The sequence below is a fragment of the Streptomyces sp. ATCC 21386 genome (assembly GCF_018728545.1).
Taxonomy (GTDB): Bacteria; Actinomycetota; Actinomycetes; order Streptomycetales; family Streptomycetaceae; genus Streptomyces.
Genome location: NZ_JAAVVL010000001.1, coordinates 9891208 through 9948403 on the forward strand (window position 1 = coordinate 9891208; position 57196 = coordinate 9948403).

The window sequence follows — 57196 nt, forward strand, 5'->3', positions numbered from 1 at the left end:
CGTGGCCGGGCGGCGCTGGCGCGCGAACTGGCCCCCGGCGAGGGTGCGAAGGAGGACGGCCGTGTCCGATGAACTCACCGTCCGACTGCGCGAGTTGGCCGAGTCCGCCGAAAGCCCGCCGCTCGGGTCCGGCGCCGAGGTACGCGCCGCCGCCGGACGCCGTCGTCGACGGCGCCGTACGACCGCCGCGGTAGCGGGCGGCTGCGCGGCGGCCGGCCTGGCCGCCGTCCTCACCCTGAACGCCGTCTCGCACGGCACCGAGCAGCGGCCGTCCACCGCCGCGAGCATCGCGCCGAGCGCGTCGGCCGAGGTGGCCGAGGCGGCCGACGCCACGGTGGACCTCTCCCGCCGCGTGATCACCGTCGACGGCCGCGAACTGCCCATCTCGGCGGGCAGGCCGGCGACCCGGACCCCGACCGGCCTGATGACCGTCACCGCCAAGGTCGACATCAAGTTCGTGACCTCCTCGACGCCCGGCCCCGGCGACGCGTACGGCGAGAAGTTGGCGTGGGTCCTGGAACTGTCCCCGGCGGCGACCGGTGCCACAGGCGAGTCGGACGGCGGTGAAACGACCGATGGGCCCGCCGCCGACAACACGCCCGACGCGACCCCCGGGACTGACGGGACAGACGGAGCCGCTGGGAGCGCCACGACCGACGGGGCCGAAGGGGCCGACGGGACCGACGAGGCCGCCTCGGCAGACCCGAGCGACCCGACCGACCCGACCGAACCGCCCGGCGGAACCGGCGCCGAGAAGCGGACGAGCGAAGCTCCCACACGGGGCCCGGCCACCGGCGCGCTCTGGATCGCCGCCCTCTCCGCCGAGGAGAAGGCCCCCGGCGACCAGGACCTCGCCTCCGGCTGGATCGGCCTGCGCACCACGGACGCCCGCTGGCTGTACGGCCGCCTCACCGTGGGCGCGATCGTGGAGATCAGGGGCACGACCTCGCCCCCGCCCTCGACGGCCCTCACTCCCTCCGCCTCCCCCACGTTCACGTCCCTCGGATGACCGGGCGGCCCGTACCTGAAGGGCCCCTGCCGCTGTCCGGGGGACCACCTCACCCGTACGCCCGCGAGCGCTGGTGGGCGGGCCCGAGCGGTGTTGGCGTGGGAACGGCAACGTCGTGCTCTCGGGAGGCTCCGCCATGCGTCGTCCGTTCCGTGTTCTCGCCCGGGTCATGGCCCTAGGGATGCTCGCGGGGGCGACGGCCTGTGTCGTGGACGACCCCGGGCACCCTCGCGGCTTCCCCGAGGCCGCTTCCGTCGAGGAGACCACCACCTCCGCCTCGCCCACCGCCCCGGCGACCCCCGCGCTCACCGACGCACGGGCCCGCAGCGCCCTGCTGCGCCAGGACGACCTCGGCGACGCCTGGTCCGGCACCAAGGGCGCGGCGACCTGGCGGGACGGCCTCCTCAAGGGCCGCACCGACCGCCCCGAGTGCCAGGCACTCCTCGACGCGGTCTACGCCGAGGACGTCCTCGGCGAGCCCAGGGGCGGCACGGCCGTCACGGGCTTCGACGACTACGAGTACGGCGCCCAACTGCGCTACCAGGTCGGCGCGTACGACAAGGCCGACGTCGACGCCCGCCTCCGCCGGCTGGGCCAACTCGTCGCCAGTTGCGAGGAGTTCACCATCACTGGTGTCCAGGGCCGGGAGTACGGTGCCGAGGTCACCCCCGTCGACCTGCCGGGCGACCTCGGTGACGCCCGCCAGGGCCTGCGGCTGATCGTCAGCGGTGATCTGGAGGGCGAGGAGACCGCGCTCACCCTCGACCTCGCGACCGTACGCGTCGGCGACACCGCCGCCCTCCTCACCCACGGCGGCCTCTACGGCATCGACGACACCGCCACCACCGAAGCGGCGCAGGCCGGCATCAAACGCCTCCAGAGTCTCCTGAAGGAACAGGCGGCGAAGAAGGACAAGAAGAAGGGGGAGAAGGAGCCGAAGTCGGAGAAGGACACCGGGCAGCGGGAGAAGAAGAACACGAAGACGCGGTCACCGTCCGACGAGAACTCCGCCGAGAACCCCGCCGAGGAGGGCGCGTCGGACGAGCAGTCCACGGACGCCGACGAACAGGGCTCATCGGACGAGGCCCGGGGTCGGTCCGCCGCCCGTACCGAAGCCCTCGCCGCCTCCGCTACCCCTCCTCCAGCATCGGCGTGACCACGCTCCGCACGTCCTCCTCCGTCACCGTGCTCTGCACGGCCCCGGCGATCCGGCCCGCGCGGTCGACGAAGAGGGTGAAGGGGAGGATCCGCGGGTTCACGAGACCGTTCGGCAGCTTCAGGAACTGCTTGCCGCCGGGGTCGTGCAGGCTCGGGTAGGACAGGGCGAGGTCCCGCTGGAAGGCGAGCGCGTTCGAGCGGGAGACGTCCATGCTGACGCCCAGGACCTGGACGTCCCGCTCCTTCAGCTCCCGCTGCACACGGTCGAGATCGGGTGACTCGACCCGGCAGGGGCCGCAGGTGGAGGCCCAGGCGTTCACCACGACGACCCGACCCCGGTAGTCGGAGAGCCGGACGGATCCGCCGTCGACGGTGTCGCCGGCGAAGTCGGGGGCGACGGGCCGTTCGCCGGCGGGGATGCTCTTGAACAGCCCGCCCCCACCCGCCAGTCGAGCGTCGTCCCCCGACTGCCCCGACTGCCCGGCCCCTTCGGCCCGTTCGCCCTGTTCCACGTCGGTCGGCAGCGGTTTCGGCGTGGCGCAGCCCGTCATCGCGAGCCCGGCCACCACCACGCACAGGACCGCACGGGGGTTCGTCTTCATCGCCGTACAGCTTAGGCAACTCCCCCGGGGAGCCTGCCGATCGGCCCCGCGGAGGTGGCTGGGACACTGCTGTGGTCACCGGTTGACCGCCGGTGGCGTACGGGGATGCGAGGAGCGCAGATGATCACGCCTTGGCGCAGAGCGGTGGAGTACGCGGCCGTGGTGACCCTTCCCTCATGGCTGTGGGGGCTGTTCGTGCTGAACGTGGGGACCGGAGGGGACACATCGGCCGACGACACCGCTCTCGGGCTGGCCGACGGCGGGGGGCTGCTCTTCCCACTGGTGGCGGTGCCCGTGCTGACGGTGGTCCGCAAGACGCTTCCCGCCCTGTCGCGCTGGCGCACCGCGACGATCGACACGTCGGTCTACGCGGTCCTGTATCTGCTGACCCTGGTGGCGACCGGGTTGGGGGCGGGGTCCGGACCGGCCGACGCGGTGGACTGGGCTTTCGTGATGATGACCGTGGCCCTCCTGGACCTCCAGTTCCTGATGACGCTGGGCCTGTGCGCCTGGCGCTACGACCGTCTCGTGCCGACGGCCCCCTCGGGCAGCCTGAGCGGCGGCCCCCGCGTGGTCTGACGACGGTCGCGCCGGAGCCCTCAGCGCGGGGCTGCGTCGGCGGCGGCCACGCACTCGTCGTCCGGCGCCCGCTCGATCGGTCTCACCACGGCGCTGAGGTCCACCAGGACGCCGTCGATCGCCGTGATCCGGTCGTCGACGAAGGCCTGCACGGCCGGGTCGCGGCCGTAGGTGATGAGGACGCGGTAGCCGGAGCCGGTGGAGCGGTCCTCGCGGAACACCCAGTCGACGCCGTCGACCTCGACGCACGGGTCGACGGTCTCGGCCGGCGGTTCCAGGCCGCAGCGCAGCACCACGCCCCCGTTGCCCCAGGACGTCACGCCGGTGACGGAGACGGGGTCGCGGGACTCGCCCGCGATCCGGTCGGGGTAGCGGTCGGCGATCCGGGTGCAGGCCGGGTCCCCGGCGCGGGCGGCCGGCCGTAGGTCCAGGGCCGGTGAGGAGACCTCCCGGGCCACGAGCAGCGCGGCGACCACCGCCGCGCCCGTGCCCGCCCCGATCGCGACCCGGGCACGCCTCGAAGGGCGTCTCATCCGTCAACCCTTTCCGAAGCCGCCTTCCCGACAGAGCCCCGTGCCCCGGGTGCGGCGGCGATCTCCCCCAACTTAGCGCCCGCTACTGACATGAAGCACCCCGCGATGACACGGGCACGGCGCAGAGGAGGGGCGACGGGAAGGTCCAGCGCGATGCCCGCGCCGACGACGGCTGATCCCGGCCGGGGCGCCGCGCGGGCTCAGCCCTGTACGGGTTCGGGTGTGGGCGCCTCGGACGGCGGGCCGAGTGAGCGCCAGGTGCCCGGCTTGGCGCCCCAGATGTAGACGGCGTCGTCCTCGTGCATGATGTGCCACAGGCGTTCGGCGTCGGCGTAGCGGAGGTTCACGCAGCCGTGGGAGCCGCCCCGGAAGAGGTCGTCGAGGACGCCGTGGAAGGCCTGCCCGTCGTTGAAGAACTGGGCGAACGGCATCGGGGCGTTGTTGTACAGGTCGGAGAAATGGTCGCGGTGCTTCCAGTAGACCGTGTGCCAGCCGGTGCGGGTCTCCTCGCCGTCCTTGCCGGTGCGCGCGGGCACCGGCGCGTAGATCACCTGCTTCCCCCGCTGCACCCACACCAGCTGCCGGTCGAGGTCCACGCACGTCACCTGGTACGTGCGCACCGGACACTTCCCGGCCGCGTTGGGGTTGGCGCGGGCCTGCACCACCAGCATCGTGCGGTAGGTGGCGAGGCCCGCGTAGCCGTCGGCCGGCTTCACGCCCGTGCGCTGCTGGAAGGCGCGGATCGCCACGCAGTCGGCGGTGGACTGCCGGCCGTCCGCCGGGAGCCTGAGGTGGCGTTCCAGGTCCCACTGGTAGGGGCCGGTCCGCGCCGTGCACTCCGGCGCGGGCGCCGCCTCGGCGGCGGGCGCCGACGGAGCCGCGGGCGCCGACGGGGCGGCGGGCGCCGACGCGGCCGGGAGCGCCGACGTGGCGGCGGGTGCCGCCGTCCAGCCCACCAGGGCGGACGACAGCACCGCGACCACACGTGTCCGGCGTATCCGGCTCCTCTGTGTCCTGCGGGCCTTCCGTGTCCTTCGTCTGGTCAACGCGGCCTCCGGTACTCGCTTACTCACTCACTCGCCGAACCCCCTCCCAGAGATACGGCATCCGGTGCGCCCCGGAGACGTCCTGCTGGGCCGAACGGGCACCGGCGTCAGCACTTCTTGCCCTTGCAGGCCTCGCCCCGCGCGTTGAACAGCTTCACCAACAGCCCCTGCCCCTGGGAGGCGTTCCGCGGGGTGAGGACGTACGGCCCGGTGACCGGTCGCCTCGGCTTGAGGTAGCCCTCGGGGACGTCCGTCTCCACCAGGTGGTACGTACCGGGCAGCAGCGAGCCGAAGGAGCAGCGGCCGGTGCGGGCGGTGGCGCAGTCGTTGACGAACCGGTCCTTCCTCGGGCCGTACCGCTGCAGGCCGCGGACGCCGTTGGTGTCCTGCCACAGCTCGAACACCGCGCCGGGCAGCGGCTTGCCGCTCTTCTTGTCGAGCTTCAGGAGCGTCAGCCGCACCGACTGGGTGATCCCGGCGTCGACCGTGTGGTTCACATGGCCGGGGTCGCCGACGCGGACCGTGGTCCGGCCGAAGGGGTCGACGTCGGAGTCGATCGCACGGTTCGAACCGGCGCCCTTGACCGTCCACTTGAGCAAGGCGCGGCTCGGCCGACCCGGCAGCGTGCTGGTGTCGACGCCGCTGTGGTCGAAGGAGACCCGGTAGGTGGTGTTCGGCCGCAGCCCGCCCCGGTCCAGGCTGCCGACGTAGTACTCGCCGTTCGCGTCGGTGCGCGTGACGAGGTCCGGGCCGGGTGACGACGTCGGGTGGAGCGTCACCTTCACGCCCTTGACCGGCGGCTCGGACGGGTCCTGGATGCCGTCGCCGTCGGTGTCGAACCAGACGCGGTTGCCGACCTGGACGGGTGCCCGGTCGCAGATCAGCTCCAGGTCGGCGAGGCCGTTGCCCTCGCCGAACAGCATGGCGCGCTGGGCGGCGTCGGCGCTCCAGGTCCGCTGCACCAGCAGGTTGCCCTCGGTCTTGCCCTTGGTGGCGTTCCAGCGGCGTACGCCCTGCTCCCAGGGGTGCTCGTCGAACGGGGAGTGGACCGTGCTCCACAGCTTGTTCCGGTACGGCAGGAGGGCCGTGCCGCCCTGGGTGACCTGGTCCTCGTGGGCGTCGGCGAGCTTGGTCGAGTCGGCGTAGAACTCGCCGTGGCCCGGCCCCTCGTCGTTGTTGGGGAGCGCGCCGTGGAGCGCGTCGCAGCGGGCGTTGTTCTCCAGCGTGTACGTCGTACCGGTCGCGCACACCCGCAGCACGTCACCGGCGGCGACGGCCCTGACCTTGGAGCTGTCCTTGTGCGCGTTGAAGGGGTACGTCGCCGTGCCCTGCATGTCGGCGAACCGGTCGCGGAAGCCGAGGATCAGGTCGCCGTCGTCGGCGATCTCGATGTCGGACAGGATCGGCTGCGGCGCGGAGACGAAGGAGAGCCGGCCGGGGGTGGGGACGCGCTGGTTCCACGCCTCCCACATGGCGCTCAGCGGGGTGCCGACGCCGGAGGGCTTCGCGCAGCGGGGGGCGGTCGCGGGCGTACCGGTGAAGCGGTACGCGCAGCCGCGCGGGTAGTTCATCGCCGCCTGGAACAGCGGGCGGAACGAACCCCGGGTGAACTCGTAGACGTGCGAGGTGACCTGGGAGGGGTCGCCCCACGGGACGGTCCTGGTGACGGTGTTCTCCGCGCCGCACACCCCGCCGACGAGCACGCGGCCGCCGCGCACGCCGATGCCGTACGGGTGCCAGTGGCCGGCGCACTCCTTGGGCCGGGGGATGACGTGCGAGCGGTAGGTGCCCGGGTAGACCCCGTCGCCGGTGCCGCGGATCGGCACCGTGTACAGCCGTGAGTCGTTGAGGCTGACCGCGTAGAGGGTCCGTCCGTCACCGGAGACGTCGACGTCGCCGATGCCCTCGCGGCCGACCCTGCTGTAGACCGGGTTGTCGCGCAGCCAGTCGTCGGCCTCGTCGTGCTCGGTCAGCAGGCCCGGCAGGGTGACGAAGGTGCTCACCCCGGAGGCGCTGTTGCGGCGGTAGATCGTGTTGGTCGCGCCCGCCGGTCCGTACGCGGCGTGCCGCTTGACCAGTGTGCCCATGTACGTGTTGCCGGTCCGGTCGTTGCCGATGCCGAACACGGCGCCCTGCTGCTGGTTGTTGGTGAGCCGGGTGACCGCGCCGCCGGGGTGGGTGTCGGAGAAGTTCCCCGCGAACCGCACCAGGCCGTTGTGGGTGTCGGGGGCGTCGCCCTTCGTCAGGTTGCAGGTCACCAGGTCCGGGTTCTCCTGGCAGTAGACCCCCGGCTCCCAGAAGCCGGTCGTGTACGTCGTGTGCCGGCCCCCGGAGACATCCACGAAACCGACGCTGCTGCGCATGACGCCCGGCCCGTCGCCGAGGCCCGCGATCGCCGGCTGGAGGGTGCGGGAGTCGGGGTTGTAGGCCTGGACGCGGTACTTGCCGCCGCGCAGCGGGGTGGCCGACGGCTGGAACCAGGCGATGCCGTACGCGTTGGTGGTGCGGGTCTCCACGGTGCCGTGGTCGTCGGTGAGCGTGACCCGCACACCGGCCCGGCCCTTCTCCTGACCGTGGTCGTACTTCCCGTCGGCGTCCAGCTCGTTGACGACCCGTACGGTCACGTTGCCGTCGCCGGGCGCCCTGCCGCCCGTGGTGCCCATGGTGCCGGGGGCGGCGGGGACCGCCTCACCGGCCAGTCCGACCAGCAGCGCCGCCGTGACGGCCAGGGCCAGACCCACACCCCCCGGTGTTCTTAGCTTCACGACGTCCCTCTTCTCCCTGAAGTCCTGCCGAGGCGACGGAGCCCGGTGCCCGAAGCCGACGCCTGCATTCATATGAAGTGCCAACCGTCACTAATCAGGCTGAACGGGGCACGGGAGGGGGCGGGCTCGTCGGCTGCGATGCCGGAAATGTGGAGATTCGGGGGAGGTGAAGGGGGTGAGGGACGAGCCCCTGACAGCCCGCGCGACCGCCCCTCCCCCAGGGGGTTCACCCGAACAGCCCAGCCGAGGGGTCCCCACATGGCGTACTCACCGAATTGCCGCTAGACGCTGCCGACGCCGGCTGTCGGGTCCGCTGTCGTCGGGGCGTCGGCCGGCTGGTTCGGCAGGGGCTGTTCCGCCCAGATGACTTTGCCCTCGGGGAGGAAGCGGGTGCCCCAGCGTTGGGTGAACTGGGAGATGAGGAACAGGCCGCGGCCGCCCTCGTCGGTGGTGCGCGGGTGGCGCAGGTGGGGCGCGGTGGCGCCGCCGTCGAACACCTCGCAGGTCAGGGTGCGTTCGAGGACGAGCCGTAGCCGGATGGGCCCGGCGGCGTGCCGGATCGCGTTGGTGACCAGCTCGCTGACGATCAGTTCCGTGGTGAACGCCAGCTCGTCCAGCCCCCACGTCCCGAGCTGCCGCGAGGTGGTCTTGCGGGCCTCCGCGACCAGCGCCGGGTCGGCCGGCAGCTCCCATGACGCCACCCGGTGCGCGGGCAGCCGCCGGGTGCGGGCCAGAAGGAGGGCGACGTCGTCGGTCGGGCGGGCCGGGGCCAGAGTGTCCAGGACGCGCTGGGCGTGCCGTTCGAGGGAGAGCTCCGTCCGGGCCAGGGCGCGGCACAGCGCCTCCCGGGAGGCCCCGGCGAGCAACCCGTCGGTGTGCAGGGCGATGACCGTGCCCTCGGGGAGGTCCAGCTCCAGCGCCTCGAAGGGCTGCTGGTCGACGCCGAGCGCGGGACCCTCGGGAAGCTCGGGGAAGGTGACCGTGCCGTCCAGGGCGACCAGGGCCGGGGCGAACAGCCCGGCGGCGGCCATGGCGCACCTGCCGGACACTGGGTCGTGGACGACGTACAGACAGCGCGCCCCGACCGTCTGACCGCTGCCCCCGCCCGGCTCGGCCCCCTCCTGCCGCGCCGACTTCGCCACCATGTCGTCGAGATGGGCGAGCACCTCGTCCGGCGGCAGGTCGAGGTCGGCGAGGGTGCGTACGGCCGTACGGAGGCGACCCATGGCGGCGGCGCCGTCGATGCCGTGGCCCGCGACCTCGCCGACGACCAGGGCGACCCGGGCACCGGAGAGCGGGATGACGTCGTACCAGTCGCCGCCGAGGCCGGTCAGTTCGTCGGCCGGCCGGTAGCGGACGGCGACCTCGGCCGCGTCCTGCTCGGGCAGCCGGCGCGGCAGCAGACTGCGCTGGAGCACGAGGGCGGCATCGCGCTCGCGCGTGTACCGGCGGGCGTTGTCGACGCAGACGGCGGCACGGCCGACCAGTTCCTCGGCGAGGCCCAGGTCGACCGCGTCGAAGGGGTCCAGCCGGTCGTGCCGGAAGAACGTGGTGATGCCGAGCGTGATCCCACGCGCCCGCACCGGAACGATCATCACACTGTGCAGGCCGAGCGACTCCACGGGCACCGCCCGGCCGCCCGCGACCGCCCTCGCCCACTCCGCCGACATGGGGTCCAGCCGCGGCTCGGACCACGAACGACCGTCGACCAGGGCCCGTACCGGGGGCGATCCGGCGGCGTAGGAGGCGACCGCGCCGACCTCCAGGACGGCCTCCGGCACCCCGTCGTGCACGGACTGCTGGGCGATCCGCCGCAGCGGTACGGAACCGTCGCCGAGGGGACCCGGCTCGGCGCCGCGCAGCACCGAGTCCAGCAGGTCGACGGTCACGAAGTCGGCGAGCGCCGGCACGACCACGTCCGCCAGCTCCTGCGCGGTCCGCCGTACGTCGAGGGTGCGGCCGATGTGCTCACCGGCACGGTCCAGCAGGGCGAGCCGCGTGCGGGCGCGGTGCCGTTCCGACACGTCGACCACCGTGTAGTACACGCCGATGGGCCGACCGTGGTCGTCCTCCAGACGGGTGAAGGACATCGCGTGCGCGGTCTCTCGGTACGGGGCGGACCGCACCCGGCCCACGTGCTCGTAGTCCAGTACCGGGACGCCCGTCTCCAGCACCTTCCGCATCTGCGTCTCGATGCGCTCGGCGTCGAGCCCCGGCTGCACCTCGGCGAGCCGCAGCCCCACTCTCTCGTGCGCCTGGCCGCCACCGAACCGCTCCAGGGCCTCGTTCGACCACACGAAACGCAGCTCCGTGTCCACGATCGCTATCCCGACCGGCGACCGCGCGGTCATCCGCTCCAGCACGGTCCGGCTCATGTCCCAGCCGGGCGCCTGCGTGGCATCGGACACGAGAGCCACCCAGTGGGAGGGCCTGAGGGGGTCGGTGGAGGGAGGGGGAGGGGGAGGGGGTGATGGCTTGGGGGCGAACGGTGCGGGGGCGGAGGCGGGGGTGGGGCGAGGCGGGGAGGCCGGCGATGGGGAGAAGGGCAGACGTCCGGACGGTGACGGCGCGGGCGAAGACGACGACGAGGACGACGGTGAGGATGACGGCGACGGTGAGGACGACGGCGACGGCGGAGAGGAATCGGGGGCCGGGACGGGGACGGTCCGCCGGGCGGTCGGGCCGCCGGAGTGCTGCGCGGCGGGCCGTGCACCGGCGACCACGTCGCCCGTGCCTTCCCGGGCTGGGGCCCGCCCGGTGGGGGCCGCGTTCGGCCGGGGCGCGCCCTGCGCCGCCGCCGGTGCCGCGGTCGGGGGCGGAGCGGGCTTCGGTGGGTGTGGGTGCGGGTGCGGGTGCGGGTGCGGGTTCCGTCGGGGCGGGCCTCCGGCCGCCGTGGGCCCCCCGCTCACCGTGGGCCCCCCGCTCACCGTGGCGCCCTCGCTCACCGCCTCACCCGGCACAGGTGGCCGTGCCTCACGGGTGGGGACGACGCGGACCATCACCTTGACGGTGTGGCCGTCGCGGTGGCGGGCGGTGAGGATGCCGGACCAACCACCGAGCGCGCGATGGGTTTCGGCCAGCGCGCCGATGCGTTCGCCGTCCTCGTCGACGAGGAGCGTACGGACGCTGCGGCCCAGGATCTCGGCCGCGGGATACCCGAAGAGGCGCTCGGCGTCCCGGGTCCAGCTCGTCACGAACCCGTCCGCGTCGATCAGCAACGGCGCGGCGTCGGCCACGTCGAAGCGCTGACGGGAAACGTCACTGCCCCTGTCGGTCCCCACGGCGACCCTCTCTGTCGCTGAGACGCCCTCTGGCCCCATTATTCACCTTGTGTGATCGCAAGCAGGCCAAGTTGTGACGGCGCATATCGCACGACCGCACGCCACGGCGCACGGACCGGCACGCACCAGCCCCCGCAGGGCCCCACCACGCCCCCCAGCGGGCACCCGACCGCCCCGCCGGAGCCCGTCCCCGTCGGGCCGGGCCCGTTCACGGCCCTGCGGGACCTGTCATTCTTCGGGCGCTATGCGGACGAAACGGCCCACCCGAACAGCTCGAAGCCGGTCACCCGAGCGCCCCCGCCCCCGACCCCCGGTGCCGCCGTACGCCGGTGACGCGCCCCCGTACGCCCTCTGAGCTCCCCCGTACAGAAACGACCGCCCCCTTCGCGAGAGGGGTGCGAAGGGGGCGGTCGACGGCCGATTCAGGCCACCTCGGGCGTCAGCAGTCGCGGAACTCCGGCGACTGGTTGAGGATCTGCGACCGCAGCGACGTGAAGCGGGTGTACGTCTCGCCGCCGCGCGCCTCCGTCGGGAAGACCGCCACCCGGTGGCAGTTCTGGAAGGCGAGAGCCACCCCGAAGTGCCGCTCCAGGCTCCCCCGGATCGCGTCGCTGGACAGCGCCCGCAGCAGCTGGCCCCGCTCCTTCTCCGACGGCGGCGGAGTCCGGTTGTCGGCGAACGGCGCGGTGCCGGCCCGCAGTTCACCGACGAGCGAGGCGATGAGCTCGTAGGCGTACGGCAGTGACGTGCGCACGGTTTCCACGAACTCCTCCTCCCGCACCTCGCCCTTCTCGGCATCGGCGAGCAGCTGCGGGGAGACGTCGAGCGACATGGGTGTTCCTGTTCTGATCAGACGGAGACTAGAAAGTGACTATGGAGGGGGCGGTGGCTCCGGTGGCGGCCTGCGCCTGCGGTCCGTGGTGGAACTCGGGGTCCACCTGGGCGGCCAGGTCGTGCCCGGTGGCGTCGTTGGCCCAGGCGGCGGCGTTGCGGAGGTGGAACTCGACGGCGTGGCGCTGGAAGGTGACCCAGTCCTTCGTACGGGCGTCGACGGCGTCCTTCAACAGGGTCAGCGCGTGCAGGTTGTGCGCCTCCAACTCGCCCTGCTCCCGGCCCTGTTCCTGCGCGCGGACGTAGGACGACTGCACGCAGTACGCCAACAGGTCCTCGCCCACGTGCTCCTTGAGGAAGAGCAGGTCGTCCTCGCCGGTGACCTTGTTGCCGACGACCGCGATCGGGATGCCGAACTCGGCGGCGTGCTCCCGGTACTGCCGGTACACGGAGACGCTCTTCCGCGTCGGCTCCGCGACCAGGAAGGTCATGTCGAACCGGGTGAAGAGCCCGGAGGCGAACGCGTCGGCGCCGGCGGTTATGTCGACGACGACGTACTCGCCGGGCCCGTCGACGAGATGGTTGAGATACAGCTCAACCGCCCCGAGCTTGGAGTGGTAGCAGGCCACCCCGAGGTCGCTCTCGTCGAAGGCGCCGGTGACCATGAGCGGCACCTCGCCCACGCGCTCGACGTGCCGGGTGTGCAGGTCGTCGTCGCCGAGGAGCCGCAGCAGGCGGGAGCCGCGCCCCGGCGGCGTCGTCTTGACCATCGCCTCCCGGGAGACGATCCGCGGGTTGCTGCCGCGCAGCAGGTCCTTGATCTCGCCGGTGCGTGAACTCAGCGGCGGGGCGCCGAACTCCGCGTCCTCGTCGAGGCCGAGGGCGTGGGCGAGGTGTTGGTTGATGTCACCGTCGATCGCCACCAGTGGCGCGCCCGTCCGGGCGAGGTGCCGGGCGAAGAGCGCGGAGAGCGTCGTCTTGCCGCTGCCGCCCTTGCCTACGAAGGCCACGCGCATGGACCGTCACCCCGCTCGCTCTCGGCGGCACCCTTGACGCCGATAATGAAAATGGATGTCATGAACGTAGATTCGGGAGCGACGGTCGGCTTGTCAAATCCGTCCCCGATCAACGCCCTTGTGTGCGTAAGCGAGTTGGCGAACCTTTTGCGATGGGCGCCGGTCCTTGGCTCTCGCATGGCTCCCGCATGGCACCCGCATGGGGACCTCATGGTGTCTCGATGGTTTCCCGATGATGTCCCGATGGTTTCCCGGAGGAACTGATTCCCCTTGTGTCCCATATGTGCCCACGCAGTGTGCGAACGGGACTGACGAACCGTCGAAGTCCCTGCCCCGGTCGGTGTTTGCCGAGGTTGACAGCCCCTACCCCTTGGTAAACGATGTCCCCACCCTGTGGCTCAAGTGACCCCTGAGCCCGGTGTTTTCTTCGACCACTCACCCCCCGGCGCGGCCTTCGGCTGCCCTCGTGCCGCCGTGCTGTCGCCGCGCCCAGGGGTCTCGTACGCAACGACGTTCCGAGTTCGAGAATGGGATCCGCATGTCCATAGTGAGACGTGTCATCGTGAGCCGCCTGGTGGGGACGGGCATCGCCGCTCTTGCGCTGAGCGCGGCGGTCTCGGCTCCGGCCTTCGCCACCGACACACCCGGCGGCGACGGCTGGGGCAAGAAGAGCTACGCCCCCGGCCAGGGCGCGGGCACGGCCACCGAGACCGACCGCTGCGAGTTCTCGCTGGACGGCGTGACGTTCGCCGACTGGGTCAAGCTCGACGACCAGAACCTCAAGCCCAGCGACGACGGCAAGGTCCACATCAAGGTCCGCGCCGCCGCCGACGCCACGACCTGCACGGTCTCCCTCGCGTCGTACCTCGCCCACGGCCCGACCTTCGCCACCTCCGGCGAGCAGGTCTTCGTCGACTTCGACACGGTCACGGTCAAGCGCGGCGCGACGGACTCCCTCGACATCGCCGTCCCCGACGCGGGCTGCTACGCCCAGATCGACCTCTACCGGGGTGCCGTGAAGTTCGACGGCAAGCTCGACGCGAAGGACGGTTTCGAGCACGGCGACGTGCCCAAGGGCCCGGACCGCCCCGTCATCAAGGACAAGCTGATCGCGGCCTGGAACGGCGGCACGAAGGACTGCACGACGCAGGAGCAGCCGCCGGCGGAGGAGCAGCCCCCGACGGAGGAGCAGCCGCCGGCCGAGGAGAACCCCCCGGCGGAGGAGCAGCCCCCGGCCTCCACCCCGCCCGCGGACGAGAAGCCGCCCGCCGAGGACACCCCGAAGACCGAGTCGTCCCCCTCCCCGTCCCCCTCCGACTCCACCCCGGCCGCCCCCACCCCGAACGGCGGTGAGCCCGGCGACCTCGCCGAGACGGGCGGCGGCAACGCCATCCCGATCGCCCTCGGCGCGGCGGGCCTCGTCGCCGCAGGTGGCGTCATCTTCGCCGTCACCCGCCGCAAGGGCGCGGGCCGCACGGCTTCGTGACACGGCGCGAAGACGCCTGAACCTCTGCGGCGCCCGGCCTCTCCTCGGCCGGGCGCCGCAGAGGTGTGCCCGGGTGAGGTGTCAGCGCTCGTCGCCGTAGCCCCCGGTGTCCTCGGCTACCGGGCGCTGCTGTCGGCTGCCGGGGCGGCGGCCCCGCGAAAACGGACCAGGAGGGCCTCGGCCTGCGCGGCGCCCGAGTCGAAGAACTGCGTGCACAGCGCCGGCGGCACAGCACCTCCATGCATCCGCACCTCATCGCACGAGAAGCAGAACGCCGCCTCGAACAACACGGCGTCGAGGTCATCGTCGTACGCCCGGATCCCCCACCCGGGCGAGAACCCGCACCGATGCCGCACGCTTCCCGGCAGGGCCTCGACCAGGGCGAACAGGCCATCGATCTCGTCCCCGGCCCAGTGAGCGACCACCTCTCCGGGGTACGGGCCCCCCTTCCTGCCCGGAAGCCCGGAGATCCGTACGACCTCGATCAGCGCGGTGACGGCGACGGCCGGTGCGGGGAGCTGCATGCAGGCAGTCTGCCCGGCGGCGCTGAGCACCGACCGCCGACGCTCAGCCGGGCCGCTGCCCCCGACCCCCGGTAACGCGCAGCGCGGGCCCGAGTGCGTCACGCAACCGCGCGGCAAACAAACGAAGTTCACCACCGGAGCGGCAAGAGCCGTCCTCCGCCCCCTCGCGCGACCTCCACCCCGTGGATCCAGCACGTCCCCGGCATGTCCACGCGCCCCCGAAAGCGCCAACTCCCGCCGCCGAAGCCGCTGTTCATGAGCGACGAGGTAAGGGCGCGACGCGACGGAGGCGTTGCCGCGAGACGACGGCGACTACCGGCCCGCCTTGTATTACATCGAGAGTCAACTTGAATTCTGCAATCTCGAAGCGGTGGTTTGCCAGAAGGACACCGCGATGGTTCTGCACCGTCAAAAGTGTTCGGGTAGCCGAACAGTGTTGCCGTGTGTCCGGCTCCGCCGAATGCGTGGGCGGATTGCTCTCCAGCGGCTGCCTTCTGGCCGCAGCTCGTGCAGGTGAGCGACCTGCCCGCGAGGAGTTTTCACGCCCGTTGATCACTCAATGAATGGCTACCAACGGGTCCGGTCACCAATTCCCGACCGGTCGAGCCTTTCTGAGGGTTACACGTGTCGTCATGACCGACATTTTGTGGGCCTTCCGTATCCGATCCCTTTTTCGCCCTGCTAGATTGACGCCCGCGTCTCCGAAGTGAAGCTGGGCAAATCCCGCAGCCTCACCGAGCGGCAATCCCCCAATGCCTTCACCAAGGCCTTCTTCGGGTGCCCGGAAACTGCGGCGGATGAGTTTCGCTGCTCGCCAACCACGGCTCACGCCAATGCTTTCGGCATCCACCCCCCAACAACTGGAAAGCACAAGCAAGTGATGAGATCCCTTCAGCGTTTCGTCCCCCCGCTGGCCATCTCCGCCATGACGATCGTGCTGAGCACACCCGGTCCGGCCACTGCCGACGAGGCGACCGACGGCAAGGACACCAGCTACTACATCTCCCTCGGCGACTCCCTGGCCACCGGCTACCAGCCGGACGTCGACAAGGACACCGACGTCGCCTACACGGACCAGCTCTACGCGCAGCTCAAGCAGCGCACTCCCGGGCTTGAGCACATACGCCTCGGCTGCACCGCTGAGACCACCGAGTCTCTGATCAACGGCGGAAAGTGCGAGTACCCGAACGCCAAGTCCCAACTGGACGCCGCCCTGAAGGCCATGGCCCAGCACCCCGGCAAGGTCGCCTACGTGACCCTCAGCGTGGGCGCGAACGACATCCTCCTCAACTGCGTCAGCCCGGCCGGCACCCTCGACGGGGCGTGCCTGAACAGCAAGAGCCAGGCCATGGCGAAGAACCTCGCCCAGATCGCGGGCGCGCTCCGCCAGGCGGGCGCGAAGGACACCCAGTTCGTGGGCTCGACGTATCACAACCCGTTCCTGGCGGCCTGGCTCCAGGGCGCCGCGGGGCAGCAGGCCGCCAAGGAGTCGGCAGCCCTGGTCAAGGCCGCCAACACGGGGATCACCCAGGTGTTCAAGTCCACCGGTTTCAAGGTGGCGGACGTGGCCGGGGCCTTCTCCTCGGACGACTTCACCACCCAGGTGAACGTGCCCGGCGTGGGCGAGGTGCCGGCGAACGTGGCCAAGATCTCCCAGCTGACCTGGGCCGCCACGAAGAAGGACCCCCACCCCAACGCCGAAGGCCACAAGGTGATCGCAGGCGCCTTCGCGGCGGTGCTCACCAAGAACGACGCGCCCGGTGCGAGTGAGTCCCCGGCTCCCAGTGGGTCGCCCACGCCCGGTGCGGGCGACTCCCCGGCCCCCAGTGGGTCGCCCACGCCCGGCGCGGGCACGGACACGGGGGCGAACACCCCGGCCCCGAACGGTGATCTCGCCGAGACCGGCGCGTCGAGCAGCGCCCCCGTCCTCGCGGGTGCCGGTGTCGCGGTCGCGGCGGTCGGTGCCGCCGCGGTCTACTTCGCGCGCAGGCGTCGTACGAGCGAGGAGAGCTGACGATCAGTCAGTAGATATCGCTCAAGCAGAGCAGGCCGCCCGCAGTGTCGCGGGCGGCCTGCTCTGCTTGGGCTTGGCTACGGACGGCCGATGGAGGTGACGCGGTCTGCGCCTCCGCGAGGGTTCTCAGTCAGGTGCCGACGTGGAAGCGCGAAGCCTTCGACTCGTGCCAACCCAGGCTTCGGGCCGGTGCCCGCTTGCGGCTCGGCTTCCCCGCCGTCACCTGTCAGTGCGGTCACCCCTTCGCCAAGGCCGCCTACTTGAGCGCTGTACCACCCGAGTTGTGATACGCGATCGTCTTGCGGATCAGGTTTCCGCCGTCGGACTCGACCGTGGTCTGTTCCTGCTGTCCCGGACCGAAGAACAGGCCGGCGACATGGGCGTTCGCGACCTGCTCCATGTGCCCGAACAGCCAGTCCACCTTGTCGTCCTTGTAATGGTTGAGGGTGTTGTTCTGCGCCATGTTGCCCACGGGGATCTGCCACAGGACGACCGGCTTGCCCACGGACTCGGCCATCGTCTTCCAGTACTTCAGCGAGGCGGCGGCCTTCCGGTCGGTCCAGAAGGTGTCACGGCTGCCGTGGGCCGGCAGTGCGTACCAGCCCGCGTCGCGGTCCGACACATCGCTGACCAGGAAGTCGGCGTTCTTCGCCCCGAGGTCCGCGTAGTCCTTGACGCACTTCTGGACGTCCGTCTCCCAGTCGAAGCAGGAAAGGTGCAGCCCCACGGCGGCGTTCGGCGCGTACTTGCGCGTCATCTGAATCAGGCACTGGGCGAGTCCGGCGGCGCTGTTCTCCTGCGATCCGCAGTCCGTCGGGTTGGCGGCGGAGACCTGCGCGGGCACCTGGTGCAGATTGCCGAGCGACCGGGCGAAGCCCCAGAAGTCGGGCTCAAGGTCGATCGCGTCATGCGACTTGCCGATCTTCTGGAGGAAGAAGCGGTAGTCGTTCAGGTAACGGGTGAGCAGGTCACGCCTGTTGATGGCCTTGACCTCGCCGGGGCCGTCGCCCTCGCCTGCCGCGTCCCCGAGGTCGCGCAACGAGTACCAGGTCCAGAGCATCTTCTGCGGGCGCGGCTTGCCCTTGTACGTCGCGTCGGCCACCACGTCGTCCCGCCAGGTGACGTAGGTGCCGGGCGCCGTGGTGCTGCCGTTCCAGCAACCCCACCAGCTCGTCCACACGTCCTTGCAGCGCGCTGCCGTGTAGTAGTCCGACGAGGGTGCGGGCTGGCTGTGCACATAGGCGTATCGCACGTCGAACGGCGCGGCGTTCGCCGAGGCGTCGGTCATCGAGCCGCCGATGAGCACCGTGTCACTGCCCAGGAAGCGCTTCGTCGACGTGCCGTTGGTGGGGGCCGGAGACGTCGGCGGCGACGCCGGCCGGGTGCCGTTCGGAGCGGGGCTCGCCGGAGCGCTGCCGCCGGGCGCGGGCGTGCCGCCGGAGTTCCCCGGGTTCTCGGTGCCGCTGACGCTACCGGCCGCGACGAGCTTCCACTGCTGGTTGGCGCGGCCCCGGTCGCGCTTCTGGACGATGTCGCCCCCATTGGCCTTGGTGGCGTTCTCGACACCCACAACCATGCCACTGAAGCGATTGACCAGACGCACGTGGCCGTCCGACGACTTGGCCAGTTTGAACTGCTGGTTGGTGCCGTTCAGGTCCTTCCACTGCACGATGGCGGAGCCGGCGGTCTTCGACCAGCCGAGGTCGTCCAGCACCTTGCCGGAGTTCCGGTTCTGCAGCCGGTAGTAGCCGTCGCCCGATTCTATGAACCGCCACTGCTGGTTGGCCCCGCCCTTACGGCTCCACTGCTCCACCTGCGCGCCGTCCTTCGTGGCCACGGCACGGTTGTCCAGCACCTTGCCGCTGTTGCGGTTGACCAGCACGTACCACTTCTTCAGATCCAGGCTCTTCTGCTCCGCCGAAGCCTGGTTGACCACGACGGCCGAGCCGGCCACGACCACCATGGCGAGACCCGCCCAGAGACCCCGACGCGCGAGCAACCGACGGCCACGATGCTTCGGGCGATCACCGCGCGCACCGCCGTCGGCACGGTGGCTGCCTACGCGGGCCGTCACCGGTGACGGGGGTTGGCCCGGGACATTTCTGTGCTCTCGTTCCAGGGACACGCCTGTGCTCTCGCTTTCAGCCGTTGCGTCTGACCGGACCACTTGGCCGGACAACGCTTAGTGGCCCGAGAGGCCGAAAAGGTTGCCGCGAAGATCCACAGGTTTTTGAGGGCTGGTCGGGGAAGGTCGGGAACAGCGGCGCGATCCCGACGGGCCATGGCCGCTCCGAGAGCCCTGCCGACCTTGCGGCAGCCACCGGTAGGAGACCTGTGCATTCACGATGCGCCCTGCTCAGTGGGCGGCCGGCATCTCCCTGGACCCGTCGCGTCGGATCAGGATCCGGCGGGAAGTCCCTTGCCGAGCGTTCTGTCGATGGCGATCCGGGTGAGCCAGCCGAGGCCCGCGGTGAACAGTGGTGGCCATACGACCGGCCCGAGGGAGTATCCGACCAGGACCACCAGCGGAATCCATACGCGATGCACCGACTGGTAGAGGAGACCTGGTGGGCGCACCCCCGCCAGCCGGGCCAGGTCGGGCAGCGCGAAGAACACCAGCGCGGCACCTGTCGTGGGAAGGCCGTACTTGACGCTCTCGAAACCCGCGAAGGCGATCAGGAACAGTGCCAGAGCACCCCAACCTGCTTTCCTCGCCCACCCCTTGCCGCTTTGAGTGGCCTCGCTTGTCATGTCCCCAGCGTAGTCGCGAGGCCCTGTCCGCCAGGGCCCCTCCGTGCACACCTCATCGGCTGAGGTGGCCGTCTACGACCAGGACGAGTAGCTCTCCCGACACGTCGGTCCTGATCGCCGGCACGTTGGTCGTCGTGTCGGTGAGCGACCTCAGGTCATGGCCAGGACGGCCGAGACCAAGGACCGCAGGCAGACGCGCTCGGCTTCCTCGTCCGGCAGGGAGAGGTGCTGCATCGTCAGTCCGTCGAAGCCGGCCAGGAAGAACCTCGCGATCGTCTCGGCGGACTGGCCGAGCCGGTGACCGGTGCGTTCGGCGGCCTGCTCGACCAGCTTCGTCGTCACCGCCAGGACCTCGCTGTAGTGGCTCTGAAGAGCCTCCTGCAGGTAGGGCGTACGCAGGGCGAACATGCTCAGTTCGGTGAGCAGCTGGTGCGAGGCGGGCTGTTCGAGCACGGTGCGCCAGAGTGCTTCGGCGAGCGTGACGAGGGTTTCCTCGAAGCTCGCGTCCGTGGGTGCGGCACGTGTCACCTGGTCGATGAGGTCGCGCGTGAGCTGTTCCATGACGGCCCGGTACAGCTCCTCCTTCGTGCCGAAGGTGTAGTGCACGGTCGCCTGTGCCACGCCGAGCTCGGCGGCGATGGCGCGGGTGCTGCCGGCGGCGACGCCCTCCCTGGCCATGAGGCCGATGGCCGCCTTGATCAGTTGCGGGCGGCGCTCTGCCGCGGATACATGAGCCATGGCGCGATCCTATCCGACTCAGTCTGTCGAACAGGTCGCTCGACAAAACGGTGATGCATGGTGACGGCCGCTCCTGGGCCGACGGTCGGTCCGACCGGCCGCCGGTCGGGCGGCCGGTCGGACCGGGCGGTCGGGCGGCCGGTCGGGCGGGCGGACCGGACGCCGGTCCAGGAGCATGCGCCGCCTGTCAGCGAGCGGTCCTCGACGCCTCGGAACGGAGCAGGGTGTTGAGGTTGGCCATGGAGGTGCGCATGCCGGCGCGCATGGCGGGCTGCTGTATGGAGTCGAGGAGCAGGCCCAGCGGGCCGAGGCCGATGGTGTACTCGACCTGGTAGAGCATCTTCGTCGCCTCCCGGCCGTCGGCGGTCTGGACCGGTTGGAACTCGAAGGTGTTGGTGACGTCCTGGAGGGGGGCGAATCCGGTGCCGGTGTCGACGCGGCGCATGAGGGGCTCGATCTCCTTGACGGTCCAGACCGAGTCGGTCTTGAGCGGGCCGAGGGTGCGGTTGCGCTCGGAGTAGGTCTTGCCGACGGTGGCGACGCCGTGGTGGTCGGTGACCTCGATGGCTCCGGCGACCCACTCGGCGTACCGGTCGGTGCGGGAGATGACGTCCCAGACCCGCCCGAGGGGGGCGTCGATGACGGCGGTCTCGGCGACGACGAAATGGTTCATGACGGGGTTCCCTTGCTTGTCGGTACTTGGTGCGCCCAGCTGCGGCGGAGGGGTACTTCGTGCGCTCAGCTGCGGTGGAGGGGTACTTCGTGCGCTCAGCTGTGGTGGAGGAGTTCGGTGGCGGTGTGGCGGCCGGAGCGGACGGCGCCGTCCATGTAGCCGTTCCAGTAGGGGGAGAACTCGGCGCCCGCCCAGTGCACGCGGTGGTGGGGGCGGCCCATCCACTGACCGAAGTCGCTCAGCACGCCGGGGGCGGCGACAGAGGTGGGGCCGCCCTGGGTCCACTGCTCGGCGGTCCAGTCCTGCTCGACGTAGTCGACGGTGTCGAAGGCGCGGTCTCCCACGACCTGGGCGAAGCAGCGCAGGACGGCGCCGCGGCGTTCGGCGGCCGGACGGTGGGCCCACTTGCGCCATTCCCGGCCGCCGAGGAAGCCCATCAGCACGCCCGGTCCGCCGTCGGGCGGGGTGTTGTCGAACATCTCGCGGATGGGGGAGCCGCCGCGCAGCAGGCCCATGCCGGACAGCCCGTCCTCGCGCCAGAACGGCTTGTCGTAGACGGCGACGCACTTCATGAGGGTGCCGAACGGCAGCCGCTGGAAGAGCTGGTCCTGCTGGGCGGGCAGCAGCGGGTCCCACATGATCCGCGAGGCCACCAGCGGCGGTACGGCGACGATCACCCGCTCGGCCCGCCAGTCACCGGCGTCGGTGACCACGGTGACGCCGGTGGAGTCCTGGCTGACGCGCCGCACCGGCGCCGAGAGGTGGACGCGGCCGTCGAGCTCCTCGGCCAGGCGCTGGGCGACGAGCTGTGAGCCGCCGACGAACCGGCTGTCCTGCGCACCGCCGGTGGTGCCGGTGCCGCGCTCCATGGTGCCGGGGTGGGTCTCGTTGCCGAAGGTGGAGACGTACCAGAGGCTGAAAAGGGCGGAGGCGTCACGGGCCTCGCCGCCGTAGGCGGAGTTCAGGAACAGGCTGATCATGTCGACGGCGTCGCCGGTGATCTCGGCCTTGCGCAGCCAGGTCTCGTAGGTCATGCCGTCCAGTTCACGGGCGTTCGGCGCCTTCCACGGGGCGGCCGGGTCCAGCTTCTCGGCCTCCTTGGCGACACGGGCCAGGGCGATCCCCATGTCCGGCAGCGCGAGCAGGTCCGGCGGGGTGTGCCCGGTGAACCGCTTGGCCTTGCCGTCGTTGACGTAGACGGTCTCGCCGGGAACGGCGGCCTGGTAGGTGTCCACGCCGACCTCCTTGGCCAGCTCCAGGATGTGGTCCTGGGTCGGGCCCACGTACTGCCCGCCGATCTCGGTCACCTGCCCGTCGCCGAGATCGTGGTTGAGCAGCCGGCCCCCCACCCGGTCACGAGCCTCCAGCACGGCCACCGACTTGCCCGCCGCGACAAGCTCCCGCGCCGCGGTCAGACCGGCCAGCCCCGCACCGACCACCACCACATCCACCCTGCGGGCGTGCTGCGGAGTCGCGGTGTCCCTCTTCTGCGTGCTGCTCATGATCACTCCTTGTTCTGCTGTGGTCCCGGGGCTGCGGACGTGCTCCGCGGGGAGCGCGGCGCAGGCCCATGACCTGGCGCTTCCCGGCGGCGGTGTGCTCCGGTGACCATCACCATACAGATGACATGGTCGGCTGACAATGTCGGCTGTTCAAGTTAGATGATTTGGTCGATCGACTTGAGCAAGTGATAAAGTCGGTGTCGAAGCAGTTCGGATGCCGCTCACGGCACCGGCATGCCGCACGCCTCATGCCTCTGCCCGCCGCCGCTCGACGGCGCGGGCCGACCCGCTCTTCCGCTCGTCCCGCGTCCGCGCCGAGACGTCCGGGAAATCCCTTACCGACCTTGGGAGTTCGCCATGGCAGTCCTGCTCCATCGGCTGGGCCGCAGTGCCTACCACCACCGCAAGCTGGTGCTCGGTATCTGGCTCGTGGTCCTGGCCGCGCTCATCACGTGCGCCGGCGTCTTCGGCGGCAAGCTCGACGACCGCTTCACCGTGCCGGGCACCGAGTCGCAGCGCGCGCTGGACACGCTCGGACGGACGCTGCCCGAAGCCTCCGGAGCGGGCGCCCAGATCGTCTTCACCGCACCCCGGGGCCACCACATCACCGAGGCCCCCTACACCGCGGCCATCTCCGGAACCGAGAGGGCGGTCGCGAAGGCGCCCCAGGTCAAGGCCGTCCTGGGCCCGGGCGTGTCCGGGGCTGTCTCCGCCGACCGGAGCACGGCGATCGTGCAGGTGCAGTACTCGGTGCAGCGGGCCGAGGTGCGCCCTTCGTCCCTGGACGTGATCGAACGGGCGGCCGAGGCGGCCGAGAAGAGCGGGCTCAGGACCTCGGTGGGCGGCAGTGCCTACGGCAGCAACGGCGTGCACATAGGCCCGTCCGAGATCATCGGTGTCGGCGTCGCCGTGCTCGTCCTCGTCGTCACCTTCGGCTCCCTGCTCGCCGCCGGCATGTCGCTGCTGCCCGCCCTGCTCGGCGTGGCCGTGGGACTTGCCGGGCTGTTCGCCCTCACCCCGGCGGTCAGCATCTCCTCCACCGCGGTCACGCTCGCGCTGATGCTGGGGCTGGCCGTGGGCATCGACTACATCCTGTTCATCCTGACCCGCCATCGCCAGCAGCTCGCCCGCGGAACCGACCCGCGGGAGTCCATCGCGCTGGCCAACGGCACGGCCGGCAGCGCGGTCGTCTTCGCCGGCAGCACCGTGATCATCGCCCTGGCCGCACTCAGCGTCATCGGCATCCCGTTCCTGACCGTGATGGGTCTCGGTGCCGCCGGAGCCGTCCTCGTCGCGGTCCTGGCCGCGATCACCCTGCTCCCGGCACTCGCCGGATTCGCCGGCACCCGGCTGACCCCGAAGCCCGGCAGCAAGGAGGCCCGGCGGGCCACCGACCCCGACGGATCCGCCGGCCGCACGACCCTGGGCGCCCGCTGGGTGCGGACCGTCGTCGCCAAGCCCTTGCTCACCGTCCTGGCCGTCGCCGGCATCCTCCTCGCACTGGCGCTCCCCGCGGCGGACCTGCGCCTGGCCCTGCCGGACAACGCCTCGGCCCCGGTCACCTCCACCGAACGCAAGGCGTACGACACGGTCGGCGACAAGTTCGGCCCCGGCTTCAACGGCCCACTCCTGGTGCTGACCGAGACCGACAAGGGCTCGGGGGCGCGCGCGGGCGCTCAGGCCGCGCAGAAGCTGCGGGACCTCAAGGGGGTCGAGGCGGTCCTGCCTCCCGTGCCCACACGCGATGCCGCGCAGACCGTCATCCAGGTCATCCCGGAGACCGGACCCGACAGCGCCCGCACCGACCGGCTCGTCCGCGACATCCGCGCCGCCGCCCCGGACATCCGCGAGTCGACCGGAGCGACGGTCGCGGTCACCGGCACCACCGCCGTCAACATCGATGTCTCCACCCGCCTCAGCGACTCCCTGCTGCCGTTCATGGCGATCGTCGTCGGCCTGAGCCTGATCCTGCTGACCGTGGTGTTCCGCTCGCTGGTCGTCCCGCTCAAGGCCGCCTTCGGATTCCTGCTGTCGGTGGCGGCCTCGCTCGGCCTGGTCGTCGCCCTGTTCCAGTGGGGCTGGCTGGCCGACACCCTCGGCCTCGCCCACACCGGTCCCGTCGTCAGCTTCCTGCCGATCATCCTGATCGGCGTGCTCTTCGGACTCGCCATGGACTACGAGGTGTTCCTCGTCTCCGGGATGCGGGAGGAGTGGGTCCACACCGGCGTGGCCCGCGGGTCGGTGATCGACGGCGCGCGGCACAGCGTCCGGGTCGTCACCGCGGCCGCCCTGATCATGTTCACCGTCTTCGCCGGGTTCTTCCCGCTCGACGACGCCCTGATCAAGCCCATCGCCTTCGCGCTCGCCGTCGGCGTCGCCATCGACGCCTTCGCCGTCCGCCTGACCCTCGTCCCGGCGGTCCTCGCCCTCGCCGGACGGCACGCCTGGTGGCTCCCCGCCTGGCTCGACCGTGTCCTGCCCGACCTCGACGTGGAAGGCACACGTCTCCAGAAGGCCCCGCAGGTGCGGCACAAGGAGCCCGAGCGAGTCTCCTGAACCGGCTGCGCACCCGGCGGATCCGCCGCCGGCAGGGGCCCTGGCCCGGAGGGAGCACCACCTCCGGGCCGGGGCCTCGTCTTTGCCGGGGTGCCGTCCTGCACGGGCTGCTGAGCGCTGGTCAGCGGACGGTGCCGGACTCCCTGCCGACGGTGCCGCCGGGCGCCCGGGTGCCGGAGCCGAACCGCGCGAACGGGCTGCGCCACCATGCCTGTTGGTGCCACAGAGCGCACAACCTCGTACGCCCGTCTGCAATGCTGTGCCGATGAGCAAGGTGTGGCAAGGACACGTCATCGAGGGCACGCGCTTCGTGGTTCCGGCGTCCGGTGTGACGCCCAGGCACGTGCTGTGCGCGGTCGGCGTGGGCCTGGATCCCGAGGTCATCAGCCGGGTGGTCGAGGAGGCGGGCGCGGGGGACTTCACGCTCGACCTCGACGAGTTCCAGCGGGAGCCCGACCCCCGGATGCGTGAGGCGTTCGAAGCGGCGGTGGCTTCCCGCCGGATCACCGGCGTCGACGGCTTCGGCGACGACGACTGGGCCGCGGTGGACGCGCACGACTCGGTCGCCTACATCCTGTCGCCGCCGATCTCCCAGGCCACCGGCCTCGACGTGTCCCGCCGGGCGCTGGCCGTCACCGCGGCCCTGCTGGCCAACGGGGCCACCGCGGTGAAGAACGAGTCCAGCGGGGTGGCCTGCGGTCGGGAGCGGTGGCTGGCCCTGGCGAGCGAGGCGGAGGCCGCCGAGAACGTGGAGGACCTCGTCGGCGCCCTCGTCCAGGCGTGGGTCGTGCCGGTGATCGACGACGGGGAGGTCTACTACAGCTGCGGCATGCACCTCCTGGGCGAGGCCGATGTGGAGCTGGCCCCCGTACGCACCGCGGCGCCCGAGCCGGAGCTGGTGCTGGAGTGGGTGACCACTGTGGAGGTCGCGGGGTACTACCTGCTGATCGAGCAGCCGGACCACGGCATCCAGGACGGCGAGGGCTTCCGCCTCACCCCGGACGACTCTCGCTGGATCATGAACCGTGTGGAGTGCGAACGGTTCGAGGACGACGACTTCTTCCACAACCCGTACGGATACTGGCGTCTGACCCCGGCTGCCCGCGACCCACGGAGAAGGGCGAGGCTCAAGAGGCGCAACCCCCGCACGACCCTTGGAGCGCGACGGAGGGGGTGAGCACGGGGCAGACGTCCGCGGCCGGGCGTGACTCGCGACCGCCCTGCCGGTGGACGAACCTGCGGTAGCGGGCGCGTCCTGGGCGCCATGCTCCAACGCCGGGGGTCGGTGAGTGTGAGCAACCGGCCGCGTCTCTACGTATCCCCTGAGGAGTGCACTCGGTACGGGAACGCGAACGGAGATCAGGGCATGGTGAGGAAGCTGCCGCGAGGTGCCGCGCTGGCTGTGACTCTGGCTGTCCTGCCCCTGGTGGCGGCGTGCAGTGGGGGCGGTGAGGGTGACAAGGCGTCGGGTGAGGCGAGTGGTGGGTCGAGTCCTGTCTCCGCGGTCGTCGCGCCGGCCAAGGTCGAGGTGATCGCCGAGCTCACGGGGTGCGAGGTGAAGATCCGGACCGAGGCGGAGGAGTTGCGCGAGGGGGTGTGCCAGACCGGGCAGGGGGACTACCTCATCACCACCTTTCCCAAGGACGAGTTGAAGGAAGTGTGGCTGGAGTCCGCCTCCATGTACGGCGGCAAGTACCTGGTCGGGCCGCGCTGGGCCGTGTCCGCGAAGCCGGACGTGCTCAAGAAGCTGAAGGTCAAGGTGGGCGGCACGATCCGGGATCTGAGTCAGCCGAGTGCCTCGTAGCCACTGAGGTCGTACGCCGCCTCGTCGTCGATCGCGTTCTCCTCCCAGTCGATGGCGATGGAGACGGGACGGCCGTCCGCCGCGTGCGTGACGTCGACGGTGTCGGCGCCCTCCGCACGTGCCGCCTCCGCCTCCCGCAACAGGGCCCCGATGGTGGGGACGTGCTGCGGTGACCGGTCGACCACGTGTCGACCGCTGTCGTCGAGACCGACGGCCTCTACGACCTTCCCGTCCCGGACCGTCACCTCGAACGTCCCGATCAGCGGCCGCTTGCCCTGCGTCGACCTCAGCGTGTAGGTGTAGGAGGCCGGCTCCCGCCAGGTGGGTGCCGAAGCCTTCGGGAGGGTGGGCTCCTGCCCGCACCCGGTGATCGCCCACAGCAACGTCCCGGCCAGCGCCGACGTGGCCAGGGCGCGGAGCCGCGGTCGTACGGCGGTGGTCGTCGGCATGGTGGCGTCCCCCTCGGAGCGCGGCTGAAGACGGTCACCACTGGGACGTCGGACCGGGTGCCGACGTTCGGCAGAGAGCGGACAGGGCTTCGGCGCCGGGTCGAGCGAGCCGAGCCGGGCGGGACGACGCGTTTCCGGCCGTCGTTGCCAGGAGGCTCCGTCCGGGAGCGCCTCACGGGCAGGATGGCCCCATGACGAAGTCCTCCGTACAGTCCGCCCGACGTTCCTCCTCCTGGTCCTCCTGCTCCTCCTCCGGTTCGATGCTGTCCCTGTGGTCGCGGGACTCCGTGCTGTCGATCGGGTCTGTCGGGTCCGTGCTCTCCGTGGGGTCCGTCGGTTCGGCCCTGTCGATCGGTTCCATCGGGAGCGCCCTGTCCGTCGGCTCGATCGGCTCGTCCCTGTCACTGATCTCGACCGGGTCCTTCAACAGCACGGGCTCCCTGTTCTCCGCGCAGTCCCGGTGGTCGGTGCTGTCGTGGCGCTCCAAAGGGGGTTTCATGACCGTGGGAGCGGTGGGGGCGGGGGTCGTGGGACTGGCGGCCGGAGGAGCTCTGTTGCTCAGGTCCTATGCCAGGCGCTGAGCAGGCCCTCCGGGGTGAAACGCGATGAGCCCCGCTTCACGTGGAGTGAAGCGGGGCTCATTCTCTGGAGCGCCGGGCAGGCCTTGCACCTGCATTTCCCCGCAGGAAGCGGGGCGTCTTTCCTTGGACCACCAACGCATCGAGTGCTACCGGGAGTTCGTGTTCCGGTGAGCGGCTCGAGATCAACTATAACGGATCTTCGGGGGCGTTGCATCTCCCGTCCCGGCGGGTCAGAGCAAGTGCGCCTGGGGGGCGTACTCCACGCGGAGGTACTTGGCGTTCCGTTCGCCGACGAACGTGCGGAGGATCGGCTCGGCGGTGTCGGGGTCGTCCACGCCGACCTGGACGAAGCCCGTGCCGTCCAGGCCGGCCTCGCGCAGGGAGAAGGTGCCGTCCCAGCGGCTCATGTCCTCGCTGACGCGGTCGAGGATCTTGTTGAGGTCCCTCTCGTTGATGTCGCGGTCGTGGAGACGTACGGTCACGCCCTTCTCGGCGGCCTCGCAGACGGCTTCGTCGAAGGGGGCGGAGGGGATGCGGTACACGTCCAGGGAGACCTCGTCCTCGTCCACGGCCATGCCCGTGTAGATCGGGGCGTGGCGGCCGGTGACCAGGTCGTCCACGTAGCTGAGGGTGCGGTCGAGTGGGGTGTCCTCCGGGAAGCCGTCCCTGGCGTGGCCGGCCAGGCTGCCCTTCGGCTGGGTGCCGTGACAGGTCTTCGTCGCGGACGACACGACCTCCACGGTCTGGGCGTCGGCCGCCGATCCCTGGACGCCGCCGAGGGCGACGACCGCTCCCAGGGCGGCCGCCGCGGCTCCGGCACGGGTACGGGTGCCTGAGCGGGCCCAGGTCCGCGTCCAGGTCCAGATCCCGGTCCACCTGCTGTTGTTCGGCTCGTCCATGTGACCCCTCCGCGTCCTCTGCTCCCGCGACCGCACGATCGGTACTTCGGCCGGTACTTCGGCCGGTACTTCGGCCGGTACTTCGGCCGGTACTTCGACGCACGGGGCCGCCCAGACGTTCGCCCCACCCGGATTCGACATGTCGTTCGGGGCGGCCGAGCCGGTCCGGAGCGGATGCGGCTCCGGACCGGCTCGGGGTCACCGGTGCCGAACGAGGGTGATCCGGGTGTCAGTAGCCCACCCGGAACGTCGCGTCCGCCCGCTCCGTGGCCGTCGAGACCGGGTCGATGCGGAGCAGGTAGCCGCTGTGGCGGAGGTAGCGGGTCGGGTTGTTGTACGAGCGGAACGAGGACCACGTCGAGTCGGCGAGGCCGGCGACGCGGGTGAACGTGGCGTCCGCGGCGAACGTCGACGTGCCGTCGTTCACGTCCAGGCGGAGCGCGTAGTTGTAGTGGCGGAGGTAGCGGGTCGGGTGGCTCACCGACTGGAAGGAGACCGCCGAGGAGTCCGCCAGGCCGGGGACCAGCCTCCACTGGGAGTCGGGGAACGGGTCGAAGGGGTACTCGTCGATCCGGCCCACGTAATCGCTGTGGCGGATGTAGCGGGCCGGGTAGTTGTACGACTTGAGGCGGTTCCACGTCGGGGCGCCCCACCTGGCCAGCAGGTTGCTGTACTCCGTCGACGTGATCGGGTGGATGCCGCAGTGCTTGGAGTTGAGCGGCTGGGTGTAGAGCTTCTGGTCGAGGGCGGTCCAGGTGCCGGAGGCGAGGTCGCTCGACTGCCAGACGTAGAAGACGCCGTTGGGGGTGTAGGTGTCGCCCCACAGGTACCAGGCGGAGGACGTCAGGGACTTCACGACCGTGGGGGCCTCGGTGCCGCCGTGTGCGACGGGCGTGCTGAACGGTGTGAAGCTGCCCGGGGCGAGGGACGTCGACCGTGCGCCGACCAGTTGCTGGTTGCGCTTGTAGTAGAGGTAGTTGACGCCGTTGACCCCGAGGGTGAGGTTGCCGTCGATGATGTCGTAGCCGGGGTCGAAGAAGACCTGGGGGTTCGTCGACGTGACGAAGTCCGTGGTGTAGCTGACCATGATCACGTTGTGGCCGCTGCTGTTCACCGAGGAGTAGAGGATGCCGTACTGGCCGCGCGAGGCGTCCCAGTAGGCCTCCGGCGCCCAGCTGTGGGTGTTGGTCATGTCATGGAGCTTCAGCCGCCGGTAGCCGGTGAAGGTCCGCAGGTCGGTGGAGTCCCAGACGTGGATGTACGTGCTGTTGTAGTTCCAGTCCGTGCCCTTGAGGTCGGTCGCGAGGACCACGAACGTGCCGTCCCGCTTGCGCATCAGGAACGGGTCGCGCAGGCCGCCCGCGCCCTGGGTCGGGGTGACCAGGGGGGCGTTCTGGTTCAGCGGGGTCCAGTTCAGGCCGTCCTGGCTGACGGCCAGGTGCAGGCCGTAGTCGGCCTCCAGCATGGTGGTGGACTCGGTGAAGTAGACCATCGCGTACGCGGAGTCCGCGGCGTGGGCGGTGCCGGCGCCGAGGGTGAGCACACCCGTCGCGGCCAGCGGTGCGGTCGCCGCGGTGCCCAGGAACATGCGGCGGGACAGACCGGGTCCGCTGGTGGTGCCGCTCATGTTCCTTCTGCCGCTCTCATCGCTCCGGTCGCTCATGTCAGGCTCCACTTCTGGGGGTTCTGGCCGTTGCAGGCCCACAGCACGAGCTTCGTGCCGTCGGCGGTGGCCGCTCCGTGGGCGTCGAGGCACAGTCCGGCGTTGTGGGGGTGTGGGGGTATGGGGGTCGATATGTCGAACAAGGATCGGCTTGCCGAACGAATCGGCTGGCCGAAGGTAGAGCCGGTGGGGTCGGAAGTCAACGGGTGTGGCAGAGGTGGTTCTTGCTCTCCGAGTCGATACACCTGGGCCGTGTGTCGGAAGTGCTGTTGGCGGAGCTGAACGGGGGTTGGTCTTCAGGGCGCGGTGCCCGGGGCGGGCTGGGACTCAGTCACCGGACCGTTCCAGGAAGTCGGCGAGGCTGCGGTTCGCCCCGGGCGGGATGGCGTGCGGAAGCGCGTGATGGGACACATCCGGCAGCACGGTCGTTGCGACGCGTGGCAGCAGCGCCTCGGCGCGGGCGGCCACTTTGGAGGGGGCATGGGTCCTGCTGCTTCCGGCAAGGAGCAGCAGGACCGGCAGGTCCAGGCCGCGCAGGGCGTCCGGTGCCGGGCGCGGCCCGGTCACGGGTCGGAGAGAGGGGAAACCGGCGGCCGCCTCCTGGAGGGCGAGCCAGTCGGGGTCGAGGGCCGAGCCTTTGGTCTCCCACTCCAGGAAGGCGCGGACCCGGCGGGGTGTGTTCCGCAGCAGCATGGGAGTTGCGTGCAGCAGGTAGGCCGGGCTCAACCCGGCGAAGCACTGGGTCGGGTCCAGAAGAGCCAGGCGGCGTATCCGGTCGGGCGCGCGCATGGCGTGATGCAGCGCGATCCAGGCGCCGTACGAGTGTCCGCCCAGGTCGGTCTCGGCCACCCCGAGGCCGTCGAGGAGCGCGTCCAGCCAGGCCGACAGGTCGGCGACCGTACGAGGGCGGCGGTCGCCGTCGGGAGTGCTGCGTCCGGGGGCGCCGATCAGGTCGACGGCGAACACCCGGTGGGTGCGGGACAGTTCGGCGGCCTGCGCGTACCAGGACGCGGAGGTTGCGCCCCCTCCGCCGGGCAGGAGGACGAGCGAGGGCCTGTCGTCCGGGCCGCATACGTTGACGTGTGTCGTGCCGAAGGGCGTGGGAACGGTCGCCGTCTCGCGAGCGGCAGGCCACTTGGTCATGACCTTGTCGTAGGCCCTGAGGAACTTGTCGGCGTCGTACGTATCGCGAGCGTTCATGAACGGCGACTCCTCTATTATCTCGCTCAGCAAGATACTTGTTGAGCGAGATGATACGTGGAGGTGACCCATGCCCGATCACGAGGGTGAGGAACTCGTCGAACGAGCCGAGCCGGGGCCCGAGATGGAGATCGTCCACCTGCTGCGTGCGGTGGCCGTCGACCTGGGCAGGCACAGCACCCGGTTCGCACAGCGCAACGGCATGCACCCCACCGACGTGCGTGCGCTGATCGCCCTGATGGACGCGGCCCGCGCCGGCGAGGAGACCACGGCAGGGCACCTGGGCGCCGCTCTGGGGCTCAACTCGGCAGGAACCACAGCGCTGGTCGACCGCCTGGAACGGGCCGGGCATGTGCGGCGGGTGCGCGATGCGCGGGACCGCCGCAAGGTCACCATCGAAGTGGACGAGCGGGCGGTCGCCCTCGGCTGGTCCCACTTCGGCCCGCTCATCGATCGGGCGGTGGACCTGCTGCGGGGATACGACGAGCGGGAACTGGCCGCGATCAGGGACTTTCTGACGGGGATGCGGAAGGCAGCGGTCTAAAGCGTGTCGCAGAAGGCAGCGATGAGGGCACTTCCCTGCTCAAGGAGGTCAAAGCGGACCTGACCTGCCCGGATACAACCTTCCGCAACACCCTTCAGAGCGCCGAGCGGCTCACGGCAGCTGTTCGCGTCGCACCGGGCCACCCTGTCCGTCCCGGTCGGCACCACCTACGTCGGCGAGGACCCTGGCTTCGCGGCTCTGCACGACGTGGCCCTGCTCAGCGCGATGTACGGCATGTTCGCCGGGGCCACGCACGCCTTCGCCCTGATCCGCGAGGAGGACATCGACCCCACGGCCTTCGCCCCGCTGCTCGCCGACTGGCTCGTCGCCATGGCCCCGTCCGTCCACCTCACCGCCGCCCAGCTGAGCAGCGGCGACCACTCCCGAGACGTCGTCTCCAGCCTGGCCATGCAGGTGACCGGCATCCCGACCTTCCTGACCACCGCCGAGCAGCAGGGCGTCAGCCCCGAACTCCTCGCCCCCTACTTCGCGTTGATGCGCCGCGGCCTGACGGAGCGCGACGGCGAGGAGGACCTGACGGGGCTGGTCGACCTGCTGCTGCGCTGATCCGCCGTAGGGGCGTACCCGTCACACGCGGCCCGTGAGGTGGGCCGTGCCGGGCGACGTCTGCACCTGCTGTCGGCAGTCCGGGGCGGCCGGGGGCGGGGGCTGGCCGTCGAGGGCTCGGCAGAGGGCGGCGTGGAGGTGCTCGGCCTCGGTGAGGGTGAGGGTCAGTTCGGTCTCGGTGGGGTGGCCGCCGGTACGGGTCACGCGCAGGGGCACGGCCAGGCGTTGGCCGTCGGTGCGGCGCACGGGGCGCCCGGGTGCCCGCTCGACGATCCAGCTCATGACGCCGCCCCACCTTTTTCGATCCTTGCGAGGCGGTACGCACCCCACAGTTCCCGCCCGCTCTCGCACCCGTCCTGCGCCTTGGGGACGCCGTTGCAGCCGCCGTCGCACGTGCGCGTGTGGTCGAACCACAGCCGGTACGCGCGGAGCATGGGAATCTCGGTGGGCCGGACGGTGGTCCTTGCTTGTTCGTGTGTCATCAGCTCGCCTCCGCGAACTGCCGTGCCTGAGGCGGTGATGACGGGCAACTCGAGGTGCGGCCACAGGAGTGACACGGCCGGGCGAATCCCTGCTCCTGCGACCACTCGTCGGCGACCAGGTACGGCCGGACCATGACGGTCGCGGCGCCGTCGAAAAGGGTGTGCAGGCCGTACGGGGAGCGGTGGGCCGGAAGGGCGGAGGGCGCCGCGTGGACTGCCCCGGTGGCCAGGGCGGCGATGTCTACCGTCGGGTGCGTGGGTCCCCGGCGTCTGCCGGTGCCGGGCGCGAACAAGTCCAGTACCTGGCGCATCAAAGCGTGGATAATGCCCACCGTCATCAGCTCCTCTTTGTCGTGTCTGGTGGCCACGCCCCCGGACGGTCGCACCCGCCGCGGGGGCCTCTTGCTGGCTTCTCCGACCGTAGCGCAACTTGGTACGTCATGGCACGTCTTTGTACGTTAAAGCTCGGCCTATGCTGCCCTGAGCCAGCCTCTTACGCTCAAACTTATGATCGAGATCGACCGAGAGAGCATCACTCCGATGTACGTGCAACTCGCGTCCGCCCTGCGCGAGCGCATCCGGCTCGGAGAGATCCCGGTCGGCCGACGCATCCCTTCCCACTATGAGCTGGAGCAGGAGACGGGCGGCGCTGTCAGCCGTCGCACCATCAAGTCCGCCATCGAGATGCTTGTGGCGGAGGGGATTCTCCAGGGGGTCCAGGACAAGGGTGTGTTCGTCATCTCGAAGCCCGCGGGTGGTCCGTCGGCCGCGGACCGACCGTCGCCCGACTCGTGATGCGGTGGCCCTCGCCGGTGTGGCAGCATCCGGCCGCGCACCGGCCGTCGCGATCAGGTGCGGGTGGTCGAGTGCAGTCGGTGCTTGGAGTCGGAGGTCTCAGGAGGGACAGCAGACCGTTGCGAGGGCGGCGGCGCGTGTCATTGCCGGATGGCTGAGCACGTCGGTGCTGTCGATGAACTGGTCGACGTTTCCGATCGTCGGCAGGGCGCGGACCGCCGGGTCGGTGATGCGGGTGGTCAGCGCCGCGGTGAAACGGTCGGCGTGCAGCACCTGAAAGGGTCTGGCGTGGTAGGGCCGCGTGGCAGGGTCGACAGGGTCGGTGAGGCCGAGTTGGTTATGTGTGGCCGCGACGGCCTCGTAGGCCCGGGCCAGGTGCTGTTCGCGGGTGTGCCAGTCGGTGGCGGCGAGGACCGCGGTGAGGACCGGGCTGAGGGCGGGTGCCTGGGGAGTGCGGGCGAAGGCGCTGCCGAGCCACTTGCTGTAGGGCGGGTAGCGGCGGTCCATGAGCAGGCAGAGCCGCATCAGATCGCGCACCAGTCGGGCGGCGACGACGGCGGAGCCGATTTCGTCGCCCACTTCGCCGCAGCGCCCGACGAAGGCTTCTTCCTGGGAGATGCGCTGCCACTGGCAGGCGAGTAGGTAGAGCCAGAGGTCGTGGGGGTGCCAGTGAAGGGTGGCGCGGGCTGATGCGAGCTGGCCGAGTCCGTCGTGGAAGACGGCACCGGCAGTGACCTCGGCGAGAAGTTGAGTGGGGATGGCCAGCCAGTCCGCCAGGGTGATGTCGGTACACGGGTCGAAGCCCAGTTGCGCGGTGAACCAGGTCCCTGGGTCTGTGACTTCGACTCGGTGGTTGACCGGCCCGTCAGTCGTCTGCATGACCCCGATATCTCCTTCACCGACGGGGGCGAAGTGCGTCGGGTAGCCGCCGAAGGTTTTCGGCAGGCCTTCGGAGAGCAGTGCCGTGATCCTGGCGCCGTGGCGAGTGACGTCCTGCGGGCGCAGGAAGATCTGCAGGCGGGGTCCCCACTCGTGGTCGGCGGAGCGGACGGTGTCGAATCCGAGGACTTCCGAGCCGCTGCCGAGGCGGGCGGCGGAGTGCGTCATGTCCGGCGCGGCAGCGTCCAGCAGAGGCCGTACGGCGTCTAGTAGAAGCGGCGGGAGAGCTCCAGTCCGGGAATGAAGGACGGCATGGTCATCCTGGGGAGGGTGCCAAATCGGCGTCTGGTCGTCGAAGGCTTTTCCACGTTCAGGCAGTTGCTGTCGACCGCACGTACCGCCAACCAGTGTCGCTGTGCTGCTAAAGGCTGTCCCGCAATGATCAACTGGCTCGTGCCCATCACAGCCGAGGGCGTCCAGGCTCGGTCCGGCTATCCAGCAAGAGCGAGGTTGTGCAGACGGGCGTCTCTTTCCAGGCCGGAAGTTCGGCCTGGCCGCGGTCGCGGCGGTGCGGTATCACCAGGCCGGTGCCGCAGTAGCCGCCGTCGGCGATCACCGTGGTGTTGCCGACAGCTGCCTTCGTTCCGGACAGTTCCCCTGCCCTGCAGTCGTTGCGGTTGCCGGGCAGGGGACGGCCAACTGCGACGACCAACCGGGTATCGGCGTCGATCACGACCTGGTGACTGGTGGAGTACCGGTAGTTCTTCGACTGCTCAGCCACCATGTGGTCACGTGTGGGCACCAAGGTGCCGTCCACGATGAGCACGGTGCCCTTGTGGAACCGTTGGCGCGGCTGCAACGCGAGCAGCGGCCCGAGACGGTGAAGGATGCGACCGGCTGCGGGCTTCGAGATTCCGAACAGCGGAGCGAGCTGGCGCAGCGTCAAGTTGGTGCGCCAGTACGACGCGACAAGCAAAACGCGGACCTCCAGGGGCAGGATCCATGGCCGGCCTCGGCGGGCCACGTCCGCTCCCTCGCGGCGCATGGCGGTCACGGGCTTGCCGAAGCAGCGCGGGCTCAGCCCGGTGAACCGCCCTATCCAGGACGGCTGCGACGCCGTGATCACACCAGCCACGTGTTGATCATTCCACCGCTGCTCATATGCCAGGGCAGAACTCCTCACCGACCTTCCGGACCGTCGGCCAGGCGGCGCCGCCACCAGCGGTCAGAACGCCACTGACGATGAGCCGCGAACTGATCCGGCAGTGTGCGCTCGACATACCTGACGTCCAGGGCATGCACTCGGTCTCTGAGCTCGGCCTGTGGCCTGGGTGGCAACTGCCGCAAGACTTCCTCAAGCACATCGCGGGCGTGTCGGACGTCCTCGAAGGAACAGCCACGGCATGAACACCCCGTCCCCTGCGGATACAGGGGTCGTCGGCCCGGTGGTTGCAGGAACGCTCTATATCGCCGCAGCGCGCGGTCGGTAGCGCCGGGGTAGAGGTAGTAGTCGTCCGAGAGTCTCTCTACCCGATCTATCGCCACGCTGGTTCGGGACGAGAGGCCGTGGATCCGGTCTGGGGGCAAGCTCCAAGGGACACGAGGAGACTGTTCAGCGCGTAGCGCGCCGGGCCGTCTACGCGGCATCGGCCTTTCGGTACAAGGTCATGAGCATCATCATGCCAGCATCTGCTGTCCGATGACGGCCAGGCAGCCGCGCCCGATATCGGGGCCATCGTCCCAGCACTCAACCCTGGGCCTGCCCAGGGCGGAGTAGCGGGACAGCCCTTAGGCAGGGGGCGGGCAGGGGGCATCACGCTGCCCCCTGCCTACCTTGTGATGCGCCCAACCTCTGGTGGGTTGTCGGCCTGTGGCGGCTACTCCGTCGCCGTCGGCCTCCGAGACAGCTTGGTCGCGAGGTTCACGTCCGGCAGCGGGCGCAGGCGGTACGTGTACGCGTAGTCGCGGTTGGCGAAGAGCTTGTACTCGTCGTGGGTGTGGGCGCCCCAGCTGTTGTCGCCGCCGACGCCCATCTGGCGGTGGTTGACGCGCAGGACGACGGTGTCGCGGGGGGTGAGCTGGTAGTCGTGGCGCAGGCCGGTGGAGAGGTCCTCCGGGGTGAAGTGGGAGGCGTTGACCTCGAGCAGGGAGTCGCCCGCGATCAGGAGCCCCTCGCCGTCGCGGTCGGTCAGGGCGGCCCAGCGGACGTCGGTCTTGTTGCCGTTCTCCTGGGGGCGGATGTAGCCGGACCACTGGTCGGCGACACTGCCCGAGTAGAGGCCCACGTCGGTGCCGTTGTTGCGGTCCCAGTGGTTCTCCTCGGGGCCGCGGCCGTAGTAGTGCAGCCGGTCGAGGCGGCGGGGGAGGTGGAGGATCGTGCCCACCTCCGGGATGTACGGGAGGGAGGCCGCCCCCGGGCGCAGGGTGTTGTCGACCTTGATCTCGCCGTTGCCGAAGACCGTGTAGGTGGTGGTGTAGGCGGATTCCACGGAGGTGGGGAGGGTGCCGGTCACCTTGATCTCCACCGCCCGGCCGGCGCCCAGTGCGCGGACGGTCACGTCCGTCACCTTGCGGTTGGTGCCCGCGTCCCGCCAGGTCTGGTTGCGGGTGTGCTGCCCGTTGCCGTGGTCGTTGTCGGTGGGGGCGCGCCAGAAGTTGGGGGTCGGACCAGAGGTGAGCAGGCGGGTGCCGGCCGCCTTGTAGGAGGTGAGGGTGCCGCTCCTTCTGTCGATGGTGACGGAGAAGCCGGGGCCGCCCTTCACGCCCTTGCCGGTGACCGTGACCTCGTCCGGGCCGTCCTTGTACGTCAGCTTCGGGACGCTCGCCAGGGGGACCGGGGCCACCGCCGGGCTGCCCGCGTCCACCGGCAGTTGCTGCCGGGCCACCTCGAAGCCGGACTTCGCCCAGGGGGTGTGTTCCCTGGTGGTGAAGGAGAGTTCGAGGAAGTACTCGGTGCCGGGCGCGGGGGAGGACGGGAGGCGGAAGGGGACGGTGATGTCCTTGGTGGAGAGAGGGTCCACGTCCAGCTGGGTCCGGGTGAGGCGGCCCTGCTGGATCTTCCTGCCGTCCGCGACCAGGGTCCAGCTGCCGTCGAACTGACGGAGGTTGGTGAAGAGGTACTCGTTGGTGAGGGTGATCTTCTTCGAGGTCAGGGGGTCGGTCTCGGCGCCGGTGGCCGGGCTCGCGTGGATCGCCTGGTAGATGCGCTTGACCTCGGCCGCCTTGCCGGTGTGGCCCCGGTCGGCCGTGACGACGCCGTCCGCCACGAAGGCCCCGTCGTTGGGGTTGTCGCCCCAGTCACCGCCGTACGCGAAAAACGAACGTTCCTTCGCGAAGCCCTCCCGTTTGCGCTCGCTCACCTTCACCGTCGCCGCGTCGAACCAGAACCGCACTCCCTCGTCCCCGGGCCCACGCCCCCCGGACGCCAGCTCGGCCCCGCTCAGGGCGCGCGCGTACACACCGGCCCGCCGGATCGTCCCGCTGAACTCGCGCGTCGGGTTGTCCGTGTCGGTGCCGAGGGAGAGGGGCGCCGTATTGACGCTGGGCCGCCGGGTCGTGGTGCGAGTGGCCTTCACCTCGCCGTCGACGTAGAGGGTGAGCGACCCGGCCTCGGCGTCGAAGACACCGGCGACATGGTGTTCGCGGCCGGTCCAGCCGTCCGCCGGGGTGCCCCAGCTGACGCTGGCCCACTGGCCGCCGCCGTGGATGAAGAACTCGACGCTCCTGTCGGTCTGCTTCAGCGCGTACTGCGTGTCGCCCTTGGCGACGAGCGGCTGGTGGCCGCCGGTGACGTGCGGGGTGACCCACGCCTCCAGGGTCAGCGAACCGGTGAGGTCGAGGGCGGGGTCACGGGTGAAGCCCGTGGCGCCGGACAGCCCCTTGCTCCGGCTGAACGTCCCTGCGGCGGTGAGGAGTTGCCCCTTCAGGGCGTTCGGACCGGCCTCCGTGAACACCCTCAGCTTCGGGACCGGCCAGGTCAGTGACTGGTCGACGAAGTCCCAGATCCAGCCGCCCTGGAGGACCGGGTAGCGCCGGATGAGGTCCCAGTACTTCTTGAAGTTGCCGGTCGAGTTCCCCATGGAGTGCGAGTACTCGATCATCACGTACGGCCGGGTGTCCGAGGTGTCCTTCGCCCGTTGCTCGACCCGCTGCGGGCTGTCGTACATCTCCGAGCGGATCTGGCTGATCGCCGGCCGGTCGTCGCCCTCGTACTGGATGACACGGGTCTTGTCGTACGACTCGATCCAGTCGCGCATGGCGACGAAGGTGGAGCCGCCGCCCGCCTCGTTGCCGAGGGACCAGATGACCACGGAGGCGTGGTTCTTGTCGCGGTGGACCATCGCCCGCGCACGGGCCACACAGGCGGTCGTCCACTCGGCGTCGTTGCCGGGGTAGCGGTCCCGGATGCCGTGCGTCTCCAGGTTCGTCTCGTCGACGAGGTAGAGGCCGTACTCGTCCGCCAGCTCGTACCAGAGCGGGTTGTTGGGGTAGTGCGAGGTGCGGACGGTGTTCATGTTGAGCCGTTTGATGATCCGCATGTCCTCGACCAGGTCGGCGCGGGTGAGCGCCATGCCCCGGTCGGGGTGGATCTCGTGGCGGTTGGTGCCCCGGAGGGAGACCGGCTGCCCGTTGATCCGCATCAGCCCGTCCTTGAGCGCGAACTCGCGCAGGCCCACGCGGTGGGAGAGGGTCTCGACGACCTTGCCGCGCGGGTCGCGCAGCCGGAGCACGGCCGTGTAGAGGGTGGGGTGTTCGGCGGACCACAGCTCGGGCGAGGGGACGGACTTCTTCGCCCGGACGGTCACGTCCTCGCCGACACCTCCGCCCTCCCCGCCGACGGCGGCGGACTGCACGAGGGGCCGCGACCAGACGGCGTGGCCCCGGTCGTCGTAGAGCTGCGTCTCGACGGAGTACGTCCCCTCGTGCCCGGCCGCGTACGCGCGCACGCTCGCGGTGACGGACAGTTCGGCGGTCGTGTAGCCGTCGCCGAGCGGTGTGTCCAGCTTGAAGTCGCGCAGGTGCACGGCGGGCGTGGAGTACAGGTAGACCGAGCGGAAGATGCCGCTCAGCCGGATCATGTCCTGGTCCTCCAGCCAGTCGCCGTCCGAGTAGCGGTAGACCTCGACGGCTATCTGGTTGGTGCCCGGCTTCAGGTGCCGGGTGATGTCGTACTCGGCCGGGTCGTACGAGTCCTCGTGGTAGCCGACGAGTTCGCCGTTGATCCACACGTAGTGGGCCGACTTCACGCCCTCGAAGTGGAGGAAGGTGCGGCGGTCGCCGGCCGTCCAGTCCTTGGGGAGGCGGAAGGTGCGCCGGTACTGGCCGACGGGGTTGTACCGGGTCGGCGCGTTCGGCGGCTGGGCCTCCTCGCCGAGGCCGTTGGGGCCCCACCACGGGTAGGTGATGTTGATGTAGATGGGGAAGTCGTAGCCGTGCAGCTGCCAGTTGGAGGGGACCGGGATCGTGTCCCAGCCGCTGTCGTCGACGTCCGTCCTGTAGAAGTCCTCGTCCCGGTCGCCCGGCCGGTCCACGTACGCGAACTTCCACCGGCCGTCGAGGCTCAGCCGGTACGGGGAACGGGTGCGGTCGGCGGCGAGGGCCTGTCTGACGTCCGCGTACGGCATGAGGGTGGTGTGCGGCGGCTCCGCGCCGACCTGGAAGAGCGCCATGTTGCCGGACCACTCGGGGCTGCCGGGGGCCTTGGGCCCGGTGCGGGGCGCGGCGTGCGCGGCCCCGCCGGAGAGGGTCAGCGCGCCGAGGAGGGCGGCGCCGCCCTCCAGCAGCCGGCGGCGGCTGACGACGGGGCGGGCTGCGGGGGTGCGGGCTGCGGGGGTGCCGGTGGGCGCTTGCGGGTGCGGGTGGTGCATTGCCGGGGCCTTCCTCGCGATGACAGGGGGGTGCACGTACGGAGAGACGTGTGGGACGAGGAGCGTCGGTTGCTGTCTGATGTTGTTGAAAAACCGCGCCCACCCTAGGACTTCGCACAGAACCGAATCAATGACTCTGTCGGACTTTGTGCGGTCGTGAGCGCCCCGTCCTGAGGTCGGCCGCCATGACAGATGTCATGGCCCCGCAGTGAGAGTGATCGTCCGCGGGAAGGATGTAGTGCGCATCGGTTCTCCGTGACAATCGCCTTGCAGAGCCCGGGAGTTGACCGCCCCGGGTCGTCGGAGTGTCAGGAACGTCAGGAACGAGGGGGAGAACTCGTGCGTATCAAACAGCTCGCCGGGACCGCGCTGGGCACCACACTTCTGCTGGCCGCGGCGGTACCCGGGGCCGAGGCCGCCGCCTCGGCGTCCTCGGCGTCGTCGGGCAGGCTGGACCGGGCCGAGCTGCGCGAGACGCTCGACGCGGTCCACGAGGCCGGGATGTACGGCACGTACGCGGCGGTGCGCGACGGCCGGGAGCGCTGGGCCGGCGCGGCCGGGCTGGCCGACGTGGACACGGGGCGGAAGGTCACCCCGACCATGCGGCACCGCGTCGGCAGCATCAGCAAGACCTTCACGGCCGTGGCACTCCTGCAGCAGGTGGAGCGGGGCCGGATCCGGCTCGACGCGCCGGTCACGGACTACGTCCCCGAGCTGTTCGAGGGAAGCGGGAGCGCCGGGGACGCCCGGGAACACGGGGACGCCATCACCGTCCGCATGCTCCTCAACCACACCAGCCACATAGGCGACTACCTCCTCGGCGCCTTCCCCTCCCTCGCCCAGAACTCCACCGCCAGCCTCGACGAGCACCGCTTCCGTTCGATCAACCCCCGCGAACTCGTGCGGCTGGGCCTCGCGGCCCCCGCCACCGGCACCCCCGGCGCGCAGCCGGGCAGGTACTCCAACACCAACTACGTCGTGGCCGGCCTGATCCTGGAGAAGGTCACCGGCCAGAAGGCCTCGACGTACATCACCCGCAACGTCATCGACCGCGCCGGCCTGCGCCACACCTCGTACCCGCGCACCGCGTACATCAAGGGCCCTCACTCCAGGATGTACGAGTCGTTCTACGGCCTCATCGACCCGCCCCGCGACTACAGCGTCTACGACATGTCCTGGGCGTACACGGCCGGTGCGATCGTCTCCACGACCGACGACCTCAACCGCTTCTACCGCGAGCTGCTCACCGGTGATCTGCTCCGCCGGTCGTCCCTCGCCGAGATGCGGCGCACGGTTCCGGTGGAGATCGCCCCGGGCACCGCGATCGACTACGGCCTCGGCATCTACACCTTCGACGTGCCCGGCTGCGCCCGGTTCTGGGGCCACGACGGCGGGGTCTTCGGCGCGGGCACCATCAGCCTCACCAGCGCGGACGGCAAGCGCCAGCTGTCCATGGGCTGGAACCTGATGAAGTATCAGCGCCTCAACGCGGACGGTAAGGCGCTGGAGCCGAGCCCGATCGACGAGGCGATCGACGCCCACGTCACCAAGGCGCTCTGCCCGACGCCTGAGGACGAGGGAACGGGGGCCGGAGCGGGGGACGGTTCGGGTTCGGGGGCCGGGCTGAAGTCGCGGCTCGCGGCCGGCGACGAGGGCAGGAGCCTTCCGGACGGGAGCCTTCCGGACGGGAGCCTTCCGGACGGAATCCTGCCGGACGGGATCCTTCCGGACGGTCTGCTGGGTAGGACGCTTCCGTAGCCGTCCTCGACCGTCCTCGCACCCGGGAGCGCACGTCTTGCCCACCTTCGTCATCTTCGACCTGGAGTTCACGACGTGGCCGGGAGCCATGGAGCAGGACTGGTCGGCCCCCGGCCAACTGCGGGAGATCGTGCAGATCGGCGCGGTGCGGATGGATGAGGAGTACTCCGTCGTCGAGGAGTACGAGACGCTTCTCCGCCCGGTGGTGAACCCTCGGCTCTCGCCCTTCTTCACCACCCTCACCGGCATCGACCAGCGGAGCGTGGACCGCGACGGCCTCCCGCCGTGCCGGGCCCTGAGCGACTTCCTCGCCTTCTGCCGCGGCGGGGCCGCCCTCTCCTACGGCAACGACATGCTCGTCCTCGGCGAGAACATCGGCTGGGCCCGGGCCCGGGGCGAGAAGATCGAGCACAACGCGCTCACCCCGGGCTTCCTCAACGTCCGTCCGTGGCTGAACGCCGTCGCCCCGGCGACGGCGGGCATCAACTCGGGCCGTCTGTGGCAGGCCCTGGGTCTCCCCCGGCCCGCCGCCGCGGGCGGCGAACACTCGGCCCTGTTCGACTGCCATTCCATCGCGGCGGCCCTGCGTCACCTGTCGGGCACGGGGGTCGTGCTGCCGGACGGTCTTCTCCGGGTCAGTGGGGTCCGCGGGGGGAGTTGAGGAGTTCGGCACCGAGCGGCGAGAGCGTGTGCCGCACGGTGTTGCCCTGTCTGCGCGTGGAGACCAGCCCGGCCTGGCGCAGCACGGTGGCGTGCTGGCTCGCCGACGCCGCAGAGATGTCGGCGCGACGGGCCAGTTCCCCGGTGGTGCTGGCGTGCACGAGCAGCTGCATGACCGTCGCCCGGGTGCGGCCCAGCAGCGCCGCCAGCGGGCGCGGGGCCGCCCCGTCCGGCGCGGTGGCTCCCCCCGCCCAGCCCCGGCTGCGGACGACTGGATAGACCAGCACGGGAGCCGTGTCGGGGTTCTTGAGCGTGATGGGGACGCCGAAGCAGAAGAACGACGGCAGGAGTACCAGCCCTCTGCCGTTGAGGAAGAGGTCCTGGTCCACGGGGTAGGGGAGTTCGAGTACGGGCGGTCGCCAGCGCGCCTGCGGGTGCAGCTGGGTGAGCAGCCGTGCGACGCCTCCTGTGGCCAGGGCGTGCAGACGGGTGGCCCGGTCGGCCTCCAACTGGGCCTGGACGGGCCGCCAGTAGGGGGCCAGGGCTGTCCGGTGGTAACTCCGGACGGCCTCTCCGAGGGTCCTGACGACCGCCGTGTCACCGGCGGCCAGCGCACCCAGCCAGGGGGCCGGGGCACGCCGGGGGGCCAGGTCGCCGAGGTCCGCGCGCAGCCGGGTCCGCGCGGTGGCGAGCAGGATGTCGAGGGCTTCGTCCAGGCAGGAGACGCCCGCGGTCGGGGTGAGGAAGTCCGCCGAGTAGCCCACGGGCGGCGCCAGTTCGCACAGCATGCGGGTCAGGTCCGCCGTGCCGCCGAGCAGCCGGCCTCGGGTCCGTTCGCGCCACAGGCCGAACTCCTTGGTGCCGGGACGCTTCTGCAGGGCGTGCAGGCTCAGCAGCACCTCCCAGAGCACGTCCGGCTCGGCGGCCAGGCGGGTGTGGGCCATGTCCTCGGTCGTGAAGTGGATGCTCAGCACGGTGTCCCCCTGTTGTCCGGATGACGCCCGCGTCGGCAGGTGCCCGGCCGATGCCCGGCCGGGCACGTGCCGGGCCGACGTCCGACCGATGTCCGGCCGACGTCGGCCGGTGCGCGCGGCGTCGGTATGAGTGCTTATGAGCGCTGCTGGTTGCTTTGCGTGGCCGGTGTGCCGGCCTCTGGTCGTGACGTGCCACTTTCGAAGAGCACTGAAAGTCCTGGCACGTTCGTTCATCGATCAATCACTCTGGCGGCGTGAGCCCGGTCGCACCGGAGCCGACCCGCCCTCCGCTCGCACCCTCCTTCACGCCCCCACGCGAGAGGACGTCATGCGCAAGGCCGCGATCAGCTTGCTCCTCGTGTCCGCCGTCATCACCGGCTGCGCCGGCGCCCAGCCCTCTCCGGCGGGTACGGAACGTCAGGAGGCGCGCCCCGCACGGCAGTTGACCGAGGCCGAGCAGCTGCGGATCTCGGACGCGCAGCAACGCCTGATCGGCGGCTGCATGCGTCGGCAGGGCTTCGAGTTCTGGGAGGCCGAGCGGCTCAGTCTGGCGAAGAGCCGCACCCTCGGCTATGTGCTGGACGACGTCGACTGGGCCCGCACGTACGGCTACGGCAGTCGCCTCCAGGTCGAGGAGGCCGTCGCCCGCGCCGCCAACCCCAACCTCGCCTACCGCAAGCGTCTCCCTGAGGAGCGCCGCACGGCCTACGACCTGGCGCTCGACGGCGGGATCGACGCGCCGGTGATCAGCGTCGAGATTCCCGGTGGCGGCGGCACGGTGCGCAAGCGCCTGGGCGGTTGCGTGGCCGAGTCCGAGAAGAAGCTGTACGGGGACCCCCGGGAATGGTTCCGCGCGGAGAAGGTCTCCGGCCACCTCCGGTCGCTCTACGTCCCCAAGGTGCTGGCCGACCGGCGCTTCTCGGCGGCGCTGGACGTCTGGTCCCGCTGTATGAAGCGGGCGGGACACGACTACGAGGACCCGGGTGCCTCCCGGCGGGCGGCCATCGCGCGGTCCGACCGGGTGACCGAGCCCGGGGTCTTCGAGGCGGAGAAGAAGCTCGCCGTGGCCGACGCGACCTGCGCCCGGGACGCCGACCTCCGCTCCATCGGCGAGGAGCGCGAGAGCCACTACCTCGACCAGTTGCGCGACCGCTACGGCGAAGAGCTCGACACCTACACCCGGCTCCAGCACCGGGCGCTGGACCTCGCCCGGAAGATCGTCGGCCCACGGGCCTGACCCCACCAAGGAGTACACATGCGCAGACCAGCCATAGCCGCCGCCGCCGTCGTCATCGCCCTGGCCTCCCTCGGACTCGGAGCACCGACCGCGTCCGCCACGTCGGCGGACGAGAGCGTCTGCGGGGAGGAGTGGCCGAACAGCCGGGACGGCAATCTGAGGGTCTGGCAGGACTGGGGCTGCCAGGGCATCCTCCTCGGCACGACACCGGGGAACGACCGCTTCTGGGGCGACAGCGGGAATGAGGGGGTGTTCAACTCACCGGACCACCTCGCGCCGTCCTCCGTGATGAACAGCGGGTTCCTCGGAGGCAAGGACGTCGTCGCCTTCTACGCCGAGAAGGACTACCAGTCCCGGTTCGGCTACGTCTGTCTCGCCCCGGGAGAGCTGTGGGCCGACAATCTCACGGACAACACATACCAGTCCGGGGCGGTCGTGAACGACAACATCAGGTCCCACCAGTGGGTCACCGCCTCCGCGTGCGCGGCGGGCACCTGGCTCACCTGACCTGACCTGACCTGACCTGACCTGACCTGCACTGACCTGCACTGAACTGTGGCCGGGGCCCGTCTGCCTGCCGACGGGCCCCGGCCCCCAGCCGGCCCCGAACCCCGCCAGGAGCTGTCATGTCCGAGGAACCCGCCGTCCGCGAACTCCGGCTGGTCGTCACCGCCGCCGACTACGAGGCCGCGCTGCACTTCTACCGAGACGTGCTGGGGTTGCCCGAGCGGGCGGCGTTCTCGTCCGAGGGCGGGCGGGTGTCGATCCTCGAAGCGGGGCGGGCGACGCTGGAGATCACCGACCCGAAGCACGCGGAGTTCATCGACGAGGTGGAGGTGGGCCGCCGCGTGGCCGGCCACATCCGGGTCGCCTTCGAGGTGGACGACTCGACCGCGACCACGGCGAGGCTGGCGGCGGCCGGCGCCGAGGTGATCGCCGAGCCGACCCGGACCCCCTGGAACTCGCTGAACTCCCGCCTCGAAGCCCCCGGCGCCCTCCAGCTGACCCTCTTCACCGAACTCGGGGCGTGAACGCCGTGGGGAGCGGGAGTCGTCGGACGTGAGGGCCGTCACCGGACGCTTTGCATGATCATGCATTGCCATGCATAATAATTTCTATGTCCAAGGTCCTCACCTCTCTTCCGGCCGGCGAGCGCGTCGGCATCGCCTTCTCGGGCGGGCTCGACACCTCGGTCGCCGTCGCGTGGATGCGTGACAAGGGTGCCGTCCCCTGCACCTACACGGCTGACATCGGCCAGTACGACGAGCCCGACATCGCCTCGGTGCCCGGCCGCGCGAAGACCTACGGTGCCGAGATCGCGCGCCTGGTCGACTGCCGTGCCGCGCTGGTCGAGGAGGGCCTGGCCGCGCTGACCTGCGGCGCGTTCCACATCCGCTCCGGCGGGCGTGCCTACTTCAACACGACCCCCCTCGGCCGTGCCGTCACCGGCACCCTGCTGGTCCGGGCGATGCTGGAGGACGACGTCCAGATCTGGGGCGACGGTTCGACCTTCAAGGGCAACGACATCGAGCGGTTCTACCGCTACGGCCTGCTCGCCAACCCGCACCTCAGGATCTACAAGCCCTGGCTGGACGCCCACTTCGTCACCGAGCTCGGTGGCCGCAAGGAGATGTCCGAGTGGCTGGTCGCGCACCAGCTGCCGTACCGGGACTCGACGGAGAAGGCGTACTCCACCGACGCCAACATCTGGGGCGCCACTCACGAGGCCAAGACCCTGGAGCACCTGGACACCGGCGTCGAGACCGTGCAGCCGATCATGGGCGTCCGGTTCTGGGACCCCGAGGTCGAGATCGCCACCGAGGACGTGACGATCGGCTTCGACCAGGGCCGTCCGGTCACCATCAACGGCAAGGAGTTCGCCTCCGCCGTCGACCTGGTGATGGAGGCCAACGCCATCGGCGGCCGCCACGGCCTCGGCATGTCCGACCAGATCGAGAACCGCATCATCGAGGCCAAGAGCCGCGGCATCTACGAGGCCCCCGGCATGGCCCTCCTGCACGCCGCGTACGAGCGCCTCGTCAACGCCATCCACAACGAGGACACCCTCGCCCAGTACCACTCCGAGGGCCGTCGCCTCGGCCGCCTCATGTACGAGGGCCGCTGGCTGGACCCGCAGGCGCTGATGATCCGGGAGTCGCTGCAGCGCTGGGTCGGCGCGGCGGTCACCGGTGAGGTCACCCTCCGCCTGCGGCGCGGCGAGGACTACTCGATCCTCGACACCACGGGCCCGGCGTTCTCGTACCACCCGGACAAGCTGTCCATGGAGCGCACCGAGGACTCGGCCTTCGGCCCGGTCGACCGGATCGGCCAGCTCACCATGCGCAACCTCGACATCGCCGACTCGCGCGCCAAGCTGGAGCAGTACGCGGGCCTCGGCCTGATCGGCACCGGCAGCCCCACCGTCGGCGCCTCCCAGGCCGCCGCCACCGGCCTGATCGGCACCATGCCGGAGCTTCCCCAGGGCGGCGCGGAGGCCATCGCCTCCCGCGGCGAGGTCTCGGAGGAGGACGCGCTGCTGGACCGCGCGGCGATGGAGTCCGGCACGGACTGACCGCCGGCGCCGGCGGACGGCGACGACGTGCGATGAGGCCGGTTCGACGAGGGATGTCGAGCCGGCCTCACGCCATTCGGTCGAGGATGCGGTTCGCCGCGTACCGGATTCGAGAAGAGGGCGACTGCGCGAGCGCGGTGATCACGGCGAGCGGGTCGGGCCGGGGGCTGCGGCGGTCGCGTCGGTCGTGTCGGCCATGTCGGCCACGTCGGTGGCGCCGATCGCGTCGGTGGCGTCGGTCGCGGCGGCTTCGGGGAGCTGCCCGTACGTGGCGACGTAGCGGTCGATCCCCCAGAGGGCCTGGTAGCGGGCGGGCTCGGACGGATCGTGGAGGTGGGCGAGGAGGAGGGCCACGTCGGTGTCGTCGTCCTCGTCCAGGAGCCTCAGGACGGTCGCCCTGACCTCCCCGGACGGGTGGTCGATCAGGCGGCGTACGGCGGGGAGGGTCTCGGGGTACTCGGAGAGCGCGTTGCCGGTGTGCCAGAGGGTCGGCTCGTCGCTGGTGAGGAGCTCCAGCAGGGCCGCGCCCACGGCGTCCCGCTCCCGGCTCGGCAGTCCGCGCTCGCCCAACCGCCGCAAGCCGTCCACGGCCCCGGCCCGTACCCGCTGGTCGGGGTCGCGCAGCAGCGGCAGCAGCGTCTCGGTGGCATCCGGGGGCGCCAGCCTGCCGTACGCGGTGGCGGCGGTCGCCCGCACGTAAGGGTGACCGAGACCCGGCCCCAGGTCGGGGCCGGCGGTCGAGACGATCACGGCCCTGACCGACCGGACCGCCGTCGGTGTCCCGATGTCGGCGAGCGCCAGAACGGCACCGGCGGCCGCGTCCGGGTGGTCGAGCCATCGTACGGCCGCGGGCACGGCCCGGACGTCCCCCCACCGCCCGAGCACGCCGAGGAGCCGGGCGGCGACGTCCGCGTCGGTCTCGGCCTCCAGCGCCGCGAGGAGCGCGTCGGCGGTCGCCGACGGTCGCAGGACCGGCAGGAGCGACTCCGCCGCGCCGTACCGCCGCATCGCGGAGAAGAGCGAGTCGACCGCCCCGGACAGGCCCAGCGGTGACAGCAGCGCGTCGGCCGGGCCGCGCAGCCCGCCGGCGAGGAGCCCGGCCGCCACCTCGCGCACCTCGGGGCACGCGTCGCGCAGTCCGTCGAGGAGAGAGTCGCGCAGCTCGCGGACGTGCCGCTCGGGCAGCATCTCCAACGCGCGTGCGCGGGCGAGGCCATGACCGTGCCGGGCGGCGCGTTTCACCTCGTCGAGCACGGGGCGCCGGCTCAGGGAGGCGTAGAGGGCCGCCCGCGCCGGGCCCCAGACGTACGGATCGGCGTCCCCCAACAACCGTACGAGTACGGCAGGTTCGGCGTCCTCGCCCCGATCGCGCAGTCCGAGCAGCCCGTTGAGCCGCAGATGCCAGTCGGCGTCGTCCAGAAGCCGCCGGAAGGCCGCCGTGACGTCCGGCCCGGTCAGCGCCAGCCGTTCGGCCGCGAGCGACGCCCGCCGTCGTACGCGCGTGTCCGTGTCCCCCATCAACGTGACGACCACGGCACCGGCGTCGTCACCGCCGAGCGGCCCCAGCCACCCGAGCGCATCCGCGACCGCGGCCCGCACCGGGGCGTCCGTGTCCCCGGCCATGCCGATGACGGCCGCACCGACCCCGGCGACGACGTCCCCGTACTCGGCGGCCCAACGGCCCACCCGCCCGAGCCCCTTCACGGCGGCAGCCCTCGGCGCGGGCTCCTCCGCCGTCAGCTCCCGCATGAAAGAGGCGACCTGATGCGCCGCACCGGTCGCCCCGCCACCCCGAACACCCCGCACACCGGCCACGCGCTCCCCCTTCGCATCCCTCTGGAGAGAACGACTCGCAGGACGGCTCGGGAGTTGCGCGGCAGGCGCGCGGCGCCTCAGGCGTTGTCCGTGTTGTTGTTGTTCCCGGAGTTGGACTTGTTCGCGCGGAGCAGCACGTCGCTCGCGACGTCGGTCGTTCTGGCCACACCGCGTGCCCAGCGTGGGGCATCGCCTCGTGCCGTCCAGTAGACGCAGACGATGCCACCGAGGGCGAGCAGGAGGACGACGGACAGGATGAGGATGAGCATGGTCGTTGCTCGCTCTCTGTGCTGGTGGCCGAGGACGGCGGGTTCCGCGCGACGAACGCGCACGCGATGAACGTGAGCGCGAACGCGAACGCGAACGCGACGAAGGGGACGCGTGTGCGCGGGGATTGGTTGCGTCACGCGAGGCCACGGGGGCCACACCCCTCCCGGCGATGTCAGTGGTGGGCACTATTTTCCGGCCATGGGCATCTATCTGGTGAGCGTGGACGCGGAGGAATGGTTCGGTGAGGGGGAGGGGGACTACGAGGAGGAGGGGCGGGGTCTGGTCGCCACGGCGTTGAACGAGGAGCTGGCGCGGCGGGGACTGCCGGCCTACGAGCCCGTGCCCGCGGCGAGGCCCGTGCGCGCGCCCTTCGTGCGGGGCGCGGGGCTCGACTTCGAGGAGAAGCTCGTCCCGCCGATGGACGGGTTCATGCGGCTCTGCGAAGCCCACCTCACGCGCGAGGAGGTGGAGACCCTGTGCGGCTGGACGGTGCTCGTGCCGCTCTCGCTGGAGGAGGACGTCTGGCTGGACGGTGTCGAGTCCAGCTTCGCGGAGTCGACCATGGTGGCCGGCGCCCCGCAGGTCCTGGCTCTCGCTCAGCGGCTCGCGGAGGCCGTCGAGCTGCCGCCCGAGACACCGGAGATGTGCGACAACCTGGACCTGACCACGTGGTTCCTGGACGGACAGGCGAAACAGCTCGCCGCGACCCGGCCGGGACCGTGGGCCGAGGACCTCGACATGGCCTTCTACGTGGCCGTCTACCTGCGCGCGGCCCAACACTCGATCCGCCGGGGCTGCCCGATCGTCTACTCGTGAGATCTCCCGGATCCGGTCCCCGTGTCCCGGAACCCAACCGTCAGCACCCGCACCCGGTCACTCCACCCGGGCCCGCCCCCGGCCCCGGCGGCGGGCGTCTCCCGGTGCGGGGCGCGGGGTGATCGCCCGGGGCCTCGGAAGGGACGGTTTCCGACGGATCGGCGTATGTCGGCGCGTGGCGCACTAGAGTTTCGCCTGCGCTGAGTGTGCGACATGTCACACAGGGAGTGGGTGGCGGGCGCAGGGGGTCCGGCATGCCTGTGTGCGGGGACTGGGGGTTCGATGCACGAGATGGTCAAGGGCGCCAACGTGGGGTTGGCGGCGCTGAGCGACAACGTCGACTCGGTGAGCGTGACGCTGGGATGGGCGAGTTCGACCGGTGAGGGCGACGCGGACGTCTCGGTGATGCTGTTGGGCGAGCACGGGAAGGTGCGCGGCGACAGCGACTTCTACTTCTACAACAACCCCGTGGCCGCCGACGGCAGTGTGCAGCTCCTGGGCAAGAAGCCCGCCGGGGAGGGCAGCGAGGACCAGATCGTCTTCGACCTGACGGCGATCCCTGAGGACGTCGAGCGCATCGTCGTCGCCGCGAGCCGGTACGAGGACGCGCGCTTCGGCGAACTCGACGATCTGCGGGTGACGTTGGCCGACGGCTCCGGCGAAGGGCTGCTCCGTTTCGCGATCGACGACGCCGGATCGGTGAGCGCGTTCATCTTCGGGGAGTTGTACCGGCGGGCAGGCGAGTGGAAGTTCAGGGCCGTGGGTCAGGGCTACGACACCGGTCTGGCCGGTCTCGCGACGGACTTCGGCGTCGACATCGACGACGACGCCGGTGACGACGACACCGGCGCGGACGCCACGGGTGAGGACGCCGACGACTGCACGGCGAGCGCCGCAGACGCGCGGCACGAGGACGCGGGCGGCCCGGCTGCGGCCGACGTCACGGCAGGCCACGTGGCCGGGGCGGAAGGCGGGGACGCGGCCCCTTCGGCCTCGGTCATGCCGGTGGAGCGGGAACCCCATGCGGCGGGCCTCCCCGCCGTCCCCGCACCGCGACAACCGGGCGCGGGCACCGAGTCGGCGGACCCGTCGGCGCGGACGGCGTCCACGGGGCCGGCGGAGCCCGTGGAGTCGAAGAAGGCGTCCGCGCGGCCCCGTACGGCCAAGAAGAAGGTGACGCTGCCCAAGGTGGTGCGGAAGTCCCTCGCGGAGAACGACTCCTGGAAGCAGGCCCGGCTCTTCCCGGTCTCCGCGCTGAAGAGCGACCGGGACCGTGAGATGCGGGCCACCTCGGTGCTCCTCTCGGTGATGGCACAGGTGCCCGAGTTCGGCAGGAGGCTGACCGCCGCTTTCGGGGCCCCGGCGGGCCGGATGGAGACGTTCACCGAGGTCGCGCTGCCGCACGGGGAGACACCGAGGCGTCCGGACGGGGTGATCCGGGTCGAGCGGGCCGGCAAGCTGTGGACGGCGCTGGTGGAGACCAAGACCAACGGGAACGCCCTCAGGGCCGAGCAGGTGCAGGCGTACATGGACATTGCCGCGCGCCGTGGCTACGAGGCCGTGATCACCCTGTCCAACGACGTCGCTCTGGAGGGCAGTCCGCTCGTCGACGTCAAGATCGACGGCCGGCGCAAGCACAAGGTGGCCCTCTGGCATCTGTCCTGGGCCGAGGTCACCCACCAGGCACAGATGCTCATCCGGCACGAAGGCGTCGGAAACAGCGCGCACGCCTGGCTCCTCAAGGAACTCCTCCACTACCTCCAGCACGAGAACTCCGGCTGCCACGGCTTCCAGAACATGGGCGCGGCCTGGGTCCCCGTACGCAACGGCATCGACGACGAGACCCTCTGCCAGGGCGACCCGCGCACACTGGAGGTCGTCGAGAGCTGGGAGCGGCTGATCCGGCAGGTGTGCCTGGGCCTGGGCGGTGAACTCGGGCAGAAGGTCCTCCCGGTCCGCCGCGCCAAGCGTGGCACGGACCCCGGGGCCCGCCGCGCGCAGATGGCCGACGAGCTGTGCCTGCGCGGGACCTTGCGGTCGGAACTGCGGATCGAGGGCACACCGGGGGTCCTCGCGCTCAGCGCCGACCTGCGGACGGGCAAGCTGCGCACGTCCATCGAGATCCCGGCGCCCGAACAGGGATACCCGCTCAACTGGGCCAAGCGTCTGGTCAAGCGGCTGGCCGAGGCGCCCGCGGACCTTCATGTCGAGACCCTCGTCGAGGGGGAGACCGGCGGCCCCCGGGGCACGCTGGAACGGCTCCGCCCCGAACCGGCGGACCTGCTCCCGGCGAACGGCGCGCGGATCACCGGCTTCCGGCTCTCCCTCTTCAAAGGCATGGGCAGCACCCGTGGCAACGCCGAGTCCGGCTTCATCCGCAGCGTCGATGACGCCGTGCACCGCTTCTACGCCTCTGCCGTGGTCCATCTGGACCGCCCCGCACCCCGCCGGGCCCCGTCCTCCCTCGCCGCGTAGCGAGGACCTGGTCCCTGCCCGCCGGCTCGGCGATAGCATCGTGGACTCGGTACCGGGGACGTGGTGCCGGGGCTCCGGCGCCGAGGATCCGTCTCGCGGGGGCGTGGTCGGGTGGTGTGGAGGAGCGGGAGTGGGATGGGCGGTGAGGTAGGGCGTGGGGCGTCGCCGGTGCGGCGGCGGGATGCGCGGCGGAATCGGGAGTTGCTGGTGGCTGCGGCTCACGAGGTGTTCACCGAGCAGGGGCTCGAAGCGCCGCTGGATGTGATCGCCCGTAGGGCCGGCGTCGGGAACGCGACGCTGTACCGGCACTTCCCCAGCCGCGCCGCCCTCATCGACGCCGTCTTCCACGACCAGCTCGCGGGCACGATGGCCGTCGGGGACCGGGTTCGGGACGCGCCGGACGCCTGGACCGGGCTGACCGAGTACCTCGGCGCGGTCTTCGACACGCTCGCCGCCGACCGGGGCACGAACGACCTCATGACCACGCGCGTACCGGGCGTGGACACCCTGGAGGACGTCCACGAGCACAATCGGCAGACCATCGAGTCCCTGCTGCGGCGCGGCCGCGAGGAGGGCACGGTCCGGGCCGATGTCACCACCGAGGACGTCCTCTTCGCCCTCGCCGCCCTCGGCCGCGCCGTCCCCGCCCTCACCGCCGTCACCACCCCCGACGCCTGGCGCCGCCCCCTCACCCTCCTCCTCGACGGCCTGCGCCCTCCGGGGCCCACGGACACCCGGCCGTCGCCGACCTTGCCCGAGCCCGCCTTGGACGCCGCTCAACTCGCCGACGTCCTGGCGGAGTTGGGGCCCCATCGGGCGCCCAGAGGATAGCGGCGAGTGATCGCCGCCGCCTCGCGGACGTGCGGGTGGTGGGGTGCGGGGTGCGGGGTGCGTACCTGGCCACGCCCGATGGCCGAGGGCCGACCGCTGCCGAGCGGGCGGCCCTCGGCCATCGGACGTGCGTGCAGGGGTGTGGGCAGGCGCGCGGGGTTCAGTTCACGCAGACGATGCCGAGCAGGCAGAGGCCCGAAGGGGACGTCGTCGCCGTGTCGGAGCTCGAACCGTCCGACCCGCCCGTGCCCGAACCGGAGCCCGTGTCCGAGCCGCTTCCGGCTTCCGAACCGGTGCCGGTGCCGCCTCCGTTGCCGGTGTCCGAGCCGGAACCTGACCCCGACCCCGACCCCGACCCCGACCCCGATCCCGCGCCCGTGCCCGTCTCCGAGGAGCCGGAGCCGCCGGTGGCCGGCGGTGTGGTCGTCCCGTCCGACGGGGTGGCGTCGTCGGCGGTCGACCTGCCTGCGCCGGAGGTGCCGGTCCGCGCCTCCTGGGCCGCCGGCGTGGCCGAGTCCGTACGGGCGGAATTGGGCTGTTCGGCACGGGAGTTCGACCGGCTGGCGGTGGAGCGGTCCCGTGCGGGGTCGCCGGACGGGGTCCACGGGGTGGAGGCGTCCGGGGTGCGTCGTACGTCGTCGGTCTCCGGCGTCGACGTACGGCCGCGCTGCGAGCCCTGCTCCTCGACGGAGCCGAGGCTCTCGGCGTCCGGGGCGGTGGCCGCCTGGGTGCGGTCGGTGGACTGCCGGTCCATGCTCATGACGGTCAGACCGCCGCCGACCAGCGCGACGGCGGTCGCGACGACGGCCCGGCGCTGGTTCTTCTTCCACCGCGCCAGCTGACGCCGCCGCGCGGCCCGCCCTCGCGGTGCCACGGGAACACCCTCGACGCCCACATCGCCGACACCGTCGACGCCGTCCACACCGTGCGCGCTGTCCGCACCGCTCAGGTCACCGGCGTCACCGTCGTCGGCGAACCCATCCTTCGCGTACGCGTCGTCCGCGTATGCGCCGTCCGCGTACCCCTCCCGCGGGAGGGCGTCCGCCGTGGTGGACCCGTCCGCCGGTGCCCCGCCGTGCCACCCCTCGTCGCCCGCGCCGTACTCCCACGTCGGCGCCGGAAGCACCTGTGCCGCCGGTGTCGTCGGCGGCATCGGGATCATCAGCGGCGCGGTCGTCGTCCCGGTGGGGCGGGACGGGTCGACCCGGCTGTCGATCGTGGCCGGGGCTATGTCGGGCGCGTAGGCGCCGCAACCCGGGCACACGAGGGCGCCGTTGAGATGTCGTCGACATGAGGAGCAGTAGTCCATCGAGGGTCTTCCTGTGTGGGCATGCCGTCGACCCGCCGGGCCGCGGCCCGGTCACAGCACGTTCGCACGCGGGATCGAGCGGATCGAGCGGTGAGCAACGCTAACGAGGCATTCTCAGAGCTGTGTGCAGGCTGTGTGATGCTCCTGCGTGGATTCCCGGGGGACTTGGGGCCGGTTCCGCAGGGATACGCGGGCGTGTGTTTGAGCCGTGCTCACCACGCCTTCCGTGAAATTCCCTCCCAACAGGCAACCCTGGCACCGCATTTACCGATCTCTCATATTGCTCACAGAAGAGCGGATCGAGCGTGGCCGGCCCGGGATGCGTGGGGGTGCATCCGCACGGCGGGCCGACGGATCGGCCGTCGACCGTGGGCTGTCCAGTCCGATGCCCCTGACCAGGGCACTCGCAGACGAGGAATCGATGACCAGCCAGATGACCAGCCCCTCCAGCCCGACCGACCCGACCGACCCGGCCGGCGCGACCGCCGCGGCGGACTCGACCGGCCCCACCGGCGGTCAGGGCCGTCGCCGTCGCCTGAAGCGTCCGGGCCTCGCCGCCCTGGCGTCGCTCACCGTCGTCGCCGCCGTGGCCGGGGCGGCCCCCGGCGCCGGTGCCGCGCCCGCCGCGAAGTCCGGGAAGCCGCAGCTCAAGCTGATCGCCGCGTCGAAATCCGTGACGCTGACCCGCTACGAGTGGGAGAACGGCGTTCAACTGCAGCTCGGGACCTACATCTCGGTCGACAACGCGCCCCTGGAATTCAAGGTGACGCGGAAGTCGTACAAGGACCCGATCGTCGCCAAGCAGATCCTGCGCGACGGCAAGAAGACCACGACGAAGACGCTCCCGAAGGGGCTCGTCGACGACTTCTCCGGGCTGACGGGCTTCCTGGAGATGTCGGTCAAGAACGCGGCCGGGGAGGAGGTCGTGAAGACCGCGAACACCTTCTGCCCGAACAACGCCTCGGGCCGGATCCGTCCGGACGCCCCCTCCACCAACCACTATCCGCAGAGCTGTTCCACCAACCCGTGGACACTGGGCTCGGTGTGGGGCATCGAGAAGGGCTGGGCCACCAACACCACCAGCTGGGACTACGACAGAACGGTGGACCTGCCGGCCGGTGAGTACACCGCCCAGGTCGGGGTCGCGAAGAAGTACCGCGACGCGTTCGGCATCCCCAACGACCGGCCGACCATCAAGGTGACGGTGCGTGAGGAGCGCTCCGAAGAGGGCGGCGAGGGCGGCATGGCTCCGTCGAAGTCCTCGCACAGCGGTCACGGCGGCGGTCACGGATCGGGTCACGGTTCCGGCCACGACACGCAGTCCGCCACGGCCGGACAGTCCGCCCCGGACAACCACCACTACGGCCCGCGCGGCGCCGACGCGCCGACGCCGCCCGCGCTCCCCTACGCCCTGGTCGACCGGGGCCTGGCGAACCACCTGGGCGACGGCAAGGGCCACACCGACGGCTCCCGCATCGCGCCCGCGCTGCAGGCCGCGCCCAAGCGTCCCACCGGCAAGGCGGGCGCCCCGGCGAACACCCCCAAGCCCGACCTGCGGTCGCTGCCCGCCTGGGACATCGCCATCACCGACGGCGAGGACGGCGACGCGCCCGGCAAGGACTACCTGGCCTTCAGCGCCAACGTCTGGAACGCCGGCCCCGCGCCCCTGGTCGTCGACGGCTTCC

The 57196-nt window shown here is 71.0% G+C and carries 46 protein-coding genes and 4 pseudogenes (2 of these 50 running past the window's edge); 23 read left to right on the top strand and 27 right to left on the bottom strand.

The window, feature by feature from the left end; genetic code table 11:
- The 3 genes from GWK25_RS42600 to GWK25_RS42610 form a co-directional block, all read left to right on the top strand.
- A protein-coding gene (locus GWK25_RS42600; protein ID WP_215457059.1) for a SigE family RNA polymerase sigma factor crosses the window boundary here: on the top strand, nt 1-72 show its end. The gene continues 432 nt to the left of window position 1, outside the view; only the last 72 of its 504 coding nucleotides appear in the window; its start codon lies off the left edge, out of view; it ends in the stop codon at nt 70-72.
- Complete coding sequence (locus GWK25_RS44145; RefSeq protein ID WP_308404463.1) at nt 62-1009, top strand: L,D-transpeptidase family protein; 948 nt, start codon at nt 62-64, stop codon at nt 1007-1009. Before GWK25_RS42600 ends, GWK25_RS44145 begins: the two co-directional genes overlap by 11 nt.
- 136 nt (nt 1010-1145) lie before the next feature.
- The gene (locus tag GWK25_RS42610; protein ID WP_215457060.1) at nt 1146-2165 is read left to right on the top strand and encodes a hypothetical protein; all 1020 of its coding nucleotides are present in this window, start codon (nt 1146-1148) and stop codon (nt 2163-2165) included.
- Here the strand turns inward: GWK25_RS42610 and GWK25_RS42615 are convergent.
- Nucleotides 2140-2769: a TlpA disulfide reductase family protein gene (locus GWK25_RS42615; RefSeq protein WP_251829286.1), complete on the bottom strand. Its 630-nt coding sequence runs from the start codon at nt 2767-2769 to the stop codon at nt 2140-2142. The genes GWK25_RS42610 and GWK25_RS42615 overlap by 26 nt on opposite strands.
- A gap of 120 nt (nt 2770-2889) precedes the next feature.
- Here GWK25_RS42615 and GWK25_RS42620 point away from each other — a divergent pair, with 120 nt between their 5' ends.
- Complete coding sequence (locus GWK25_RS42620) at nt 2890-3348, top strand: hypothetical protein (RefSeq protein WP_215457061.1); 459 nt, start codon at nt 2890-2892, stop codon at nt 3346-3348.
- Between the two features lie 20 nt (nt 3349-3368).
- Here the strand turns inward: GWK25_RS42620 and GWK25_RS42625 are convergent, their stop codons facing one another.
- From GWK25_RS42625 to GWK25_RS42650, 6 genes are all read right to left on the bottom strand, one after another.
- Nucleotides 3369-3881: a DUF3515 family protein gene (locus GWK25_RS42625; protein WP_215457062.1), complete on the bottom strand. Its 513-nt coding sequence runs from the start codon at nt 3879-3881 to the stop codon at nt 3369-3371.
- Between the two features lie 200 nt (nt 3882-4081).
- Nucleotides 4082-4864, bottom strand: coding sequence for a L,D-transpeptidase family protein (locus tag GWK25_RS42630; RefSeq protein ID WP_374200683.1), 783 nt, complete (start codon nt 4862-4864; stop codon nt 4082-4084).
- A gap of 170 nt (nt 4865-5034) precedes the next feature.
- Nucleotides 5035-7692, bottom strand: coding sequence for an SdrD B-like domain-containing protein (locus tag GWK25_RS42635; protein WP_308404464.1), 2658 nt, complete (start codon nt 7690-7692; stop codon nt 5035-5037).
- Nucleotides 7693-7973: 281 nt separating this feature from the next.
- A complete protein-coding gene (locus GWK25_RS42640; RefSeq protein WP_215457064.1) occupies nt 7974-10973 on the bottom strand; it encodes a SpoIIE family protein phosphatase in 3000 nt (999 codons plus the stop codon).
- A 439-nt stretch (nt 10974-11412) separates the two neighbouring features.
- On the bottom strand, nt 11413-11805 hold the full coding sequence (locus tag GWK25_RS42645; protein WP_184906162.1) for an SCO5389 family protein: 393 nt from the start codon (nt 11803-11805) through the stop codon (nt 11413-11415).
- A gap of 28 nt (nt 11806-11833) precedes the next feature.
- Complete coding sequence (locus GWK25_RS42650) at nt 11834-12820, bottom strand: ATP-binding protein (protein WP_215457065.1); 987 nt, start codon at nt 12818-12820, stop codon at nt 11834-11836.
- Nucleotides 12821-13358: 538 nt separating this feature from the next.
- Between GWK25_RS42650 and GWK25_RS42655 the strand changes: the two genes are divergently transcribed.
- Nucleotides 13359-14306, top strand: coding sequence for a hypothetical protein (locus GWK25_RS42655; protein WP_215457066.1), 948 nt, complete (start codon nt 13359-13361; stop codon nt 14304-14306).
- A 116-nt stretch (nt 14307-14422) separates the two neighbouring features.
- Here GWK25_RS42655 and GWK25_RS42660 read toward each other — a convergent pair whose 3' ends face one another.
- A complete protein-coding gene (locus GWK25_RS42660) occupies nt 14423-14830 on the bottom strand; it encodes a hypothetical protein (RefSeq protein ID WP_215457067.1) in 408 nt (135 codons plus the stop codon).
- A gap of 925 nt (nt 14831-15755) precedes the next feature.
- Between GWK25_RS42660 and GWK25_RS42665 the strand changes: the two genes are divergently transcribed.
- A complete protein-coding gene (locus GWK25_RS42665) occupies nt 15756-16844 on the top strand; it encodes an SGNH/GDSL hydrolase family protein (protein ID WP_215457960.1) in 1089 nt (362 codons plus the stop codon).
- A 256-nt stretch (nt 16845-17100) separates the two neighbouring features.
- On the opposite strand, the gene GWK25_RS42670 is transcribed toward GWK25_RS42665, so the two are convergent.
- From GWK25_RS42670 to GWK25_RS42690, 5 genes are all read right to left on the bottom strand, one after another.
- Nucleotides 17101-18807: an RICIN domain-containing protein gene (locus GWK25_RS42670; protein ID WP_215457068.1), complete on the bottom strand. Its 1707-nt coding sequence runs from the start codon at nt 18805-18807 to the stop codon at nt 17101-17103.
- 434 nt (nt 18808-19241) lie between these two features.
- Nucleotides 19242-19595, bottom strand: coding sequence for a DUF4260 family protein (locus GWK25_RS42675; protein WP_215457069.1), 354 nt, complete (start codon nt 19593-19595; stop codon nt 19242-19244).
- Nucleotides 19596-19745: 150 nt separating this feature from the next.
- Nucleotides 19746-20333, bottom strand: a complete 588-nt coding sequence (locus tag GWK25_RS42680) for a TetR/AcrR family transcriptional regulator (protein WP_215457070.1) — start codon at nt 20331-20333, stop codon at nt 19746-19748.
- A 187-nt stretch (nt 20334-20520) separates the two neighbouring features.
- On the bottom strand, nt 20521-21006 hold the full coding sequence (locus GWK25_RS42685; protein WP_215457071.1) for an SRPBCC family protein: 486 nt from the start codon (nt 21004-21006) through the stop codon (nt 20521-20523).
- A 95-nt stretch (nt 21007-21101) separates the two neighbouring features.
- Nucleotides 21102-22508, bottom strand: a complete 1407-nt coding sequence (locus GWK25_RS42690) for an FAD-dependent oxidoreductase (RefSeq protein ID WP_215457072.1) — start codon at nt 22506-22508, stop codon at nt 21102-21104.
- Nucleotides 22509-22865: 357 nt separating this feature from the next.
- Between GWK25_RS42690 and GWK25_RS42695 the strand changes: the two genes are divergently transcribed.
- The 3 genes from GWK25_RS42695 to GWK25_RS42705 all read left to right on the top strand — a co-directional run bounded on the left by GWK25_RS42695 (nt 22866) and on the right by GWK25_RS42705 (nt 26868).
- Entirely contained in the window at nt 22866-25064 is a 2199-nt protein-coding gene (locus GWK25_RS42695; RefSeq protein WP_215457073.1) for an MMPL family transporter, read from the top strand.
- Nucleotides 25065-25329: 265 nt separating this feature from the next.
- Nucleotides 25330-26241 carry a hypothetical protein gene (locus tag GWK25_RS42700; protein ID WP_215457987.1) on the top strand — a complete coding sequence of 304 codons (912 nt, stop codon included), beginning with the start codon at nt 25330-25332 and terminating at the stop codon, nt 26239-26241.
- 189 nt (nt 26242-26430) lie between these two features.
- Nucleotides 26431-26868 carry a hypothetical protein gene (locus GWK25_RS42705; RefSeq protein ID WP_215457074.1) on the top strand — a complete coding sequence of 146 codons (438 nt, stop codon included), beginning with the start codon at nt 26431-26433 and terminating at the stop codon, nt 26866-26868.
- Here the strand turns inward: GWK25_RS42705 and GWK25_RS42710 are convergent.
- Entirely contained in the window at nt 26850-27317 is a 468-nt protein-coding gene (locus GWK25_RS42710) for a DUF6174 domain-containing protein (protein ID WP_215457075.1), read from the bottom strand. The genes GWK25_RS42705 and GWK25_RS42710 overlap by 19 nt on opposite strands.
- Nucleotides 27318-27508: 191 nt before the next feature.
- Between GWK25_RS42710 and GWK25_RS44150 the strand changes: the two genes are divergently transcribed.
- A complete protein-coding gene (locus tag GWK25_RS44150) occupies nt 27509-27898 on the top strand; it encodes a hypothetical protein (RefSeq protein ID WP_374200684.1) in 390 nt (129 codons plus the stop codon).
- Between the two features lie 230 nt (nt 27899-28128).
- Here the strand turns inward: GWK25_RS44150 and GWK25_RS42720 are convergent, their stop codons facing one another.
- The 4 genes and pseudogenes from GWK25_RS42720 to GWK25_RS42735 all read right to left on the bottom strand — a co-directional run bounded on the left by GWK25_RS42720 (nt 28129) and on the right by GWK25_RS42735 (nt 31660).
- On the bottom strand, nt 28129-28797 hold the full coding sequence (locus tag GWK25_RS42720) for a hypothetical protein (protein WP_251829288.1): 669 nt from the start codon (nt 28795-28797) through the stop codon (nt 28129-28131).
- A 229-nt stretch (nt 28798-29026) separates the two neighbouring features.
- A complete protein-coding gene (locus GWK25_RS42725) occupies nt 29027-30424 on the bottom strand; it encodes a glycoside hydrolase family 43 protein (protein WP_215457962.1) in 1398 nt (465 codons plus the stop codon).
- A gap of 32 nt (nt 30425-30456) precedes the next feature.
- Nucleotides 30457-30564, bottom strand: a pseudogene (locus tag GWK25_RS42730) (RICIN domain-containing protein); the annotation flags it as partial.
- 223 nt (nt 30565-30787) lie between these two features.
- Nucleotides 30788-31660: an alpha/beta fold hydrolase gene (locus tag GWK25_RS42735; RefSeq protein ID WP_215457077.1), complete on the bottom strand. Its 873-nt coding sequence runs from the start codon at nt 31658-31660 to the stop codon at nt 30788-30790.
- A 70-nt stretch (nt 31661-31730) separates the two neighbouring features.
- Between GWK25_RS42735 and GWK25_RS42740 the strand changes: the two genes are divergently transcribed.
- A complete protein-coding gene (locus tag GWK25_RS42740; RefSeq protein ID WP_215457078.1) occupies nt 31731-32204 on the top strand; it encodes a MarR family winged helix-turn-helix transcriptional regulator in 474 nt (157 codons plus the stop codon).
- A 102-nt stretch (nt 32205-32306) separates the two neighbouring features.
- Nucleotides 32307-32771, top strand: a pseudogene (locus tag GWK25_RS42745) (NAD(P)-dependent oxidoreductase); the annotation flags it as partial.
- Nucleotides 32772-32792: 21 nt separating this feature from the next.
- Here the strand turns inward: GWK25_RS42745 and GWK25_RS42750 are convergent.
- Nucleotides 32793-33053: a hypothetical protein gene (locus GWK25_RS42750; RefSeq protein ID WP_215457079.1), complete on the bottom strand. Its 261-nt coding sequence runs from the start codon at nt 33051-33053 to the stop codon at nt 32793-32795.
- A 199-nt stretch (nt 33054-33252) separates the two neighbouring features.
- Nucleotides 33253-33564: a hypothetical protein gene (locus tag GWK25_RS42755; RefSeq protein WP_215457080.1), complete on the bottom strand. Its 312-nt coding sequence runs from the start codon at nt 33562-33564 to the stop codon at nt 33253-33255.
- A gap of 196 nt (nt 33565-33760) precedes the next feature.
- On the opposite strand from GWK25_RS42755, the gene GWK25_RS42760 reads away from it, so the two are divergent.
- The gene (locus tag GWK25_RS42760; RefSeq protein WP_215457081.1) at nt 33761-34048 is read left to right on the top strand and encodes a GntR family transcriptional regulator; all 288 of its coding nucleotides are present in this window, start codon (nt 33761-33763) and stop codon (nt 34046-34048) included.
- Between the two features lie 99 nt (nt 34049-34147).
- Here GWK25_RS42760 and GWK25_RS42765 read toward each other — a convergent pair.
- The 3 genes and pseudogenes from GWK25_RS42765 to GWK25_RS42775 all read right to left on the bottom strand — a co-directional run bounded on the left by GWK25_RS42765 (nt 34148) and on the right by GWK25_RS42775 (nt 40794).
- Nucleotides 34148-35247: pseudogene (locus GWK25_RS42765) on the bottom strand (DUF4037 domain-containing protein).
- 206 nt (nt 35248-35453) lie between these two features.
- Nucleotides 35454-36062, bottom strand: a pseudogene (locus GWK25_RS42770) (transposase family protein); the annotation flags it as partial.
- Between the two features lie 742 nt (nt 36063-36804).
- On the bottom strand, nt 36805-40794 hold the full coding sequence (locus GWK25_RS42775) for a glycoside hydrolase family 2 TIM barrel-domain containing protein (RefSeq protein ID WP_215457082.1): 3990 nt from the start codon (nt 40792-40794) through the stop codon (nt 36805-36807).
- Nucleotides 40795-41133: 339 nt separating this feature from the next.
- On the opposite strand from GWK25_RS42775, the gene GWK25_RS42780 reads away from it, so the two are divergent.
- Nucleotides 41134-42552, top strand: a complete 1419-nt coding sequence (locus GWK25_RS42780; protein WP_215457083.1) for a serine hydrolase — start codon at nt 41134-41136, stop codon at nt 42550-42552.
- Between the two features lie 37 nt (nt 42553-42589).
- Entirely contained in the window at nt 42590-43213 is a 624-nt protein-coding gene (locus tag GWK25_RS42785; protein ID WP_215457084.1) for an exonuclease domain-containing protein, read from the top strand.
- On the opposite strand, the gene GWK25_RS42790 is transcribed toward GWK25_RS42785, so the two are convergent.
- Nucleotides 43188-44186 carry a winged helix-turn-helix domain-containing protein gene (locus GWK25_RS42790; protein ID WP_308010844.1) on the bottom strand — a complete coding sequence of 333 codons (999 nt, stop codon included), beginning with the start codon at nt 44184-44186 and terminating at the stop codon, nt 43188-43190. The two genes, GWK25_RS42785 and GWK25_RS42790, sit on opposite strands and share 26 nt — an antisense overlap.
- 328 nt (nt 44187-44514) lie before the next feature.
- On the opposite strand from GWK25_RS42790, the gene GWK25_RS42795 reads away from it, so the two are divergent.
- The 4 genes from GWK25_RS42795 to argG all read left to right on the top strand — a co-directional run bounded on the left by GWK25_RS42795 (nt 44515) and on the right by argG (nt 47995).
- Nucleotides 44515-45423 carry a hypothetical protein gene (locus tag GWK25_RS42795; protein WP_215457085.1) on the top strand — a complete coding sequence of 303 codons (909 nt, stop codon included), beginning with the start codon at nt 44515-44517 and terminating at the stop codon, nt 45421-45423.
- Nucleotides 45424-45441: 18 nt separating this feature from the next.
- Nucleotides 45442-45930, top strand: coding sequence for a hypothetical protein (locus GWK25_RS42800; RefSeq protein WP_215457086.1), 489 nt, complete (start codon nt 45442-45444; stop codon nt 45928-45930).
- A 119-nt stretch (nt 45931-46049) separates the two neighbouring features.
- A complete protein-coding gene (locus GWK25_RS42805; RefSeq protein WP_215457087.1) occupies nt 46050-46454 on the top strand; it encodes a VOC family protein in 405 nt (134 codons plus the stop codon).
- 86 nt (nt 46455-46540) lie between these two features.
- Nucleotides 46541-47995 carry an argininosuccinate synthase gene (gene argG, locus GWK25_RS42810; protein WP_184906118.1) on the top strand — a complete coding sequence of 485 codons (1455 nt, stop codon included), beginning with the start codon at nt 46541-46543 and terminating at the stop codon, nt 47993-47995.
- Nucleotides 47996-48136: 141 nt separating this feature from the next.
- On the opposite strand, the gene GWK25_RS42815 is transcribed toward argG, so the two are convergent.
- Together GWK25_RS42815 and GWK25_RS42820 are read right to left on the bottom strand one after the other, a co-directional pair.
- Complete coding sequence (locus GWK25_RS42815) at nt 48137-49744, bottom strand: HEAT repeat domain-containing protein (RefSeq protein WP_215457088.1); 1608 nt, start codon at nt 49742-49744, stop codon at nt 48137-48139.
- Between the two features lie 143 nt (nt 49745-49887).
- On the bottom strand, nt 49888-50142 hold the full coding sequence (locus GWK25_RS42820) for a hypothetical protein (protein WP_251829289.1): 255 nt from the start codon (nt 50140-50142) through the stop codon (nt 49888-49890).
- A 136-nt stretch (nt 50143-50278) separates the two neighbouring features.
- Between GWK25_RS42820 and GWK25_RS42825 the strand changes: the two genes are divergently transcribed.
- The 3 genes from GWK25_RS42825 (at nt 50279) to GWK25_RS42835 (ending at nt 54202) form a co-directional block, all read left to right on the top strand.
- Entirely contained in the window at nt 50279-50896 is a 618-nt protein-coding gene (locus GWK25_RS42825) for a hypothetical protein (RefSeq protein ID WP_215457089.1), read from the top strand.
- Nucleotides 50897-51178: 282 nt separating this feature from the next.
- Nucleotides 51179-53371: a TerD family protein gene (locus GWK25_RS42830; RefSeq protein ID WP_215457090.1), complete on the top strand. Its 2193-nt coding sequence runs from the start codon at nt 51179-51181 to the stop codon at nt 53369-53371.
- Nucleotides 53372-53506: 135 nt separating this feature from the next.
- Nucleotides 53507-54202 carry a TetR/AcrR family transcriptional regulator gene (locus GWK25_RS42835; RefSeq protein ID WP_215457091.1) on the top strand — a complete coding sequence of 232 codons (696 nt, stop codon included), beginning with the start codon at nt 53507-53509 and terminating at the stop codon, nt 54200-54202.
- A gap of 160 nt (nt 54203-54362) precedes the next feature.
- Here the strand turns inward: GWK25_RS42835 and GWK25_RS42840 are convergent, their stop codons facing one another.
- Nucleotides 54363-55511 (bottom strand): hypothetical protein, encoded by a 1149-nt coding sequence (locus GWK25_RS42840; protein WP_215457092.1) that lies wholly within the window; start codon nt 55509-55511, stop codon nt 54363-54365.
- Between the two features lie 421 nt (nt 55512-55932).
- Between GWK25_RS42840 and GWK25_RS42845 the strand changes: the two genes are divergently transcribed.
- On the top strand, nt 55933-57196 hold the 5' portion of the coding sequence (locus tag GWK25_RS42845) for a lysyl oxidase family protein (protein ID WP_215457093.1). It continues 548 nt past the right edge of the window; the window shows 1264 of its 1812 coding nt (coding positions 1-1264); its start codon is at nt 55933-55935; the stop codon falls past the right edge of the window.

Bases quoted from the DNA above. Each gene is read 5' to 3' on its own strand.
- GWK25_RS42610 (WP_215457060.1), top strand. From the start codon at position 1,146: ATGCGTCGTCCGTTCCGTGTTCTCGCCCGGGTCATGGCCCTAGGGATG.
- GWK25_RS42615 (WP_251829286.1), bottom strand. From the start codon at position 2,769: ATGAAGACGAACCCCCGTGCGGTCCTGTGCGTGGTGGTGGCCGGGCTC.
- GWK25_RS42620 (WP_215457061.1), top strand. From the start codon at position 2,890: ATGATCACGCCTTGGCGCAGAGCGGTGGAGTACGCGGCCGTGGTGACC.
- GWK25_RS42625 (WP_215457062.1), bottom strand. From the start codon at position 3,881: ATGAGACGCCCTTCGAGGCGTGCCCGGGTCGCGATCGGGGCGGGCACG.
- GWK25_RS42645 (WP_184906162.1), bottom strand. From the start codon at position 11,805: ATGTCGCTCGACGTCTCCCCGCAGCTGCTCGCCGATGCCGAGAAGGGC.
- GWK25_RS42650 (WP_215457065.1), bottom strand. From the start codon at position 12,820: ATGCGCGTGGCCTTCGTAGGCAAGGGCGGCAGCGGCAAGACGACGCTC.
- GWK25_RS42655 (WP_215457066.1), top strand. From the start codon at position 13,359: ATGTCCATAGTGAGACGTGTCATCGTGAGCCGCCTGGTGGGGACGGGC.
- GWK25_RS42660 (WP_215457067.1), bottom strand. From the start codon at position 14,830: ATGCAGCTCCCCGCACCGGCCGTCGCCGTCACCGCGCTGATCGAGGTC.
- GWK25_RS42665 (WP_215457960.1), top strand. From the start codon at position 15,756: ATGACGATCGTGCTGAGCACACCCGGTCCGGCCACTGCCGACGAGGCG.
- GWK25_RS42670 (WP_215457068.1), bottom strand. From the start codon at position 18,807: ATGGTGGTCGTGGCCGGCTCGGCCGTCGTGGTCAACCAGGCTTCGGCG.
- GWK25_RS42675 (WP_215457069.1), bottom strand. From the start codon at position 19,595: ATGACAAGCGAGGCCACTCAAAGCGGCAAGGGGTGGGCGAGGAAAGCA.
- GWK25_RS42680 (WP_215457070.1), bottom strand. From the start codon at position 20,333: ATGGCTCATGTATCCGCGGCAGAGCGCCGCCCGCAACTGATCAAGGCG.
- GWK25_RS42685 (WP_215457071.1), bottom strand. From the start codon at position 21,006: ATGAACCATTTCGTCGTCGCCGAGACCGCCGTCATCGACGCCCCCCTC.
- GWK25_RS42690 (WP_215457072.1), bottom strand. From the start codon at position 22,508: ATGAGCAGCACGCAGAAGAGGGACACCGCGACTCCGCAGCACGCCCGC.
- GWK25_RS42695 (WP_215457073.1), top strand. From the start codon at position 22,866: ATGGCAGTCCTGCTCCATCGGCTGGGCCGCAGTGCCTACCACCACCGC.
- GWK25_RS42700 (WP_215457987.1), top strand. From the start codon at position 25,330: ATGAGCAAGGTGTGGCAAGGACACGTCATCGAGGGCACGCGCTTCGTG.
- GWK25_RS42705 (WP_215457074.1), top strand. From the start codon at position 26,431: ATGGTGAGGAAGCTGCCGCGAGGTGCCGCGCTGGCTGTGACTCTGGCT.
- GWK25_RS42710 (WP_215457075.1), bottom strand. From the start codon at position 27,317: ATGCCGACGACCACCGCCGTACGACCGCGGCTCCGCGCCCTGGCCACG.
- GWK25_RS44150 (WP_374200684.1), top strand. From the start codon at position 27,509: ATGACGAAGTCCTCCGTACAGTCCGCCCGACGTTCCTCCTCCTGGTCC.
- GWK25_RS42720 (WP_251829288.1), bottom strand. From the start codon at position 28,797: ATGGACGAGCCGAACAACAGCAGGTGGACCGGGATCTGGACCTGGACG.
- GWK25_RS42725 (WP_215457962.1), bottom strand. From the start codon at position 30,424: ATGAGCGGCACCACCAGCGGACCCGGTCTGTCCCGCCGCATGTTCCTG.
- GWK25_RS42735 (WP_215457077.1), bottom strand. From the start codon at position 31,660: ATGAACGCTCGCGATACGTACGACGCCGACAAGTTCCTCAGGGCCTAC.
- GWK25_RS42740 (WP_215457078.1), top strand. From the start codon at position 31,731: ATGCCCGATCACGAGGGTGAGGAACTCGTCGAACGAGCCGAGCCGGGG.
- GWK25_RS42750 (WP_215457079.1), bottom strand. From the start codon at position 33,053: ATGAGCTGGATCGTCGAGCGGGCACCCGGGCGCCCCGTGCGCCGCACC.
- GWK25_RS42755 (WP_215457080.1), bottom strand. From the start codon at position 33,564: ATGCGCCAGGTACTGGACTTGTTCGCGCCCGGCACCGGCAGACGCCGG.
- GWK25_RS42760 (WP_215457081.1), top strand. From the start codon at position 33,761: ATGATCGAGATCGACCGAGAGAGCATCACTCCGATGTACGTGCAACTC.
- GWK25_RS42775 (WP_215457082.1), bottom strand. From the start codon at position 40,794: ATGCACCACCCGCACCCGCAAGCGCCCACCGGCACCCCCGCAGCCCGC.
- GWK25_RS42795 (WP_215457085.1), top strand. From the start codon at position 44,515: ATGCGCAAGGCCGCGATCAGCTTGCTCCTCGTGTCCGCCGTCATCACC.
- GWK25_RS42800 (WP_215457086.1), top strand. From the start codon at position 45,442: ATGCGCAGACCAGCCATAGCCGCCGCCGCCGTCGTCATCGCCCTGGCC.
- GWK25_RS42805 (WP_215457087.1), top strand. From the start codon at position 46,050: ATGTCCGAGGAACCCGCCGTCCGCGAACTCCGGCTGGTCGTCACCGCC.
- argG (WP_184906118.1), top strand. From the start codon at position 46,541: ATGTCCAAGGTCCTCACCTCTCTTCCGGCCGGCGAGCGCGTCGGCATC.
- GWK25_RS42815 (WP_215457088.1), bottom strand. From the start codon at position 49,744: ATGCGGGAGCTGACGGCGGAGGAGCCCGCGCCGAGGGCTGCCGCCGTG.
- GWK25_RS42825 (WP_215457089.1), top strand. From the start codon at position 50,279: ATGGGCATCTATCTGGTGAGCGTGGACGCGGAGGAATGGTTCGGTGAG.
- GWK25_RS42830 (WP_215457090.1), top strand. From the start codon at position 51,179: ATGCACGAGATGGTCAAGGGCGCCAACGTGGGGTTGGCGGCGCTGAGC.
- GWK25_RS42835 (WP_215457091.1), top strand. From the start codon at position 53,507: ATGGGCGGTGAGGTAGGGCGTGGGGCGTCGCCGGTGCGGCGGCGGGAT.
- GWK25_RS42840 (WP_215457092.1), bottom strand. From the start codon at position 55,511: ATGGACTACTGCTCCTCATGTCGACGACATCTCAACGGCGCCCTCGTG.